Genomic DNA, 57,671 nt, shown 5'->3' with positions numbered 1-57,671 from the left:
TCACAGGTGGATAACTGGACAAGCCTGTGGATTATTTTTTTGGATGTGTTCCTTTGTGGATAAGCGGTTGGGGTTAGGATTAGTGAAGAGGCGGGACACGCTGGGGATAAGATTCCGGATTCCGGCTGGTCCCAAAAAACGGGGGCACAAGTGGAGCAGCCGGAAAAAGAGGGAGAAAGAGACATGGTTGACTTTTGGCGCATTAATGTGTTTAAATATATAAAGGTGTTTTCTGTGAGGATATGTCTCCAAATTAAATTGATAATACTTGTAGATACTGTCCCTACTTTAAGGACGGCTTAGTCCGTTTCTGCTTATATGACAGTAATTATGTTCCTGTAAGGGAGGTGCAATACATGAGACCGACGTTCAGACCAAATGTGAGTAAACGCAAAAAGGTGCATGGTTTCCGCAAAAGAATGAGCACGAAAAACGGCCGCAAAGTGCTGGCAGCCCGCCGCTTGAAAGGCAGAAAAGTTTTGAGTGCGTAAGATAGGCCACTTTGGGACCACTGCTGTGGTCCTTTTTTACGCTTTATTTGCAGAATGCATCAGCTGTTTTTATTTCTCTTCTATATATAGCGCAGAATGGGATGATGCTCAGTGAGCAGAAACCCACGCATTACTTCTGCTGCTGCAACAATAAATGATAGGCTCTGCAGGGGATATTAACGCTACTGCGGGGCTTTTTTTAAAGATATAAGAATTTATAGGTTGCACACGATAACCTATCCTTTCTATTTCTCGCTGAAACGGTACCCTCATTTAAAAGGACGGCGAAGCCGTTTCCACTTGAAGATATAAGAATTCAATTTCACTAGAGTGTAGCTTCCACAAGCTGTCTATGTTTGTTGGCAGGGGATCTCCAGGGCCGCCGCAGTAACTGTTTATGGTCTCCCTTGAATGACAATACTAATTAGAAGATGAAATTCCGGAGCCTGGAGCAATTCCGGTATTTGAATAGGAGATTTCCGTGCACAAAAGTTTACGATTACGAAACCGTGCCGACTTCAGCCGCGTATACCGCCATGGGAAGTCATTTGCGAATCATCAGTATGTGGTTTATTGGTTCCCCAGAAGAGAAGTGGAACGATTCCGGGTGGGCATATCCGTCAGCAAGAAGGTCGGGAATGCCGTAGTCCGCAACCGGATGAGAAGGCTGGTCAAGGAGATTGTCCGTCACCACGAGGCGGAAATTGCCGGCAATCTGGATATCGTTTTCATTGTCAGAAAAGGAGCGCTCTCCAAGGATTACGCCGAGCTGGAGAAAAGCGTGCTGCATGTGCTGCGCAAAGCCAAGCTACTCAAGGCTTTACGCAAGTAAAAGAGCCTGAAGAGGGCTTGTTTATTTGTATCCATAATTATGTTATGATTTACGGTGCAATGGAATGTTTATGAGAGGGGTTTTGAAGTGTCTCTAATGAAGACTAAGCGAGGAAAAATGTTTCTTCTCCTCGGGTTAATGGTTCTAATGATCGCTGTTCTGTCGGGATGCTCTCCGTCTGCGACAACAGTGACGCACACTACGGAGGATTTGAAAAATGGAGGCTTCTGGCAGAGTAATGTTGTCTATTATTTCGCCTTAGCCCTGGATACTTTCGCCAAGTGGTTCAACGGCCAATACGGCTTTGCCGTTCTCGTGATGGTGATTATTGTCCGCACGCTGATTCTCCCGCTTACGATTAAGCAGGTGAAGAGCTCGCGCGCCATGCAGGCGATTCAGCCGGAACTTGAGAAGATTAAGAAGAAATATAAAGATGAGCCCGAAAAGGTACAGCAGGAAACGATGCGGCTGTTCCAGGAGAACAAGGTTAATCCAATGGCGGGCTGTCTGCCGCTGATCGTGCAAATGCCAATCTTTATTGCCCTATACAATTCCATCTACTACAACCCGGATCTCAGATTGCATGACTTCTTGTGGCTGCAGCTTGGCAAGCCCGACCACCTGTTCATTCTGCCGGTTCTCGCTGCCGCAACCACCTTCATTCAGACCCGCATGATGACCAAGATGAACCCGGTCCAACAGCAGGGTCCAATGCAGTTCATGATGATGGTCTATCCGGTTCTGATCTTCATCATGTCCTACAACTTCCCGGCTGCTCTGCCTCTGTACTGGGTATACAGCAATATTTACACCATTGTCCAGAACTACTTCCTGTACCGCAACAATGATAAGCACAAAGCAGCACTTGTTGCTGCCAATGCTACGGCCAATGCAGGCAACAGCAAGGCCAAGGATGTTAACCTGACGAAAAGCAAGAACAGCAACTCTAACGCCCGCAAAGATGTAACTCCTGCTGCTAAAGGAAACGGAAGCAATGGGAAGAAGGGGGTCAAAAAGTCAAAATGAGCAAAGTCGTCGCGACAGGGAAAACCATTGAAGAAGCTGTAGAACGGGGACTTAATCAGCTTGGAGTTCACAAGGACCGGGTAACGGTCAACGTACTTGAACAGCCGTCAAAAGGATTCCTTGGATTGATCGGTGCGAAGGGTGCCAAGGTGGAATTGACCTTAATCCCGGAAGCCGCACCGGCATCAGCGGCGAGTGCTCCGCTACTGTCTCAGCAGACAACAAGAGAGAGCAATACAGAGGCGATCAGCGGTGTACCGCGCCAGGATTCCGGACACCCGGTAGAAGAAGCATACGGTCAGGCCGTTCATTTCATTGTAGATGTCGCCAAGAGCATGGGGCTTGAGGTGGAAGTTGAAATCGTTCATGCCAAGGAATCAACTGTTCTGCAAATTTCCGGTCCGGAGCTTGGGCTGCTGATTGGCAGAAGAGGACAAACTCTCGATGCTTTGCAGTATTTGGCTAATATTGTGGCCAACCGGTATTCTGACAGCTTCATCCGGCTCGTGCTGGATGCGGAGAACTTCCGGGAGCGCCGCAAGAAGACACTGGAGGAGCTGGCTGACCGTCTGGCCGGGCGTGTGGTGAGGACCCGCAAAGAGGTGGTCCTTGAGCCCATGTCCCCGCAGGAACGAAAGATCATCCATTCCAGATTACAGGATCACAAGCAGGTGAACACCCTCAGCAAGGGTGAAGAGCCGAACCGCCGCGTCGTTATAACTTTGAAGTAGAACCATATGCCGCAATGACTCCTTGACCTATGCGAGGAGTCATTGTTTTTTTGAAGAGACCAAAACCAGAGGTGAATTAAAAACATGCTTAGTGATACTATTGCCGCTGTATCGACAGCCTTGGGCGAGGGCGGTATTGCCATCATCCGGGTTAGCGGACCGCAGGCAATCCCCCAAGTGGCCCCTTTGTTCAAAAGCCGTATCCCCCTTACGGAAGCTGATTCTCATACGGTGCATTATGGACATATCGTAAGTCTGCAGGACGGGGAACAGCTGGAAGAGGTACTGGTAACCGTCATGAAGGGACCACGCTCCTTTACCACGGAGGATGTGGTGGAGATCAGCGCCCATGGCGGTGTAATCTCTGTAAGAAGAGTAATGGATCTGCTGCTGCAGCAGGACATCCGGCTGGCCGAGCCGGGAGAGTTCACAAAGCGTGCCTTTTTGGGCGGACGGATTGATCTCTCGCAGGCCGAGGCCGTAATTGATCTGATTCGTTCCAAGTCGGACCGGGCCTTCTCGGTTGCCCTCAAGCAGGTTAGCGGCTCGTTATCCGCACGTATTCATGAGCTTCGGCACACGCTAATTGAGACACTGGCCCATATAGAAGTGAATATTGATTACCCCGAGCATGATGTGGAATCCTTAACTGCCGATTTCATCAAGGATAAGAGTCAAGAGGTTATGCAAGGCATAGATAAGCTGCTTCGAACCGCCAATGAAGGAAAGATTCTGCGCGAAGGGATTACGACAGCTATTGTGGGCAGGCCCAATGTCGGGAAGTCCTCACTGCTGAACGCGCTTGCCCGCGACAACAAGGCGATTGTGACCGACATTCCGGGAACAACGCGTGATGTGATAGAAGAGTATGTAACGATTAATAATATCCCGCTGAAGCTGCTGGATACTGCAGGTATCCGTGAGACGATGGATGTGGTGGAGAGAATCGGTGTGGAACGCTCGAAGGCGGCTTTCAGCGATGCGGATCTGATTCTACTGGTGCTGAATGCCAATGAGGAGCTTCATGAGGATGAACTGGCACTGATGGAACAAATCCACGGTAGACAAGCGCTGGTCATCATGAATAAAATGGACTTACCGTCCCGTCTGGACACGGAGAAGCTGCGCTCCTTTTTCGCTGAAGCGAGTATTGTACCGATGTCGGTGCTGGAAGAGGAAGGACTCGATAGATTGGAAGAGGCGATCTCCGCACTATTCTTCGGAGGCAAGCTGGAATCTGGCGATCTGACTTATGTAAGCAATGTAAGGCATATAGCCTTGCTTAAGAAGGCACATAAATCACTACAGGATGCCTATGAAGCAGCGGAGATGCTGATTCCTATAGATATGATACAGATTGATGTACGTCTAGCCTGGGAGCAGCTCGGGGAGATTATTGGAGATACGGCGGCTGATTCGCTGCTGGACCAGATCTTCTCGCAATTCTGTTTGGGCAAATAAGAAGGAGGAACCGTTATGAATTATGATGGAGGCAGCTATGATGTTATCGTCATCGGCGCCGGTCATGCCGGCTGCGAAGCAGCTCTGGCTGCTGCACGGATGGGCTGCCGCACACTGATGATCACAATTAACCTGGATATGGTGGCCTTCATGCCATGTAATCCATCGATTGGCGGACCCGCCAAGGGCCATGTGGTGCGTGAAATTGATGCACTCGGCGGAGAAATGGGCCGCAATATAGACAAGACCTTCATTCAACTGCGAATGCTTAATACAGGCAAGGGGCCTGCGGTTCATGCTCTGCGTGCACAAGCCGACAAGTTCCTCTATCAGCACGCAATGAAAGAAACGATGGAAAAGACTCCTAACCTGACTCTGCGCCAGGGGATGGTGGAGGAGCTGATCGTCGAAGACGGACGCTGCGCCGGAGTGGTGACGAAGACAGGGACGGTGTATCACAGCAAGACCGTTATTCTGACAACGGGAACCTATCTGCGCGGCAAAGTGATCATGGGTGAGCTGACATATGAGAGCGGACCAAATAATCAGCAGCCGTCCGTACGCCTGTCCGAGAATTTGCGCGAACTGGGGTTCGATTTGGTCCGCTTCAAGACCGGAACGCCGCCGCGTGTCCACAAGGATTCGATTGATTTCTCCAAGACAGAAATCCAGCCGGGCGATGAGAAGCTGAAATTCTTCTCTTTTGAAACCAAATCCTCGGATAATGAGCAGTTGCCTTGTTGGCTGACCTACACCTCCCCGGTTACTCACCAGATCATTAATGACAATCTGCACCGGGCGCCGATGTTCACGGGTATTATTGAAGGAACGGGTCCGCGTTATTGCCCTTCCATTGAAGATAAGGTTGTCCGGTTCAGTGATAAATCACAGCATCAGATCTTCCTGGAGCCGGAAGGTAAAAACACATCGGAATACTATGTACAGGGTCTGTCGACAAGTCTTCCTGAGGATGTGCAATTGGCGGTCCTGCGGTCTATTCCCGGTATGGAGAAGGTAGAGATGATGCGCAACGGCTATGCCATTGAATATGATGCCATGGTTCCGACGCAGCTCTGGCCGTCTCTGGAAACCAAACGTCTGCCGGGACTATTCACTGCGGGACAAATCAACGGTACCTCCGGCTATGAAGAAGCGGCAGGGCAGGGGGTTATTGCCGGTATCAATGCAGCGCGTAAAGTACAGGAGAAAGAGCCGGTCGTGCTGGATCGTTCACAGGGTTATATTGGCGTTCTGATCGATGATCTTGTCACTAAGGGAACGAATGAGCCTTATCGCCTGCTGACTTCCCGTGCGGAATACCGGCTGCTGCTCCGTCATGATAATGCGGATCTCCGCCTGACGCCAATCGGCTATGATATTGGGCTGATTACAGAGCAGCGCTATGAAGCCTTCCTTGATAAGAAGGGCCGGGTCGACCGTGAGATTATCCGTCTGCAGGAGACAAAGGTCAAACCGGTTCAAGTGAATGAAGCGCTAGCCAGTTATGGATCTGCACCGATTGTTGACGGAAGCAATCTGCTGACCTTAATGCGCCGCCCTGAGCTAGCCTACAGCTTCGTGGATCTGATCTCTCCTTCTCCAGAAGAGCTGGATGAAGAGATGAAGGAGCAGGTGGAGATTCAGATTAAGTATGCCGGCTATATTGAGAAACAGCTTCTGCATGTGGAGAAGCTTCAGAAGATGGAGAAGAAGAAGATTCCAGACGACATCAACTATAATGAGATTCATGGACTGGCAATGGAGGCCCGGCAAAAGCTGACCAAAATCGCTCCCATCTCCATTGGGCAGGCTTCGCGTATCGGAGGCGTTACCCCGGCAGATATCTCGATTCTGCTGGTCTATCTGGAGCACTATAACCGTGTAACAGCGGCGAAAGGATAACCTATGGATACAACGGTAGCTGAGTTCACCGACCTGCTCAAGGAGCATGGGCTGGAACTCTCAATGAAGCAGCTTGAACAATTTGAACTCTATTATCAGGAGCTGGTCTCCTGGAATGAGAAGATGAATCTAACCGGGATCACAGAGCGGAGCCAGGTATATACCAAGCACTTCTATGATTCTTTATCTTTAGCCTTCTACGTGAATATGCAGGAGACGAAGAGTCTTGCTGATATTGGTTCAGGGGCAGGGTTCCCTGGTATTCCGCTAAAAATATGCTTCCCGGATCTTAAGCTGACGATTGTGGATTCACTTAGCAAACGGATCACCTTCCTGCAGCATGTCTGTGATACCCTGGGGTTGAAGGGTGTACAGCTCATTCACGGCCGGGCAGAGGATGTGGCCAGACAGTTTGTTCACCGGGATGCTTATGATGTAGTTACTGCCCGTGCGGTGGCTCGTTTATCGCTTCTGAATGAATTCTGTCTGCCATTCACCCGCAAGGAAGGCATCTTCGCTGCCATGAAGGGGAGCGATCCGACGGAGGAACTGCAAGAAGCCAAGCGCAGCTTCAAGGAGCTGCGTGCTGAACTGCACAAGGTAGAATCCTTCAGTCTGCCGGTGGAAGAATCTTCCCGGCATATCATTCTTGTACGTAAGACTGGGGCCACACCGTCCAAGTATCCGCGCAAGCCCGGCGTACCTGCGAAGTCGCCACTCATCTAATTGTTTCACGTGAAACAACATTTGACAGTCTTCTGTTATAGTGGATCAAGCTCATCTTTGATGAGCTTGGTCTTTTTTTAAATATAAGAATGTATAGGTTTCACGCTATCCATTATCCTTCTATTTCTCGCTGAAACGGTACCGTTCTTTAAAAGGACGGCAAAGCCGTTTCCACTTGTAAGATAAGAATTTATATTTTTGGGGCCTCTACAAAGTACCTGAGTTATCTTCGAAGCCAAAGCCCCACTTTGTGGGGTTATTTTTATGGAAAGCAGGGTCTGTTCAGGCTGGTGTGCAGGAAAAATAGGTCATTATGGAGAATAGGATTATTAGCAGAAAAGTGATAGAATAATATAGTAAGACTTTTAATAGATAAGATCAGAATAAATGCCAGGCCGTCTTTTAAGAGAAGTGGCTCAGAATGACTTAGGGATACTTTTCTTACGCTGTACGATAAGCTTTTCGCATGAAAGGTTAAGATGATCGTACTATAACGAAATTAGGTGGTTATGAACGGAATGAAAGAACAATTCACCAAGCTTTTTGGATTTACCGAGCGGAGCAGCGGAGAAGAGATCAAACAAATCCCGGTTCATGAGGTCATCAGCAGTCCGTATCAGCCACGGACTATTTTCGATGATGAGAAGATCGACGAGTTGTGTCAGACTATCAAAACTCATGGCGTGATCCAGCCGATCGTTGTGCGTATGCGTGATTCCCAGTATGAGATTATTGCAGGCGAAAGACGCTGGCGGGCAGTTAAAAAGCTGGGCATGGACACCATTCCGGCACTTGTCCGCGAATTCAATGATTCACAGGCTGCATCGATCGCACTGATAGAGAACTTGCAGCGTGAGGGCTTAACCTCTATTGAAGAGGCGATCGCGTATCAGAAGCTGATTGACTTGCATCAATTGACCCAGGAGAGTCTGGCTCAGCGGCTTGGCAAAAGCCAATCCACCATTGCCAACAAAATCCGCTTGCTGAATTTGCCTGAACAGGTCAAAACTGCTTTAATGGAAAGGAAAATCACCGAGCGTCATGCACGCTCGCTCTTGTCGCTGGACACTGAGGAGATGCAGCTTAAGGTTCTGGCTGAGGTTATTTCCAAGGAATTGAATGTAAAACAAACAGAAGCACGTATCGCCTTCTACAAGGCCGTTACCCAGACCAAAAAATCAAAACGGACCTCCTATACCAAAGATGTCCGTCTCGCTCTTAATACAATTCGTCAATCTATAGACATGGTGACCGGCTCAGGAATGGAGATTAAGACCTCCGAGAATGACCGCGGAGATCATTATGAGATTGTGATCCAAATTCCAAAACGATAATGGCAACAAAAGCTGAAGGCGGCCCTGAGGTGTTGGCCGCCTTTTCTATGACTAGCTCCGAACGTTATCACATATACACTCTAAGGATAAGTTGTTGTCTATTTGCTTATTTACCTACATCTCCGCAAACGTGATGCCGTAGATCCAGATTATTATGCCGTTAACAGCTAAGAACTACAAGATGATTCTTTCTAAACAATTCGAGGTGAAATAAGTGTCCAAGATTATTGCCATAGCAAATCAAAAAGGCGGGGTAGGTAAAACAACAACCTCTGTGAACCTGGGTGCCAGCATGGCTACTCTGGGGAAGAGAGTGCTGCTTGTTGATATTGATCCGCAAGGCAACACTACGAGCGGCGTTGGCGTCAACAAAGCGGATGTAGAAAATTGCATTTACGATATTCTTATTAATGAAGTGGATCCGCAGGATACAATACAGGAGACCCGGATTGAGGGCCTTCATATTATTCCGGCAACCATTCAGCTGGCAGGAGCAGAGATCGAGCTGGTCTCTACGATATCGCGGGAACTGAAGCTGAAGAAGGCACTGAATGCAGTGAAGGCGAATTATGATTACATCATCATAGATTGCCCGCCATCATTAGGGATTCTTACCATTAACTCTCTAACGGCTGCTGACTCAGTGATTATCCCTATACAATGCGAATATTATGCGCTTGAAGGATTAAGCCAGCTGCTCAACACTGTAAGACTGGTTCAGAAGAATCTTAATCCGCATCTCAAAATAGAGGGAGTATTGCTCACGATGCTGGATGCCCGGACGAATCTCGGGATTCAGGTTATCGAAGAAGTAAAAAAATATTTCCAGGAAAAGGTATACAGAACGATTATCCCGCGTAATGTACGCCTAAGCGAAGCCCCTTCACATGGACAGTCAATTATTACCTACGATTCCCGTTCCAAGGGAGCGGAAGTATATTTAGAGTTGGCAAAGGAAGTGATCTCTTATGAGTAAGCGTTTGGGGAAAGGCTTGGATGCATTAATACCTTCTCTGTCGATCAATGAAGACGATAAGGTAGTAGAGATTCCGTTGACGCAGCTTAGAGCCAATCCTTATCAGCCGCGCAAGGATTTCAATGAAGAGGCCATTCAGGAGCTTGCAGAATCCATAAGACAGCATGGTGTGATCCAGCCGATCATTGTTCGCAGTGTTTTGAAAGGGTATGAGATTATTGCCGGGGAACGCAGATTCAGGGCCTCGCAATATTGCGGCAAAGCTACGATTCCGGCAGTGGTCCGCAGCCTCAGTGATCAGCAGGTGATGGAGATTGCCCTGATCGAGAACCTGCAGCGTGAGAATCTTAACGCGATGGAAATAGCGGTTGCTTATCAAGGACTGATGGATCAATTCTCACTAACTCAGGAAGAGCTTTCTCTTAAAGTCGGAAAGTCCAGATCGCATATCGCCAACTTTTTGCGGCTGCTTAGCTTGCCGGAAGAAGTGAAGGATTATGTTTCACGTGGAACAATTTCGATGGGGCATGCCCGGGCAATTGTGGCTCTGAAAGATCCGGAGGTCATCAAGCAATTGGCTGCCCAGTGTGTGGAGCTTCAGTGGAGTGTTAGAGAACTGGAAGAGGTAGTGAAGAATCTCGACCGCAAACCGGCTAATGGAATTAAGGCCAAGGTTGTGAAACGTGATCCTTATATTGATAATGTAGAGGAAGTATTACGGGAGCGATTCAAGACAACAGTCAAAATTAAACAAGGCAAGGAAAAAGGGAAAATCGAATTAAACTATTACAGTGCCCAAGACCTGGAAAGATTGCTGGAACTGCTGGGGAACTGATTTGGATATTTGTACCGAAGACATATCCTGAGATATCCTTAATACGGATATGGAGGGGTATGTTTTTTAAATCGAAAAGAGGGAGGGTGGAAGATGGAGAGGCTGGTATATCTCGATCACGCAGCTACTTCGTGGCCCAAGCCGCCGGAGGTGGCTGCAGCTATGGTGGAGGCCTTGGAACAGTCAGGGGCCAATGCCGGGCGGGGCAACCACTCACTGGCTATCGGGACGGGGCGGGTATTAGTTCGTGCACGAATGCTGCTGGCAGAGTTGTTTGGTATAGCGAATGCTCAGGATATTGCGTTCACCCATAACACAACTATGGGGCTAAATATGGCTATTAAGGGTACACTTCAACCAGGGGATCATGTCGTTTCGACGATGACAGAGCATAACTCAGTGCGCAGACCCTTGGAGTATTTGCGCCGGAGCATCGGGATTGAAGTGGATTATATACAGGCGGACCGCGAGGGCCAAATCAATCTGCACGAGCTTCAGCGTTCTCTGCGTCCTAACACCCGGATGGTGATCTGCAATCATAGCTCCAATCTGCTGGGAAGTATTCTGCCGATTGGGGATATCGGTGACATAGTGAAATCGCATGGGGCTGTGTTCCTGGTAGATGCCGCTCAAAGTGCAGGGGCGCTTAATATTAATGTGGCGGCTATGAATATTGATCTGCTGGCATTTCCGGGACATAAAGGGCTGCTCGGTCCGCAAGGGACCGGGGGGCTGTATATCTCTCCTGGGCTGGATCTGGAACCGCTGATGCATGGAGGGACTGGCAGTCAGTCGGAGAACAGCGAGCAGCCAAGTGTTCGCCCGGACCGTTATGAGGCAGGGACACAGAATGCCGTCGGAATAGCTGGTCTGCTGGCTGGCGTGAAGGCGGTTAAGGCGCTGGGAGTGGAACAGATTCATATGCAGGAATGGAAGTTGACACAGCTGTTGATGGAGGGCTTGGCTGCTATTCCGGGCATGCGGATTCTGGGCCCGGCACCGGGCGCTCCACGCAGCGGAATTGTGGCTTTTGTTGTAGAGGGGCAGGAGTCGGCGCATATTGCCCACCGGCTGGACCGCGAATACCAGATTGCTGTGCGGGCAGGAATGCACTGTACACCGTTGGCCCATCAAGCAGCGGATACTCTGGCTAGCGGAGCGGTAAGGGCGAGTGTGGGAGTGAGTTCCACGGAAGCGGATGTTCAGCGGCTGCTGTTAGCCATGGACGAAATGTACGGCGTATAGCGTTCAAGCTAATAAGTGGATAAGGATTCAGGTGGATTATACAGGTCGGTGTCGTTACAGCGTGGGAATTCTTATTTTTGTATAAAGGATGATTCAACATGTCGGAGTTAAATGAAATCATAAGCGAGTATTTATCGGCGTTCATCATGGGCTTTGCCGGGGTAATCATACTGATGGCCATTATGATGATCGTCCAGGGTGCCAGGCTTCGCAGAATGCGGAGCCGGTACGAAGCCATGATGGGCGGGAATGGCATAGAGGATCTGGAGAATCTGCTGGTCAACCTGAAAAATCAGGGGGATATGCTGGAGGAGGTCCAGTTGGAGCAGAAGACGCTGCTTGAAGCGGCACATACCAAAATGCGCGGCATGAAGTCGAAGGTGGCCATGAAGCGCTATAATGCTTTTGGAGAACGCGGTAATGACCTGAGTTTCTCGCTTGCCATTCTGGATGACAACCACAGCGGGATTGTGCTGAGCAGTCTGCACAACCGCGAGAACTCATATATCTATGCTAAGCCGATTGAACAGGGAGAGAGCCAGTATGCTCTGTCACCGGAGGAGAAGGAAGTTATTGCTCTCGCGTTGCAGCAGATCTAGCATGCAGGTTCCACTGCTTCAAGGCAGAGTAGAGGCTGGATGAAATAATATCCGACAAGCGCATCACCAGGCTTAATCTGGTGTTCTGCAATACGAAATATTCCATGAATCCTCCCACATTAACGATGCCGGTCAAATGGATATCGCCAACGGGGGGAAGCTGCTTGTTGACCCCTGCGCCAGGACGCAGCGGACCTTCAACCACCTGAATGCAGCCGACGCTGGTGGACTGGCCGAGACAGGCGTCAATGGCGATGATGAACGGGTTGGCATGCTTTTGGTACACAAGGCTAACTGTCTCTTCCAGGTTAATGGCATGTACCGGCTCCTCCAGCGTTCCGTAGAGATGGAACAGCGGGCTGTGAAAGCGGGCCAGTGTCGTGCCGACCAGGGGGCCAAGAGAATCGCCGGTCGAGCGGTCCGTGCCCACGCAGATAATGACAATGGGCGTATCCGGACGGGTGCGCGAAAAGTGGAACAGCAGACGGTGGGTAATGGCAGAATAGATATTGGGGTCGGCATGTGATATTTTTAAACAGGATGGTTCTTGCAGCGGTGGAGCTTTGGAAGAGAAATTCATATAATCGTCCTTTCTGAGGCGGCGACTGCAAATCACGGGAAAATCAGCTGAAAAAGCAGTCAGGCTGCCAGGCTGCTGATTATGCAAGGCTTACGTCCGCGGGAGCGTGTTCTGATGATCCTAGTATATGGATGGAAGTGGTTTTTTATACTATGGCGGCAATAGATAGGACCAATAGCCCAGAGGAGGCGTGGAGTGTGGAGGAGGAACTGCTGCTAGCGTTTGATTCGACCCAGCAGGCGCTGCGCGCCGAGATGCTGCTTGAATATGCGGAGATTGAAATCGATATCTTCCCTACGCCCAAGGAGATCACCGCCGGCTGTGCGATGTCGATCCAATTCTACCGGAGTGCGCTGGATGAGGTAAGGGTCCTGGTCGAAGAGCAGAACGTAGAGATCCGGGGGATCTTCGCCAAGGCCGTTGAGGGTGCAGGGTATGTGGAAATAACGGAGAAGGAGGGGTTCGATGATTAACAGCTTACTGGCGGCCGACGGCGTTGACGGTGTTGTTAATGATGCCGTCCGCTTCAAAGATAAATTATGGGACTGGTTCACCAATACTGATATGTGGGCCACGGTCCTGTTTTCGGGAATCAGAATTCTCATAATTTTCATTCTGACCCGGGTGATTATCAAGGTGGTCTCCAATGTGATTGACCGGTCGCTTGAGCGGGAGACGAGAGGGAGGACATTAGTCAATAACCGGCGCTTCTCCACGGTCGGCGGACTGATGAAGAATGTGGTTACCTTCTTCTGTAACTTCACCATGATTCTGCTGGTTCTGTCGGAGTTCAACTTCGATCTGAAGCCGCTGCTCGCCGGAGCAGGGGTAGTCGGGCTGGCTATAGGGTTCGGCGCACAAAGTTTGGTCAAAGATGTGATTACGGGCTTCTTTATTATTTTTGAGGACCAGTTTGCAGTCGGGGATGTTATCCAGAGCGGAACCTATAAGGGAACGGTAGAGATGATTGGCCTGAGGACGACCAGACTGTTAAGTGCTACGGGCGAGGTACACATCATTCCTAACGGCACGATTGTTAATGTGACGAATTATTCGCTGGCGAATGCACTGGCTGTAGTAGATGTTCCGGTTAAAATCGAACGCGGGCTCGAAGCCACCCTGGCACTGATCGGCGAGGCGCTTCAGGGCATCGAGGAACGCAGCTCCAGTGTCATTGCCTACCCTAATATTCTGGGAATCCAGTCGATGAGCACCTCAGAGTATGTCATCCGCATAGCGGCGAATTGCCTGCCTAATGCCAGAGATGCTGCCGAGCGGCAGATTCAGAATGATATCAAGCATGCTCTGGAGAAGCAGAGCGCCCTGGAGGCTGCTAAGGCCGAGCAGGAGGCGCGTGAGCAGGCGGAGAGGGAGGCAAGAGAGGCTGAGGCGGCCCGTGAGCAGGAACGCATAGAGGAAGCCCGTAGAGCCCGTGAGGAGCAAGAGGCTAGCCCAAGAAGGCAGGCAGCTGCTGCGCAAGAGGCAGAGGAGGGGGAAGAGTAATGGAACGCAAGGTATTCGGGCTGGGTGATATTGTGCAGATGAAAAAGCAGCATCCCTGCGGAAGTAACGAGATGGAGATTATCCGTATGGGGATGGATATCCGGATTAAGTGCACCGGCTGTCAGCACAGTGTCCTCATTCCCCGCGCCAAATTCGAAAAGAATCTGAAGAAGGTCCTGCATTCAGCGGATAGTGGAGCAGAGAATAATTAAGCTGGCGCAGGAAGCGAAACGCAAATGAATAACGCTTGCAATTGTGCGATTAGCATGATATGATAATTCTTGCTGCGGAGAGGTACCCAAGAGGCCCAAGGGGGCTGACTCGAAATCAGTTAGGCGTGTCAAAGCGTGCGTGGGTTCGAATCCCACCCTCTCCGCCACTTCAGCAATTATATTCTTAATTTATGAGACCTCCGTTCTGATACGGGGGCTTTTTTGTTATATAAGAAAGTATAGTTTCCGTGTATTGTGGGGAAATAACGGTTTTATACGGAAGACTATAATTAGGCAAGTGGCATCGATGTATGCGGAAAACCGAATACAATCAGCAGCCAAAAAGGTGCATATGTCGGATGTACGGGGATAAGACAACAGCATCTGTCATCCTTTAGGGTGATTTTGTGTTTGTTGATCTTCAACGCAAAAAGAGAGACCTTCGCAGGTCTCTCTTCCAGAGGCAGTACATCAATGATGTTCGGAAATCTCTGTCTATAGCTACTACTGTGATTGGGTAATGCCAAAGCTGTTACTCCTTTTTACAGAGCCAGCTTCACTCTCCCCGGGTACGATAGCTGCTGAATTCAGAATCCCTGTGATCGTGTTCGTCTGCGACGTTCAACGGAACCACACCTCTCTTTTGTACTGCCTGGGTCTAGTATGCGCAGCCTTCAAGGTTTTATACCTGGCTGCTGAAATTAATGGACACGGGCCTTCTCCACTTTTTTCCACTTGCGGTTCTGGTTGCTGGTCTCCGGGAAGGTGTCGCCTTTCTCCATTGTAATCCGCTTCGGATTCTGAATCTCCGTGTGGAAGCTCCGCGCTTCGCCTACCTCGGTGTAAACGCCCGGGTTGGGGGCTTTGTCGCCCTTTTCATACTCCGTCTGTTCGCCCATTGGTGAATAACCTCCTGTTATCGAATGATGAAGCTGTTATATTGTGGCCTTGACGATGAGGGATTACTCAGAGGTTCTTTCGGAATCCGCCAACATTTTTTGGGGGTCCAGCATCTGGTACGTATTAATAAAACTTGCAATCCTCTGCTGGGTTTGGTATATTAATTTGGTGCGAGTCTATGTTTGTGCTCGTTCCTTGCTCCTGACCTGATCAGGGGCCGCAGACCATAAGGAGGTGAAAATTATGCGCAAATATGAAGTCATGTACATTATTCGTCCTGACATTGAACAAGAAGCCGTTCAAGCAGCAGTCGAAAAATTCCAAGGCATCATCTCCAACGGCGGAGAAATTACAAAGCACGATGTGCAAGGTAAACGCCGTCTTGCGTATGAGATCAAGAAACATCGTGATGGCGTTTTTGTTTTGGTTAACTTCAATGCAGAACCTGCAGTAGTTACTGAGCTTGAGCGTATCATGAAGATTTCTGACGAAGTAATTCGTTATCTCATTACGAACGACGTTGCCTAAGATATTGACAAGCTTTGTAACGAATCGCGCTATTAAGGAGGGGACCTAATTGTTGAACCGTATCATTCTGATCGGTCGGTTGACCCGTGACCCGGAACTTCGTTATACTCCTGCTGGTGTTGCCGTAACACAGTTTACGCTTGCCGTAGACCGTAACTTTACGGGCCAGAATGGTGAACGCGAGGCGGACTTTATCCCGGTAGTAACCTGGAGACAGCTGGCTGAGACCTGTGCCAATTATTTGCGCAAAGGAAGACTGGCAGCCGTGGAAGGACGCATCCAAGTACGGAATTACGAGAATAACGAAGGCAAACGTGTATACGTTACTGAAGTTATTGCCGATAATGTCCGTTTCCTGGAATCCGCGCAGAGCCGTGAAGGCGGAAATGCATCAAGTGGTGGAAGTATGCCTGAAGAGCCAGCCTTCGGTGGCGGCGGTAACGGCGGGAACAGTGCTCGCGGAAATGGCAACAACAATAATTTCTCGCGTAACAACAATACCCAAGATCCTTTTTCGGGCGATGGAAAACCGATCGATATATCGGACGATGATTTGCCATTTTAATAAGGAAGGACTGAACTGAACATGGCTTTCAAACCAAGAGAAGGTGCGGACAACGACAAAAGACCGGCACGTCGTGGTGGACGCAACAAGCGTAAAAAAGTGTGCTATTTCACTGTGAACAAGATTACTCACATTGATTATAAAGACACTGAGCTTCTTAAGAAGTTCATCAGCGAACGCGGAAAGATCTTGCCGCGTCGTGTAACTGGTACAAGTGCAAAATACCAACGCGCTCTGACTATTGCTGTAAAGCGCTCGCGTCAAATCGCGCTGCTGCCTTACACAACAGAATAGGACGTTTTATGAAGCAGCCGGCTTAGCCGGCTGCTTTTTGTATGGGATAACCCATAATTGACAAACGGATTCCAGGTGTAGTAAATTACAGGTATCCTATAACTAAAGGGGAAATTTTGATGTTGGTGAGCGTTCTTAACTAAGCAATTTCATATCGTTCCGGCTGTTAGCCGCCGCATGCTCTGATTTTGCCGGGGGCATGTCTTGTTGGAGTCTGTCCTGATGACATCTCTGAGGGAGTAGACCGCAGGCTGCTGGAATGAATGATTTAGTTAAGAACACACGCGAAGCGTCATGATGGCCTCTTGATCCGGCTATTGTTCTCTTTGTGATTAACCGTGCTCTTGCAGCACGGTTTTTTCTGTTTTCAGTCGTCTTCCCGTAAGGGGCGGGACTCTGAGGCCAAAGAGAAGCAGCAGCAGCAAAAAGAGGGCGAAGACTGCCGTGGTGGCGGTTCTTTGCCCTCTTTTTGCGTTATGCGTAGTGGATTGGGATAAGAAATATACTTGTATACAAGGAGGAACTCAAGTTGAATCTGCAAAGTCTGCACACATTGGAATATGAGACAATTAAGCAGGAATTGATGCGTCATGCGGTATCTTATGAGGGAAGAAGGGTTGTCAGAGAGCTTCAGCCAATGATCTACCTGCCGGCGATACACCGGGCGCTTGAGGAGGCGCAAGAAGCGAAGGAGCTGCTGGAGCGCGGAGCCAGTGTGCCGATTCCCTCGCTGGAGGGCATTGAATGGGTGCTGTCACTGCTCGGGACCGGCTATATGTACAATGAGCAGGATTTCACCGCAGTCTCGCTGTTTCTGAACAGCTGCGGGCAGCTCAGGAAGTACATGGCCGCCAAAGAGCAGATAGCGCCGCGCATTGCCGCATACGGGGCATCCCTTCAGGAGCTGAATGGGGTCCGGGACGAGATTGAACGGTGTATCCGGCTGGGGGTCATCGATGACCAGGCCAGCAAAGGGCTGGAACGGGTCCGCAAACGGCTGGCAGTCGCCAAGGAGCGCCTGCACCGGAAGCTGGAGAGTATCATGAACCGCCACAAATCCATTTTACAGGAAAGTCTGGTCAGTATGCGCGGCGGGCGGTATGTCATTCCGGTGAAACGGGAGTATCACAAGCAAATTAGGGGCTCGGTGCTGGACCAGTCCACCAGCGGGCAGACGGTATTCGTGGAGCCGGATGAGGTGGCCTCGTTACAGGGAGAGATCGAGCTCCTGACTGCTGACGAGGCCCGCGAGGAAGGAATAATCCTGAGCATGCTGACTGGGCTGATAGAGCAGGAGCAGGCCGCTATCCGGCTTAATATTGAGGTGACGGGCATGTATGACTTTATTTTCGCCAAAGGGAAGGTTGCCCGGGTAATGGATGCGGGGCCGGTTGCTCTGAACGAACGCGGTTATGTGAGGATGAATGGAGGCCGTCACCCCCTGCTGAAGGATATGGTGCCAGTCAGTCTGGAGCTGGGTCAGGGGTATAAATCGCTGATCGTGACCGGGCCGAATACAGGCGGCAAGACGGTGGTGCTCAAAACCCTGGGCCTGCTCGTATTAATGGCACAGTCCGGCCTGCTGGTACCGGTTGATCCCGGCAGTGACTTCGCGGTCTTCACTAATGTAATGAGTGTAATCGGAGACGGACAGAGCCTGACACAGTCCCTAAGCACCTTCTCGGCACAGATGAAGAGTATTGAAGGAATGCTCTATGATGCCGGCAGAGGCGTGCTGCTGCTGATTGATGAGCTGGCTGCCGGCACAGACCCTGGTGAAGGGTTCGCGCTGTCCATCGCGATTCTGGAGGAGTTGAACCGGAAGGGGGCTAATATCGTGGTAACGACCCACTTCAATGAGCTGAAGGCCTTCGCGGCGGCAACGGCGGGCTTCGAGAATGCTCGGATGGAGTTCGATAAGAACACGCTGCAGCCGCTGTATAAGCTAACGATTGGCGAAGCTGGCGAGAGCTACGCGCTGCAGATCGCCGAGAAGCTGGGTATTGTCCATTCCGTTATCGAGCGGGCCAAACAGCTTGTGACAGAGCAACAGGGACACAGAGGCGGCCACAGCCCGTGGAAGGACGCTATCAGAGCTGCTCAGAGGGCTAAAGCAGCGGAGGCTGAAATAACTGCAAAAGCGGATAGAACGGCTGAAGGACAGCAGGGAAACGTTGAATCACAGGAGGCGCATACTCCAGTACCTGAATTTGCGGTAGGGGATGCTGTCTATGTCAGCTCTCTGGGGCGCACTGGAATTGTCTATGAGAGGAAGGACAGCCGGGGTAGGGTCGGAGTGATGATTCAGAAGCAGAAGCTGAGCATTAACCACAAACGGCTGAAGCCTTATCTGTCCAAGGAGGAGCTGTATCCCGAGGATTATGATTTTGATATTATTTTTGAGAGCAAGGAGACCCGGAAGAAGCGTAAGCTGATGCGGAAAAAGCATGTGGAGGGCCTTAGCATCATCCACCCGGGAGAGGAAAATTAAGGCGCTGCTGTAGCTGAAGTCTGCCCGTTAGGGCAGGCTTTTTTCAACATCGGAAGGGTTCTGGGCTGCCCCGAAATAAATTAAAGACTTCACTTTACAGTGAATATTGTATATCCTCTATAATGTGGAATAATTATTTGTCCATAATCTGCATAATAGGCATTACAGTAAAATCTAGTGTAGAAACCGCTTACATTACTGTGTGATCCAACCCGGGAGGGAAGAAATATATGTCAAACCGACTCATCGGCAGACTGATGCTACCGCTTGCGCTCTTGGTGGCATTGTCGGCATGCAGCGGGCCAAGCCCGGCCGTCAAGAATGTTGTGGCGCGCCTTAGCCAAACAGCCGATGAACCCATTACAGGCGGGACTGTGACCTTCGGCTACCCGTCCGCTTTTCAAGGGATCTTTGAACCGGCATTCTTCGAAGGAGAAGATGATTCCAATGTGCTGGAGTTCACCACTGAGGCGATGTTCACTGTGAAGGATGATTTGTCCACCGCTCCTAATATCGCCAGCTGGCAGGAGTCCGAGGATCATACGGTGTTCACATTCACCATTAAGCCCGGGGTCCGCTGGCATAACGGGGATGAGCTGACCGTGGAGGATTGGAAGTTTGCTCTGGAGACTATCGCCAGCCCGGAGTATACGGGTTCCAGATATTATAGCGTTGAGATGATCAAGGGCGCAGAAGCGTACCACCAGGGCCAGGCGAAGGAAATTACAGGGCTTAAGGTGATGGACCCGTATACGCTGCGCATTACAATGAATTCAGCACGTGTGAACGTGATTGATAATCTGTGGGCCTACCCGATGAACAAGCGGTACTTCGCGGGAGTGGCAGTTAAGGATATGCTGGACAGCGATCAGGTGCGCAAGCGGCCAATTGGCACGGGTCCGTTCATGGTAACCAGCATTGTGCCGGGCCAGACGGTGGAAATGAAACGGTTCGATAATTATTACAAGGGCGGAGCGCTTCTGGACGGGATTACTTATAAGGCGATCGACAGCAAGGATATTACCTCTCTGCTTGAAGCAGGAACTGTCGATATGGCGGCTTTGCCGCGTGATGCCTATGAGGCCGCAGGGCAATTGGATAACGTAGAGATTAGGGTCACACCAGGAATGTCGTTTGAATATATCGGGTTCAAGTTTGGACACTGGGATGAGACAGACGGTCAGGTGGTAATGGATAATCCCAAGTTCAAGGATAAACGACTGCGTAAGGCAATGTATTATGCACTTGACCGGCAAGGGATTCTAGATAAATATTCCTATGGCCTTGGGACGCTTATCGAGACACCTATCCCCAGCTCCAGCTGGGCCAAGATCGCGGATGAGGAGATCGACACCTATCCCTATTCTCCGGAAAAGGCTGGGCAGCTGCTGGATGAGGCCGGGTATCTGGATCTAGACGGGGATGGACTCCGCGAAGATCCCGGCGGCAAGAAGCTCGTTATTCACTATGATGCGATGAGCGGCAGCAAGACAGCTGAGGCCCGGACGGCAGCCATTCTCCAGAATTGGCGTGATGTCGGGCTGGATGTGCGGCTCAGCGGAGGAAGCCTCAAGGAGCTGAATACCTTTTATGAAGCTGTGGAGTCGGATGATCCGGCAGTGGAGCTGTTCAACGGCGTGTGGGGACTGGCCAGCGACCCTGATCCTTCGGGCTTATGGCGCGCTACCGATTCGTGGAATTACCCCCGGTGGACGTCGAAGCGCAGTGAGGACCTGATCCGGGAAGGGGTTAGCCTGAAGGCGTATGATAAGGACTTCCGGAAGGAAATCTACTATGAATGGCAGAAGCTGATCAATGATGAGGTTCCAATGATCTTTTTCGCTGAACGCTCGGATATTACTGCGGTGAATAAGCGCCTGCAAGGGGTAACAATGAACGCTTTAAGCAATATCATCAATCCGCAGAGCTGGTGGATTAAGGATACTGAATAGGCTAAGAGGACGGTCTGATCTGCTGTGTTAAGTGGCTGAACAGACTGTCTTTTTTTATTTTTTTTGGCTGAAAAAGAATCAAAACGCCGTTTGCTGCGTCATATACTTTATGGAATATAAGCGGCCTAAGTGTCAAAGTTGTCGTTATTTGTTGTTTCTTTTTAGTGGTGAAGTGATTACAATAGAAATATTGTTTATGTGTCAAAGCCGTTTTCCAGGTTTATTCTACAATTAGAACGACCCGAATCCCGGAAAGGGGGAATAATACCATCTGAAGCAGGGCGGCGTACAGCAGCTAGAACAGCCCACTCATGACTGCCTTGGAAGCCCAGGCGGCCATTGTAAATAGATTACGTTCATAATATGTACATTCCACCATAAAGAAGGAATCAAAAATGATGAATAAGCTTAAAAAAATAAAAAAAAGATACATTGCGCTCATTCTGGTACTGGTGATTGCAGCCGGAGGGTTTCTGTTCCAGAAGCCGCTGGCTGTGCTGGCATTCGACCTCTTTTTATCCGATCAGGTGGAGCAGAAGCTGACGGATGCATCCTATGTGCCTCTGGAGAATAACACCAGCAAGACACCGACTTCCGTTAAGGCTGAACCCGTGGCACTCAAAAGCGACCCGTTCTCTCTGATGCTTCTTGGTACAGATCAGCGGAAGAATGAAACCGCACGCTCAGATACCATGATGTATGCGGTGATCCGGCCGGAGGATTATAAAATTCTGCTGATCTCCGTTCCCCGGGATACCTACACGGAAATTATCGGATACAAGGACAATAAGAAGGATAAAATTACACATGCGTATGCATTCGGCGGGCAGCAAATGTCTAAGGACACACTGGAAGCGCTCCTCGGCCATGATATTCAATATTATGCCACCATCAACTTTCAGGGGCTGAAGGATGCTGTCGATGCCATTGGCGGTGTGCCGCTCCCGATCAAGAAGGATATTGTCAACAAAGGCAAAGACCATGAGAAATTCACCATTAAGGCCAATAAGTCGAATTATAGCGGCGAAGAGGCACTTAACTATACCCGCTACCGTGAGGATAGCGACTTCAACCGTACCAAACGTCAACAGGTCTTTATTGATGTCGTAGCGAATAAAATGTTATCGATCAGCCAGATCGGCAATATTCCTGAGCTGCTGGATATCATGGGCGACAACTTCAAAACGGATATTCAGCCCTCGATGATCATCAGTCTCGCCAAGAAGTTCATGGGCGGCAAGGACATGGATATCTCCAGCTTCACGGTGATGGGGGAAGGCAAACGGATGGACGGGGTCTACTACGATATAGTGAACGAAGAGGATCTGAATAAAGCCAAGGCGCTGATCGACAACTGGATGAACCCCAGCACACCGGTTGACCAGCTGATTGAGCCAGGCAAGGCCGGCAATGCGCTTGAGCCTTCGGCCACACCTGCAGTACAATAAGGATCAGAACCGATTTTCTTGACCCGTTATAAAAACAGCAGCCATTCCCTCAAGGTTAATGGCTGCTGTTTACTGTCTTCATGCTATAATGGAATGGAACTTATTGCTGAGGGCAGACGTATAACTACGGTGGGCTTTAGTGCAAGGAAGGTAAAGTAGCATTCCTTCGGAATTCTTTGAGGAGGATTAAGAGATGAACATTGCGTTTTTTTTACTTCCGAAGCAGGAGGTCGCTTGTGTTACCATGGATTCGACGCTGCGGCAGACCCTGGAACGGATGGAGTTTCACCGCTATACAGCAGTGCCGATCCTGAACCGCAACGGAGAATATGCGGGAACGGTTACTGAAGGTGATTTGCTCTGGTATATGAAGGAGTCGGGCGGCGCGGTCACCTTTGAGAATGCTTCCAAATTTCTGCTTAAGGATGTCCCGCTGCGGATGAACAATCTGGCGGTCTCGATTGATGCGGATATGGAAGATCTGATTAATTTGGCCAAGGTCCAGAACTTTGTACCGGTGGTCGACGACATGAAGCGGTTCATCGGCATTGTACGCCGGAGCCAGATTATTGAATACTGCGAGAAATTTGTCTCACGGCAATCGCTCGAATCGTTATAAGGTACCAAGGCCTGTATTTCCGGCGAAGCGGAATGCGGGCCTTTTTTAAAAGATGGAAGGCGGTATTCAGGGGCGGCAGGCGTCCGTGTGGCTCGGAAATTTTTATGCTATAATGGAGAATAATGCTTTTTGCCGGAGGTAGAGAGACAGTGCCCAATGTGCCGAAGGATCTGGATGTGGCCAAACGCGCCAAGGTAATTGAGTGGTTAAAGACGGAAGTTATTGATCAAGTCTCAAGGTTATTTAAAGCGCTGTGGGAAGGCAGTACCACGCGTGTCGGCGACAGTCTGGCCAGCCTGATTATGAGCTCGTACATCTTGGGGCGCAGACTCGGTATTCCTTATCGCGAGCTGGATGATTTACTGCTGGAGAAGCTGCGAAAGCACAGGCAGGAGGGCCATCAGCTCGAAGAATGGTACCAGGATATATCTGCATTAGAAGAACATATGCGTAAGAGGTGAATACTGTTGAAATTTCGCTGGACATCTGTGGCTTGGAGCGTAGCTTATCTGTTGCTGCTGTTATCCCTGTCAACCCCGCTGCTAATTATTACAACATTCTTTATGATTATTCCGGCCATAGTGCTCTTTACGACCCTTAACACCAAGCAGTTCATTCTGCATCTGTTACCGGTTCTGCTGATTGTGGGCCTGATTACCCCGATGTATATCCTGATTGCGGCTTATTTCTTAATCCCGGCCCTTGTGATGGGACGATGGTACAAGAAGCGTGCTTCAGCGATTTCTACACTGATTGCCGGTATGGTCGCTATACTAGCTGAATTCCTGCTGATCCTGCTGATCAGTACGACGTTCCTTAAGTTCAATTTGTACGACTACGTCTATGATGTTCTGAAGACCTATGCAGACTGGCTGGCAAGTATGGGGGCAAGCAATCCGCTGCTGTCCGAGATCGCCCTCTCCTCTGATCAGATTGGCCAGATGAGCTGGCTGACGATCCAAGCGATACCGATGACGCTGATCCTCAGTGCGTTCGTGATTGCGGTCATTACCCATTCCATTGTCCGCCCTATTCTGAACAGTATGGAATATGCGGTGCCTAAGCTGAAGCCGGCGCGGGAATGGAGACTGGCCAGATCGTTCATCTGGTATTATCTGCTTGGCGTGGTCATCAGCCTGCTGTTCGGCGGTGCCGACAGCGGCTTCATGCTAATGGTCTCGGCCAATCTGCTGCCGCTGCTGCAGATTGCGTTCAAGATCCAGACCATCGGCTTCCTCTTCTTCCTGGTGCATGAACGGAAGTGGAGCAAGATCATCGCTCTTCTGCTGGCAATCCCTGTTATTGCTCTGCCGGGATTCTGGATTATTGGTGTGGTGGACCTGGCGTTTCCGCTGCGGGAGCTTGTGAAGAAATCGAAACGATAGGGTGAGGGCTCATGCCAAAATTTCTGCAAAGACGCTGGCACGGCTATCATACCGTGTGGGCGTTCTTACTGCTGCTGGTCCTGATTATAGTAGTCAGTATCTATAACTGGGTCCTCGGTGTTGCCAGTCTCTTCCTGGCCGGCACATTGTGTTTCACCATGCTGCAGGCCGAGCTGTCGTTCCGCCGCAACCTTGTAGATTATATCAACGGCCTGTCCTTCCGCATCAAGCGGGTGGAGGGGGAGGCTGTAAGCATGCTTCCGCTCGGGATTATCCTGTACAGTGAGGACCGGGCGGTGGAATGGCATAACCGGAATGCCGGCCAGATCTTCTCCCGCAAGTCGCTTGTGGGTGAAGATATGCAGGAGCTGATGCCGGTGGTTATGGCTTCTCTGCAGAATCTGCCGTCCAAGCGGGAACCGGTTAAGGAAGGGGTATTGAAGGAGCAGCGCCATGAGCTTACGGTGGATGACCGTTATTATGAGGTTGTAGTGATTCCAAGCGAAAGGCTGCTGTATTTATTCGATATTACCGAGCTTGTGGTGCTGCGTGAGCGGTATGAGGAAGAGAAGCTGGCGATTGGAATTGTCATGATGGATAATCTGGATGAGGCCGCCCAGGGGATGGATGATCAGCAGCGTACTTCGCTAATCGCCAAGGTTGCCAGTGAGATTACCGAGTGGAGCAAGCAATTCGAGGTATATCTGCGCAGGTTGTCTTCCGAGCGGTACTTGATGCTGCTGAATCACCGCAGCCTTCAGGCCCTGGAGGAGAGCAGGTTCGTGGTGCTGGATGAGGTCCGTGAGATGACGGCAGACCTCAAGGTGCCGATGACGCTGAGCATAGGCCTTGCCTACGGCTCGGAATCGGCCAGTGAGCTGGGAGCGCTTGCCCAGTCGAGTCTGGACATGGCGCTCGGCAGAGGCGGGGACCAGGCCGCTGTGAAGGCGGGCCAGCGGCTCTCCTTCTACGGCGGCAAGACCAATGCCGCCGAGAAACGCACCCGCGTCCGGGCGCGGGTGATCGCCCACGCCCTGCGGGATCTGATGCAGGAGAGCGACCGGGTGCTGATTATGGGGCACCGGATACCGGATATTGACGCGGTGGGAGCGGCGATTGGCCTGCTTAAGGCGGCACAGATGTACAATGTGGAAGCCAGCATTGTGATGGAGACGCCGAATCCTTCGATTACCCGGATGTTGGAGGAGATCCGCAAGGATGAGGCGCTCTACAAGACCTTCATCACGCCAGAGCAGGCTCTCCAGATGATGACGGAGCATACGCTGCTCATTGTTGTGGATACACACAAGGCTTCCATGACTATGGAGCCGAGGCTGGTGCAGGTAGCCAGCCGGATTGTGGTGGTTGACCATCACCGCCGGGGTGAGGAGTTCATCAATGACGCTGTGCTCGTGTATCTGGAGCCGTATGCGTCATCTACCTGTGAGCTGGTGACGGAGCTGCTGCAGTACATTCATGACAAGATTAAGCTCAGCCCGCTGGAGGCCACGATGCTGCTGGCCGGGATCACGGTCGATACGAAGCATTTCGCGCTGCATACAGGCTCGCGGACCTTCGAGGCCGCCGGGTTCCTGCGCCGGGTCGGGGCGGATACGATTCTCATTCAGCGCATGCTGAAGGAGGATCTGCAGGAGTACATCTCGAAGGCGGAGATCATCAAGCATGCGCGTATGGTGTATGACCAGATAGCACTGGTGGTCACACAGCCCGGGATGAAGATCCCGCAGCTGCTGATCGCCCAGACGGCGGATACGCTGCTGGGGATGACGAATGTGGTGGCGTCCTTCGTCATCAGTGAACGTCCTGACGGCCTGATCGGCATCAGCGCCCGTTCTCTGGGTCGGATGAATGTGCAGGTAGTCATGGAGAAGCTGGGCGGCGGCGGACATCTGTCCAACGCGGCTGTACAGCTTGAAGGAACAACCAAAGAAGCGGAAGCCAGACTGCTCGCAGTGCTGGCCGAAATTGAAGCGAAAGAGGGGTTATTTGAATGAAGGTCATATTCTTGAAGGATGTTAAGGGTCAAGGCAAGAAGGGGCAGGTTAAAGAGGTGTCGGAGGGCTATGCAGCCAATTTCCTGCTGCCGCGCGGGCTGGTTCGTCCGGCTACAGACGGTAATGTGAAGACACTGGAGAACCAGGCGGCAGCCGAACAGCGCCGCAAGGACCAGGAGAAGGAGGAAGCGGTACAGCTGGGCAAGAAGCTGGATGAGTTGACCCTGACCCTGAAGGCCAAAGCAGGCGAAGGCGGCCGTCTCTTCGGCGCTATCACCAGCAAGCAGATCGGCGAGACACTGGCAGCTACTCAGGGCATCGTCATCGACAAGCGCAAAATTGAGCTGAGCGATTCGATCCGCCATGTAGGCACGTTCCAGGCAACAGTTAAGCTGCATACTGAAGTAAAGGCTAACCTCACGGTTCAGGTAACGGAGGAGTAGGATGGGTGGAGATCTCTTTTTCGATCGGGTTCCCCCGCAGAATCTGGAGGCAGAACAGGCCGTACTGGGTGCAGTTCTACTGTCGGATGAGGCGCTAATTACCGCGATGGAGCGGGTGAATACCGAAGACTTCTACGACAAACCGCATCAGATGATATTTGAGGCGATGGTGCAGCTCGGAGAAGAGAGCCAGCCGATTGACCTGATTACATTGACATCCCGGCTCCAGGATAAGGGGGAGCTTGAGGATATCGGCGGTGTCAGCTATCTGGCGAAGCTGGCGCATGCGGTGCCGACTGCGGCCAACGTCGATTATTACGCCCAGATTATTGAGGAGAAGGCGATGCTGCGGCGGCTGATCCGCACAGCCACGCAGATTGTCAGCGAAGGCTATACCGGCGGCGAAGACGTAGGCATTATGCTGAGTGACGCCGAGCGGCGAATCCTGGAGATCTCGAACCGCCGCAGCGGCAGCGGGTTCATTGCCATCCGCGATGTGCTCATGCAGGTATTTGACCGGGTCGAGCTGCTCCATCAGAATAAAGGCGGAACCTCGGGGATTCCAACCGGGTTCGTTGACCTGGACCATATGACGAACGGCTTTCAGCGCAATGACTTAATTATTGTGGCGGCCCGTCCCTCCGTCGGGAAGACGGCCTTCGCTCTGAATATCGCGCAGAATGTGGCGGTGCGGGCGAAGGAGACGGTAGCCATCTTCAGTCTGGAAATGTCGGCGCCCCAGCTGGTTCAGCGTATGATCTGCGCAGAGGCCAATCTGGACGCCAATATTATGCGTACCGGTGATTTCAAGAGCGATGATGACTGGTCCAAGCTCACGATGGGCATCCAGTCGCTGTCCGAGTCCGAAATCTACATCGACGATACTCCGGGCATCACAGTTACCGATATCCGGGCGAAATGCCGCCGGCTCAAGAAGGAAAAGGGACTCGGAATGATTGTCATCGACTACCTGCAGCTGATCCAGGGCCGGGGCAAGGCCGGCGAGAACCGCCAGCAGGAGGTATCGGAAATCTCCCGTACCCTAAAGCAGATCGCCCGTGAGCTTGACGTTCCGGTTATTGCCTTGTCCCAGCTCAGCCGCGGTGTGGAGCAGCGCCAGGACAAACGGCCGATGATGAGTGACCTTCGTGAATCAGGCTCTATCGAGCAGGATGCCGATATCGTAGCCTTCCTGTACCGTGATGATTATTACAATCAGGATACCGAGAAGAAGAACATTATCGAAATTATTATTGCCAAGCAGCGTAACGGTCCGGTAGGGACGGTGGAGCTTGTGTTCCTCAAGAACTTCAACAAGTTCGTCAACTACGAGCGGGCCCATGCAGAACCGTTTGCAGGTTAGGCAAACTTCGCACAATACACGAACGATCGCACATTTCAGTCTGTGATCGTTCGTTTTTATTTGACTTTAAAAAGTGCCGCTGTTACACTGATTATTGTGCTTTGGCGGCCTGCCCGCCTGGTGTCCGGAGGGCTGCGTACAAGATGAAGCGCGTACAGAGCCCCTATGATAAGCGGAAAAATAATGGTGCTTGCTAGCACCTACGGAGGAATGTACATGTCAACGGTAGTCGTCGTGGGAACACAATGGGGAGACGAAGGCAAAGGCAAGATCACGGATTTTCTGGCGGAAAGTGCAGATGTGGTCGCCCGGTATCAAGGGGGTAACAATGCCGGTCACACGATTCTGATTGACGGAAAGAAGTTCAAGCTGAGCTTGATTCCATCTGGTGTATTTTATAAAGAGAAGACTTGTGTTATCGGCAACGGAATGGTCATTAACCCGGAAGCGCTGATCCAAGAAATTAATTATATTCATGACAATGGCTTCGATACGAGGAATCTGGTAATCAGCGATCGTGCGCATGTCATTATGCCTTATCATATGGTGCTGGATGCGCTTGAGGAAGACCGCAAAGGCCCGAACAAAATCGGTACAACACGTAAGGGGATCGGCCCGTGCTACATGGATAAGGCTGCCCGCAACGGCATCCGGATTGCCGATCTGATGGACGCTGAGGAATTCGAGCTGAGACTTCGTCCATTGATGGAAGAGAAGAATCAGGTAATCACTCAGGTATACGGCGCTGAGCCGCTGAATGTGGAAGAGATTCTGACCAAATATCTGGAGTATGCAGAAGTGCTGCGCGGCTATGTAACCGATACTTCGGTGGTACTGAATGATGCGATTGATGCGGATTCCCGGGTGCTGTTCGAAGGTGCGCAGGGCGTGATGCTCGATATCGACCAGGGAACTTATCCGTTCGTTACTTCATCGAATCCTTCGGCTGGCGGCGTCTGCATCGGTTCGGGCGTGGGCCCGTCCAAGATCAAGCAGGTTATCGGTGTGGCGAAGTCTTACACTACCCGCGTAGGAGACGGCCCGTTCCCTACAGAGCTGAACGATGCGACCGGTGATTATATTCGCGAGACCGGGCATGAGTACGGAACCGTAACCGGACGCGCCCGCCGCGTGGGCTGGTTCGACAGTGTGGTTGTGCGTCACGCCCGCCGCGTTAGCGGAATCACCGGCCTATCGCTGAACTCGCTGGATGTCCTGAGCGGTCTTGAGACTGTGAAGATCTGCACCGGCTACAAGTACCGTGGAGATATTATCACACATTACCCGGCAAGCCTGAAAATGCTGGCAGAGTGTGAAGCGGTCTACGAGGAGCTTCCAGGCTGGAGCGAAGACATCACTGGGGCGAAGACGCTGGAGGATCTGCCGGCCAACACACGCAAATACGTGGAACGTGTATCGGAGCTGACGGGGATTCCAATCTCGATCTTCTCTGTGGGCCGCAACCGTGAACAGACTAATCAAGTACTGCCAATCTATATCTAGACTGAAGCAGAACTAAATAGATACGTATAGAAGCAGGGGCCTCGGTGAGGCTCCTGTTTCTGTTTTGTCAGGATTATTGTTCAGCAGGTAATCAGCTTTAATGTGCTTCGGGACGTTTCCCGGACGTTGTTCTAGTCAATACTGTGAGAATGGGATCATAGCGAACCGATTCTTCTGAGGTTGAATAGAGCAGGGTGTAAGGGAGTGATGTTGGTGAAAATAGTGAAGCGTGCGCTGAGCATCTGCCTGATTGTGGTGCTGGCGAGCGGCCTGTCCATGCTGACAACGGCCTATGTGGTGAATACGTATATCCAGTCGGTGCTGGCCAGCTTCGATATCAAGCTGGACGGGCCGGGGCCGGGAATCGGCGGCTTCGTGAAGAGTCTGACCGGTATGGGAGGCAGCGGGGCTGCCCCCAAGGAGAATTCCAAAGCGGCCTCAAACGAGACTAAAAACTCCACTAAGGAGGCTGATTCAAGCAAGACGGAGGTAGAGAAGAAGGACAACAGTGGCGGAAAAGCCGGGAATCTTCAAGAGAAATCGGTAGACGAGACGGTGCCGGATAATGCACTGCCTGTGATGGGACAAGCCGCTTCGGGAGAAGAACAGAGTGAGCAGGGGCTGGACCAGAATCTGGTGATGACGCCGGAGGCTATGAATGATCTAAAGGAGAACCTGCCCGCTAATGCGAAATCCAATATCTTCAATATTCTGATGAATAAGCTTCCCCAGGAGGAGATGATCAAGATCTCCGCTGCCCTGGAAGGCGGCTTGACAGAGAGCGAAGTAACGGAACTGCAGGGTATCATTGCGAAGTACGTAGATGAGGATGAATATAAGGCGCTGATGAAAATGCTTACACCAGATAGCGGAGGGACGAATCAGAATTAAAAATTGTCATTTTTTGGACACGAATTCGCCGTTTAAAACGCATATTTTGGGAATAAACCCGCGAAATTGGCGGGTTTTGCTATGGGAGCAAAGTTGAAATTTTTCTTCAGGCTATGGTACAGTAAAAAAGGACTAATAAGGGTTAATATTTTGTAACCTTTATCGTATGCGTCATACAGTCATATTCGTACTCATGCAAATCGGATGCACGAAGCATATACATTCTTGTTTTTACAGCCGAAAGGGAGAGTTTCATGAAAGGATTTAAGTTTATACGCCAGATGGGGAACCTGCGGAACCGTGCAGAAGCATCCGCAGGATCTGGTGCTGCAGGTGAACAAGGTAAGGATGCAATAACTTCGGGTGAACCCCGTGTCTTTCAGCCGGAGATGAAATCCCGCCGCCGGCGTTCATGGATACTGGCTTCTGCCGGTCTGGTTCTGCTGACCACCTTCCTGGTGGGGGCACAGAAGAAGCAGGTAGCAGCGAATACAGTAACCTATTACAAAGTGCTGGTGAACGGTGAGGAGATTGGAGCGCTGAACCAGCAGGCGGATTTGAACAAGCTGTTCGAGGAGAAGAGACGGGAATATCAGCTCAAGTATCCTGACTCTGTGATGGTGCTACAGACCGGCGGTATTACGACCGAGGCCCAGCGGGCTTACAAGCCGGAGATTAACAGCGAGGCTACACTGGACAAGCTGGATGGTATGCTCAAGGCTTATGCCGTAGGCGTACAACTGGCTGTGGACGGGGAACCACTCGGGATTGTGAAGGATCAGGAGACGGCGGCGGCGGTGCTTCAGGCCGTTAAGTCGCATTACGCTCCGCAGAAGGCGGCAGCTCCGGGTGCGAAGCTGAAGAAGACAGCGGCCAAGGCGGGAGCGGCTGGTTCAGCCGCCAATGATCAGGTGGAGTCAGTCAAGATCCGGGAGGAAGTTAATATTGTTCCGGTGAAGGCAGATCCCAATAAGGTGCTTAGTGTAGAAGAGGCAGTGAAGGTGCTGACCGAAGGCAGGGAGGCGCCGCTGCGCTATGCGGTTCAAGAAGGCGACACAGTCTCCGCTATTGCTTCCCGGTTCAATATCACTCAGGCGGAGATTTTCCGCAATAATCCCGAGGTGAAGGAGCTTAGTCTGCAGATTGGGGATGAATTGCAGCTAACAGTGCCACAGCCTGACCTAACGGTCGTGACCGTAGAACAGGTAACTGAAGAGGTGGTCACGGAGCCTGAGGTTATTATCCGCAAGAGTGACCAGCTGCCGGCAGGCAAGCGGAAGGTAGTCCGCCCCGGACAAACCGGGCTCAAAACGATGAAGTACAGGCTGACCAAAGAGAACGGACAGGTGGTTCAGGAGGAGTGGCTGGGCCAGAGCGTAGTGAAGGCTTCTCTGCCTGAAGTGGTCTATTCCGGCACCAAGGTTGTAGGTGAAGGAACAGGAATGTTCGCCTGGCCGGTTAGCGGAGCGATGATCTCCAGCAGCTACGGCGAGCGTTGGGGACGCACACACAAGGGAGTCGATCTGGTATCGGGCAACCGCACGATCAAGGCTGCGGATGCTGGGACGGTCAGCTTCGCTGGTGTGCAGAACGGGTACGGCAATGTGGTGATCGTTAACCATAACAACGGATACGTTACGTACTATGGGCATTTAAGCAGTATTTCGGTCTCTACCGGACAGAAGCTGGGACAGGGCAGCCCCATCGGAATTATGGGCAGCACCGGGCGCTCGACGGGGACGCATCTGCATTTCGAGATCCGCAAGAACGGGACGGCCATCAATCCAATGAAATACCTGAAGTAATGGATAAGAGCTAGACCACCATTCTATAATTCTTCTCTGCCGTCCGGATCATTTCGGGCGGTTTTTATTTCTCTTTGAACTGGCATCTTATATAGATGTGACGCTAAGGCAGGTATGTTAAAATAAAGGAATCAGGGTTTCGAGTATCGTTAGAAAGGTGAAGCTGAGCATATGCAAATGGGAACGATTCTTGTAGTGGATGATGAACAACCTATTGCTGATATATTGAAATTCAATCTGGAAAAAGAGGGCTACGAGGTCATCTGCGCCTTCGACGGCAACAGTGCGGTGGAGCTGGCTCTGTCCAAACGCCCCGATCTGATGCTGCTGGATCTCATGCTGCCAGGCAAGGACGGAATGGATGTCTGCCGTGAGGTTCGCTCTGCCCATCTGGATATTCCTATCATTATGCTTACCGCCAAGGATGGGGAGATTGATAAAGTGCTGGGTCTGGAGCTTGGTGCGGATGATTATGTGACCAAGCCGTTCAGTACACGTGAGCTGCTGGCCAGGGTTAAGGCCCAAATGCGGCGCCAGCATAAGCCGTCCCCGTCGGAAGCGCCGAGTGAGACAGTGGAGAGCAAGCAGGGTGTCTATCATTTCGGATTATTCATTGATACGGATATGTATATGGTCTACAAGGATAGTGAGCCGCTGGATCTGACACATCGTGAATATGAGCTGCTCTATTATATGATCCGCCATGCGGGCAAGGTAATGACCCGGGAGCATCTGCTGCAGGCTGTGTGGGGCTTCGAATATTTCGGCGATGTGCGGACGGTGGATGTGACCATCCGCCGGCTCAGAGAAAAAATTGAGGAGAATCCCAGCAAGCCGGAGTATATTCATACCCGGCGCGGACTCGGTTATTTGATGCATAGCCCCAAAAACGGAGGGTTGTAATGAAGGCACTGTCCTTTTTCCGGACGATTCAGGCCAGGCTTATCGTAATCTACGTGCTGCTGATTCTGATTGCGATGCAGCTGATCGGCGTATACTTTGTCAGCTCGATGAAGAACTCGCTGACGGATAACTTCACCAAGGATCTGAAGGCCCGGGCCGAGATGCTCTCGATCCTCACCGCTGACAAATTCGGCAGTGAGACAGGAACAGCCGATGAGGAGTCGGCGGTGGAGAGCCTGCGCGGCATGGTGAATAATCTGTATATCAATGGTGCAGAAATTCAGGTGCTGGATGCGAGCGGCAAGATTATTACCACCTCGATCCCTTCTCAGAATGACTATGTCGGCCAGCGGAACACGCAGACCGTGGTCAGCCGCGCCTTGCAGGGGATCAGCGATAATGAGGAATATATCATCGCTGATGATAATGTGCGCAAGAAGGTAGTAGCGAAGCCGGTAATTTCCGGTGATAAGGTGGTAGGCGCCATCTATATAGCTGCCGATATGAAAGACTTATATGCCACCATGAGCCGGATTAACAGTGTGTTCCTCTCGGGGCTGCTGCTGGCGCTGGCGTTGACGGCCGTACTGGGTGTCATTCTGGCCCATACGATCACACATCCGATTAAGGAGATGACCAAGCATGCCACGGCTGTGGCCGAAGGGCGCTTCAACCGGAAGGTACCTGTGTTCGGCAATGATGAGATTGGCCAGCTGAGCCAGGCCTTCAACTATATGACGGACCGGCTGCGCGAGGCGCTGCTGCAGAACGAAGAGGAGAAGGAGAAGCTGTCGTCCATTCTCGCTAATATGAGTGACGGTGTCGTAGCCACAGACGAGAGCGGCGCGGTGATTCTGATGAATACGCGCGCTGCCCTGATGCTGGGCGCGGAAGGACCGCTTCCGGCAGGAGCCTCGCTTGGCGGGCTGTTGGGTCTGGAGCCTGAGCAGTCTGTCTCGGTGACCCAGGGCGTTCCCCAGTCTGCTATGCTCCATCTGTCTCCTATGGTCGGCGAGGATCCCAATATTGTGCGTGTGACCTTCACCCCGATTCACCGCCGCGAAGGCGGACGGATCGCCGGGACGATTGCAGTGCTGCAGGATGTTACGGAGCAGGAGAATCTGGAGGAGTCCCGCCGGGAGTTCGTGGCGAATGTGTCGCATGAGCTGCGGACGCCGCTTACGACGATCAAAAGCTATGCGGAGGCGCTGGATGACGGCGCACTTGAAGATCCGCAGCTTGCCGTGCGGTTCGTCGGCGTTATCCGCAATGAGACGGAGCGCATGATCCGGCTGGTTACGGATCTGCTGCATCTGTCGCGGCTGGATTCCAAGGAATCCAGCCTGCGCATCCAGCAGACGGATATCACCGAGATGCTGGAGGATGTGGCGGACCGCTTCTCCTTCCAGATCCGCCAGAAGCGGATTCACATCAGCACCAGGGTGCGTAAGGATGTCGCTACAGCCTGGCTGGACCGCGACCAGATTGATCAGGTGCTGGGCAATCTGGTCTCCAATGCCCTCAAGTATACGCCGGAGGGCGGGACGATCCAGCTGGAGGCGCATAAGAGCGAGGACGGCATGCTGGCCGTGTCTGTCCGCGACTCCGGTATAGGGATTCCAAAGAAGGATATTGAGCGCATCTTTGAACGCTTCTACCGGGTGGATAAGGCACGCTCGCGGAACATGGGCGGAACAGGTCTGGGGCTGTCCATTGCCCGGGAAATTGTCAAAGCCCACGGCGGCTCCATCTCCCTGCAATCGGAGCTGAATGAGGGCTCGCTGGTCACGTTCACACTGCCTTTGATGAAGCAAAGGGGGAGTGAGGCGTGAAGGAGAGAATCAAGTCATGGATGCTGGTCCTGCTTATACTCGGAAGTCTCGTGGAGAGCTATTACCTGATCTACAGGCTGCCCGGCAGTGATTCGGCAGTGTTGTCGAAGACCTTATATGTGAAGACGGATAATATGGGGCCGGAGGAGAAGGTGGAGAACCTGCTCTACCCCGATAAAATGATTATTCATATGGGCGGGGACAAGCATACGCTGTTCTACCCCAGCTCCACCTTCTATAATCTGATTATGAACCGCCTGAAGGGCCGCAGCTTCGAGAGCTTCCAGCGGCGGTCCGTACAGGACTTCGACTGGGACAAGATCCGCAGCGAGAATTCGGGCATTGAGCTGTCGTTCGGGGCAGGCATTCCGGTAACGCTGCTGCAGCGGGTCATGCAGATCTCACCGGATTCGCTGTTCGAGGGGGAGAGCATTGACCGGATCTGGATCTATAATATCAAAAATGACTCCAAAGCCCATGCCATCTTCTTCAGCACACGCGGGGATATTGTGTACGAGGCGGCCAAGGCGGACCTTACGGTCCAGGATGTGCAGCAGCATGTGGACTTCGGCAAGAATCTGACTCTGTATACATCCGTGAACGGTGAGTATTATGTTCCTGAGGCGGATGTTCCGCTGGTTAAAGTTGTGATGCCTGCGGGTATGTATACCATTGAGCAAATGCAGAGCAATCTGTTCTTCGATGCGGGCAGCACCAGATACATTCCGGAGAAGGATGGCTCCAAGATTTATACGGACAGCAAGCGCAGCCTGCAGGTAGACCAGGAACAGAACTGGATGAGCTATAGCGACCCGGCTGCACTTCCGGATGGCGACAGTACACCGGCAAAAGATGCGCTGGAGGCGGTGGATTTCGTGAACCGGCACGGTGGCTGGAACGGAACCTACAGGCTGGCTGCTACGGAGGAGGGCCGGCAGGACCGCAAGGTTTCTTTTCAGCAATATTATGGCGCTTATCCGTCCGGCTCCTATCCAATTATGAGCAACCCGCAGCTTCAGTATGGGGTAATCCATCTGGAGCTCCAGCAGGGAACGGTCTCTTCCTATGAGCGCTCCCTGATGTATACGAATGAGGACAAGTCTGAGAAGACCATTGTCGAGCTGCCCGGCGGCGAACTGCTGAAGCAGCGGCTGGCGCAGATCGGCAGCTCCTTGCGGATTATTGAGCTTACGCCTGCTTATATGCCTGCGCTGGCCGGGGAGAAGCTGCAGCTTCATCCCGTCTGGCGGGTTACGCTTAGCGATGGCAGTGAGCTTACATTGAATTAGGGCGGAGTTAAGCCAAGCGGACAGAATACCGATTCGAGGAGGGACGTTATGGACTGGGGAAGGGCCAAGAGTGTATTGATATATGCCTTTCTGGTGCTGAATCTGCTGCTGTGCTATCAGCTATGGATCGATGTGCGCGATCAGGTCAGTGCGGGACTTGACTTCACTTCCCTGTCCGCAGAGACTCAGGCGGTGATGGAGGAGAAGAACATCCGGCTGCTATGCCCGATTCCGGCTGCTACTCCGCAGCTGCCTGATATCACGTACCGTTATTCGGCCGAAGAGCAGAATGAACTGCCTGTGAAGCTTAAGGAGCCGATCGACAGCAAGCTGATGTACTCCTCGTTCTCGGAGCTGAGCAATCTGCTGAAGAGCCAGATTCCCGACATTGCCAATTACCGGTTCGATTCACAGGAGAGTGAGGTCGGCAAGTTCGTCCTGCATCCGCTGGTGGATAACAAGTGGTCTCTCTTCAGAGTGCGGCTGGAGCTGATTAACAGTGACCAGAAGATTGTGGCTTACCGCTGGCCGAAGATTGAGATCGGGGCAAGCCGGAGCGAGGATTTGCAGAAGGTGCTCCCGGCATCGCAGGCGCTTAGCAGTCTGATCGAGAAGTATTTTCCTGCGGATGCCGCAGTGAAGGAGATTGAGCTGGGCTATTATGGCGAGCTGTTCAACTCCGAGAGCCAGGTGGCTTCGCCGATGTGGCGGTTCATGCTGGAGGACGGCAGCGCTTATTATATGGATGCGATCAGTGCGGACATTATCAGTCCGAAGACAACAGAGTAGAAGGAGCAGGAGAGATATGGGGATTTCATTTACAGTACTGTCCAGCGGTTCTACCGGGAATGTGACAGTGGTGCGTAACGGCGAGACCACACTTATGATCGATGCGGGTCTGAGCGCGAAGCGGATTGACGAGCTGCTGGCCATGCGCGAACTGACGGGAGCGGAGCTGGACGGAATTCTTGTGACCCACGAGCATTCGGATCATATTAAGGGGCTGGGCGCGATGGCCCGCAAGTATAATCTTCCGATCTATGCGAATTCGAACACCTGGGGAGCGATTGAGAAGGGGATTGGCAAGATTGAGGAGCATAACCGGGTCATTATGGAGACCGGGCAGCACCGGGATTTCGGCAGTATGCGGGTGGAATCCTTCGCCATCTCCCATGATGCCGCAGAGCCGGTAGCTTACAATTTCTATGACGGCAAGGAGAAGCTGTGTGTTGCGACAGACCTCGGGTATGTCAGCGACAAGGTGAGAACGGCCATATCGGATGCCGATGTACTGGTGCTGGAGTCGAATCATGATATCGAAATGCTGCGGATGGGGCGTTATCCCTGGAATACGAAGCGGCGGATTCTCGGCGATCTGGGGCATCTGTCCAATGAGGCGGCAGGCGCAGCGCTCAGCGAGATTCTGAGCGGGCGGACCAAGCGCGCCTATCTGGCACATCTGAGCAGAGACCATAATATGATGGATCTGGCGAAGATGTCCGTGCGCGGGGCGATGGAGGACCGGGGCTGCTTTTACAAAGACAGTGAGTTCAGGCTCTGCGACACCTACTATGACCGGCCTACGCCATGGGATAAGGTGAGCCAGTCATAAGACGGTCAACCTCGGTAATCTTGTGCTCCAGCTCCTGGCGGGAGAATAGCCCTTTATCAATTAACAGCTCAATTATTGCATGCTGGACAAGAATCAGCTGATAATGCTCATCCTTCAGGTCCCCCAGCTTGCCAATGAATTGCACCAGATCCTTACTTGTTGAAAAAGACTCCATAGTCCGGCCCTCCTTGTGAAATGGATAGTATTGAAGCTGTGAATAATTTACATTTATTTAACATAGAAAACATGTGGGCAGCGCGGCTGCCTGTGATACAATCATATAGAGCGTTCTAATCCTATTGTAGTCTTTTAAGTTGCAAAATATTCCGGATACAAGCTGTTAAACTTTTTAGTAGCTTATTAGAATAATAGACATCCCTTGCGCTTAGAACCCACTGGAATGTGGTGAATAAATCAAGTGAAACCTTTTAGTACTTCATGAAGTCTAAGAGATATAGCGGTTAAGCTCGGGCGTGGTTGCTTGGCGTTCAGGTCGTGAATGCGGTGGCAATAGAGGGGAGAGAGTGTAACATGGGATTATTTGATGATGATTTCTATTCAACCAAGGTGTCACGGCGCAAAAGCGGCAAATCTAAATCAACCGGCGGATATGCTGACGGCAAGTGGGCTGTCCGCAAATCGAAGCGGTCGCTGGCAACCTGGCAGATCTCGCTGATCAGCTCTGTCTGCAGTGCTGTAGCGGCTGTGCTGCTGTTCAGTCTGGTAACGGGACAATTCGCCGCTGAGAGAGCTCAGGCTCCGGTGGTTATTGATAAGGTGGCTGCGAGCAGCGCAGATCCGTATGACCGGATTATTCAGGCTGCTGCACATATCCGCCCTGCGGTAGTGAGCATCATTAATCATAAACAAGACAATAAGGAACTTAATATTCTCGATGAATCCGCGCTAGGCTCGGGAGTTATCTATAAGAAGGATGACAATAAGGCATTTATCATCACGAATAATCATGTCATTGAGGGTGCCGGCAAGCTGGAAGTGGTTACAGTAGACGGCGTGACACACAAGGCGGAGCTGGTAGGTGCCGACAAGGTGAGCGATATTGCTGTGCTCTCCATTGACGGCAAGGGAATCGACCGGATTGCTGAGATCGGGGATTCCTCCAAGCTGCGTCTGGGTGAGACTGTCATTGCCATCGGCAACCCGCTGGGGCTTGGAGATACACTGACTTCCGGCATTGTCAGCTACACAGAGCGGACGATTCCGGTGTCACTGAACCAGGATGGCGTGTACGATTGGGAGCAGGAAGTGATCCAGACGGATGCGGCCATTAACGAGGGCAACAGCGGGGGCGCACTAGTGGATCTGGATGGCAAGGTGATTGGTATCAATACGATGAAGATCTCCGATACGGGGGTAGAGGGACTGGGCTTTGCGATTCCCTCCAATCATGTGGTGGATACAGCCAATGAGCTTACCTCCAAAGGCCGGATAGCCCGTTCATACCTGGGCGTCTATTCAGTGGATCTGAATAATCCTTATGTACCGCTGGCCGATGACCAGCGTAAGGAGCTCAATCTTCCGTCTCTAGTGACCGATGGGGTTGTGGTTCTGGATGCTGTGGGACCGGCGAAGGAAGCGGGTCTGCAGCTTAACGATGTGATTACCAAGTTCAACGATAAGCCGATTACCTCCACGCTGTCGCTGCGCAAATATCTGTACGATCATACCAAGATCGGCGATAAGCTGAAGATTACCTTCTACCGCAATGGTGAAGTGAAGCAGACCACAGTCCAGCTTCTTGAGAAGCCAGAGGAATAAAATTGGAAATGGCCGTATATAATAATGAGGCAGTCACGATTACGGAAACAGTTCAAGCCGTCCTTTTCAGGAAAAAAAGAAGAGGGCGGGGCTGTTTCAAGAATAAATAAATGGGGTAATTGGTAGCAATGGGTATAAATATTACAATTTATTATGACTGGTAGCCCTTACATTGGGAAGTAGTCCTTATAAGGGAAAAAACGGAGGAATTAGGATAGAACAGCTTGCCTTTGTTATTAAGGTGTGGTAACATGAAATTGTTCTTACATTGATACCTTATTCTCGCATTGAAAAGGGCTGTCAACCAAAGCTACAACCTTTCTCAATGTGTGAATTTTTTCTTTGTCTGAAGATAAAAAGAACATATTAATTTAAATTTGTGGAGGTAACACACATGCAAACAGGTACAGTTAAATGGTTCAACGCAGAAAAAGGATTCGGTTTCATCGAAGTTGAAGGCGGAAGCGACGTATTCGTTCACTTCAGCGCAATCACTGGCGACGGCTTCAAAACTTTGGACGAAGGCCAACGCGTTGAATTCAACGTTGTTCAAGGCAACCGCGGACCACAAGCCGAAAACGTTGTAAAACTGTAATTAATAGAAGGTACCGTCCCCGCTTGTGAAAGTTGGGACGGTCTTTTTTTATCATCACTTGCTTGCAACATAAAGGAAGGGAGGAACGGCAATGAACTACCGGAAAAAGCCTTTGGAGGAAGTACCGGAAGAAAATACCGCAATTTGGGCCTGTACCAATGAGGATTGCAATGGATGGATGAGGGATAATTTCGCATTTGAACATGCGCCTTCCTGCCGTCTCTGTCATTCCCCAATGGTTCGTAGCATGAAGATGCTGCCGCAATTGCTTAATTCAAATGGCGATCTCAAATCGCTTAAGAAAGGTATTTCCATTACCTAGACCAATACCTTTATGAGTCAAGACAACTATATATGCAGGACATCTTCAAGACGGTGAAACCGTCTTATTTTTTTTGCTTTTAAATGCAAAATTGTGATATTTGTCACAAATTTATTGTTTTTTATGCCTAAACGGGGCGTATAATGTGATAATTATCACACTTTGAGTGATGGGAATTTGACAAAATAGACATAACGAAATGGGGAGAAGGAAGGGGAGAAATATGGATACAGTACTGCTGTCGCGTATACAATTTGCGTCGACGACAATTTTTCATTATTTCTTTGTGCCAGTATCGATCGGACTTGCGCTCATAATTGCCATTATGGAGACCATGTACGTAAGAAAGGGCAATGAAGAGTACAAAAGAATGGCGCAATTCTGGGGGAAGCTATTCCTGATTAACTTCGCAGTAGGTGTAGTAACAGGGATCTTGCAGGAGTTCCAGTTCGGGATGAACTGGTCGGATTATTCGCGCTTCGTCGGTGATGTGTTCGGGGCTCCGCTTGCGATTGAAGCCTTGTTGGCCTTCTTCCTGGAGTCCACGTTCATCGGAATCTGGATCTTCGGCTGGGATAAGGTATCCAAGCGGATTCATCTGTTATCCATCTGGCTGGTCGCCTTCGGAACGATGCTGTCGGCATTCTGGATTCTGCTGGCTAACTCGTTCATGCAGCATCCGGTCGGCTTCCAGATGAACAATGGCCGTGCTGAGATGAATGACATCTTCGCACTGATTACAAACGGCCAGCTGCTGGTGGAATTTCCGCATACAGTGCTTGCCGCTTACGCTACAGGCGCCTTCCTGGTAACAGGGATCAGTGCATACAAATTGCTTAAGAAGCAGGACGTTGCCTTTTTCCGAAAATCATTCGAGATTGCAGCAATTGTAGGGGTTATCTCTTCCTTCGGCGTTGCGGTTGCAGGACATGCACAGGCTCAATATCTGGTAGAGACACAGCCAATGAAGATGGCCGCATCCGAAGCGCTGTGGGGCGAGAGCGGCGACCCGGCACCTTGGACGGTGTTTGCCAATATCGATGTGAAGAACCAGACCAACAGCAATGAAGTTCAGGTTCCGTATCTGCTGAGCTTCCTGTCCTACAGTAAATTCTCCGGTGAAGTGAAGGGGATGCTGGAGCTGCAGCAGGAGTATGAAGTGGCCTATGGGCCAGGAGATTATATTCCGCCGGTCAAAACAACCTTCTGGAGCTTTCGGATCATGGTGGCTGCAGGCTCGCTGATGATACTGTTTGGGGTATACGCGATCTACCTGATGTGGCGTAAAAAGATGGACAGACCCAATACCTGGTTCATGCGCTTCATGTTCTGGGGACTGCTGCTTCCGCCGATTGCCAACACGGCCGGCTGGATTATGACAGAGATCGGGCGTCAGCCATGGACTGTATTCGGACTTATGACTACAGAAGACAGTGTATCACCTAATATTACCAGCGGACAGGTACTGTTCTCGGTGATTTCTTTTACCGCGATCTATGCCATATTGGGTGCAGTGCTAGTCGGCCTGTTCGTCAAAGTGATCAAAAAAGGTCCTTATGCTATGGATAACGAACACGGTGAATCCCACGATCCGTATAACAAGGAGGGCTAACCTATGTCACTTAATGAATTATGGTTTCTGCTGATTGCGGTGCTGTTCGTCGGGTTCTTCTTCCTGGAAGGCTTCGACTTCGGTGTAGGGATGGAGACGCAGATTCTGGCCAAGAATGATACGGAGCGACGGATACTGATCAATTCGATCGGCCCGTTCTGGGATGCGAATGAGGTATGGCTGATTACGGGTGCCGGTGCCATGTTCGCGGCCTTCCCGCATTGGTATGCTACGCTGTTCAGCGGTTTCTATATTCCGTTTGTATTTGCTCTGCTGGCGCTAATCGCCCGTGGTGTCGCCTTCGAATTCAGAGGCAAGCGCGATTCCAAGGCTTGGCAGAAAACATGGGATGTCTGCATCTTCTTCGGCAGCTTCCTGCCGCCGTTCCTGCTCGCCGTGGTATTCGCTAGCTTCATCAAGGGCTTGCCGATCGACAAGGATATGCAGATGTATGCCGGATTCTTCGATATCGTCAATGCTTATACAGTGGTTGCAGGGATTACGGTTGTCCTGCTGTGTCTGGTGCACGGGCTGATGTTCACTACGCTCCGCACGCTTGGAGATCTGCAGGAACGGGCGCGTAAGCTGGCCCAGAAGCTGCTGATTCCACTGGCGGCGCTCTTGGTAGCCTTCGTTGTAATGACATATACTATGACGGATATCTTCGATAAACGCGGAACGCTGCTGTGGATTGTAGTCGTTCTCGCTGTAGCCGCTTATCTGCTGGCCGGATATTTCATGACTAAGAAGAAGGACGGCTATGCCTTCGGGATGACTGGTGCTGTGATGGCGCTGTCTGTTGCATCGATCTTCATCGGACTGTTCCCGCGGGTGATGATCAGCTCGCTGGATCAGGCATTCAACCTGACGATTACGAATGCGGCCTCCGGCCAATATTCGCTGAAGGTGATGACGATTGTAGCGCTGACCCTGCTGCCGTTCGTGCTGGGCTATCAAATCTGGAGTTATTTCATCTTCCACAAACGGGTTCATGAGAAGGAGCATCTTGAATACTAATGGATAAAAATTTGCTTGGGTACAAAGGAGTTAAGCCTGTCTTTCTGCTGGTTGGCTTCCTGACCCTGGTGCAAAGCTTCTCCATTCTTCTGCTGGCGAAGTCGCTGGCAGAAGCTGTCTCTGCGCTGTTTGCGGGAGAACCGCTGAAGGAACAAGGGGCTAGAGCGCTCTTGTTCCTTCTTGCGTTTCTTGTGCGTCATGCCTGCGCTATGCTGATGAGCCGGGCGGCGTACCGCTTCGCGGAAGCGACCGGCAGCAGCATGCGGAGACAGATGATGGACAAGCTGTTCCAGCTGGGACCAAGGCTGGCTGGCGACCGGGGGACCGGAAATATGGTCACATTAGTGCTTGAAGGAGTAACGAAGTTCCGCACATACCTGGAGCTGATTATTCCGCGGATGGTCGGTATGGCGGTAACACCCGCTCTGCTGCTTATCTATGTATTCACCCTGGATACGTCCAGCGGTGTTATTCTTACCTTAACGATGCCGATCATTATTGTATTCATGATCCTGATCGGGATGACGGCCCGCAAGCAGATGGACCGTCAGCTGAAGTCCTACCGTACCTTATCGAATCACTTCGTGGATTCGCTGCGCGGTCTGGAGACGCTGAAATATCTTGGACGCAGCCGCAGCCACAGTGAGAGTATTGCTAAGGTCAGTGACCGCTACCGTTCAGCAACTATGCGTACGTTGCGAGTCGCCTTCCTGTCATCGTTCGCACTGGACTTCTTCACCATGCTGTCTGTTGCTTCGGTAGCGGTAAGTCTTGGTCTGCGTCTGGTCAATGAGCAGATGACGCTGGTTACCGGACTGACGATCCTGATTCTCGCCCCGGAATATTTCCTGCCGGTGCGGCTGGTGGGTGCAGATTTCCATGCCACACTGGACGGCAAGGAAGCTGGCGAAGCGATGAAGAGCATCATTGACCGTGAGACGGTCCAGGCGAAGCTGCTGGAGCCGGGTGGGCAGGGAGCGGTGAAGGGCGATGGAGGAGAACTGCCGGGAGCCGTTTTCACGTGGAACAATGATAGTGAACTTCGGCTTCATGCGGTGGGCGTACAATATGAAGCTGACGGTGTATCCTCGCTCGAAGGGGTGAATCTCGACTTCAGGGGATATGCCAGAATCGGTATTATCGGGGAGAGCGGGGCAGGCAAGTCTACGCTTGTAGATATTCTGGGCGGCTTCCTTCATCCAACCTCCGGAAGCCTTACGATCAATGGAAGCCTGGTCAGTGCGCTGACCGATGAGGGGTGGCGGAAGCAGACGGCTTATATTCCGCAGCGCCCGTATATCTTCAGCGGCACTCTGGCTGATAATGTCCGGTTCTATTATCCTGAGGCTTCGCAGGAAGCGGTAGCTGCCGCGCTGGAGTCGGCAGGTTTATCGAAGCTGGTGTCCTCGCTGCCGGAGGGATTGAACGAAATGATCGGCGGCGGCGGCCGTTCGCTCAGCGGCGGACAGGAGCAGCGTGTGGCTCTGGCCCGCGCTCTGCTGAGCAGCCGCCCCATCATGCTGCTGGATGAGCCGACGGCCCATCTGGACATTGAGACGGAATATGAGCTGAAGGAGACGATGCTGCCGCTGTTCGAGGGTAAGCTGGTATTCCTGGCTACACACCGCCTGCACTGGATGATCGACATGGATCTGATTGTCGTTATGCAGCAGGGACGGGTGGCTGAAATAGGCACACACGACGAGCTGACTGCGCGGAGGGGTGCTTATTATGAGCTTATTCAAAGTCAATTGGAGGGAATCCATTGAAACGTGAAGGATGGTTTGCTCCCTATTACTCTGCCTACTTCTGGCGGTTCGTGTTAATTATCTTGCTGGGCGCGCTGACGATCTTCTCAGCGTCTTCGCTGATGTACACGTCCGGCTTCCTGATCTCGAAGGCCTCGATTCCGCCGGAAAATATACTGATGATCTATGTCCCCATTGTTGGTGTGCGTACCTTCGGGACCAGCCGGGCTGTCATCCACTATGTGGAACGGCTGGTGGGACATGACACGATTCTGCGCATTCTGTCGAAGATGCGGGTCCGGCTGTACCATATGCTGGAGCCGCAGGCACTGTTCTTATCCACGCGCTTCCGTACCGGGGATATTCTCGGTATGCTTGCCGATGATATCGAATATTTACAGAATGTGTATCTGCGTACGGTCTTTCCGAGTATTATCGCGCTATTGATCTATGCAGCGGCAATGATTGCGCTCGGGACGTTCGATGTGGCCTTTGCTCTGCTTATGGGACTCTATATGCTGGTGCTGGTAGTCGTATTACCGCTGATCTCCCTCTTGTTGACCCAGAAGCGTCAGCGTCAGGTGAAGCAGGAGCGGAACCGGTTGTATCAAAAGCTGACCGATGCTGTCCTCGGCTTAAGCGACTGGGTTATCAGCGGGCGGCAGAGCCAGTTCGTCGATACGTACGAAGCGGACGAGCAGGCGGTTGCCCGCATAGACGGTTCGCTGCGGCGCTGGGCACGGCTGCGTATGTTCATCGGGCAGGCCGTTGTTGGCCTGGCCGTGTTGTCTTTGTTATACTGGGCGGCTGGACAGTATGCTGAAGGGGCGATTGCCGGAACGCTCATTGCGGCGTTCGTGCTGGTGGTCTTCCCGGTGGCAGATGCCTTCCTGCCCGTATCCGAGGCTGTGGAGAAAATTCCGCAATACCGGAATTCACTGGAGCGGCTGGAGGGCGTGGAAGCCGCAGCGGGAGATGCACCGCTTAGCGCGGGAACTGCTGCTGGGAGTACCGGAGCGGAAGCTCAGGCTGCCGCTGCGCTGCAGGCGGCTAAGGCCAGCGGACAGGTTCAGATTGAACTGAAGTCGGCGGGCTACCGCTATGCGGCAGGTGACGACTTCTCTGTTCAGCAATTGGACCTTGCGCTGCCGCAGGGGCGGAAGGTTGCAGTGATCGGCCGCAGCGGAGCCGGTAAATCGACACTGCTCAAGCTGGTGCAGGGCGTGATTGCGCCCACCATCGGCTCCGTGACGATTAACGGGATCGATGCTGCGGCTTACGGTGAGCGGATTCCGCAGCTCATCGCGGTGCTGAACCAGAGCCCGCATCTGTTCGACACCACGGTGGCGAACAATATCCGGCTCGGGGACCCGGGGGCTTCGGAGGCAGCGGTCCAGCAGGCGGCAGCCCTGGCGAAGCTGGATACGCTGATCTCTTCGCTGCCGGAGGGCTATGATACTCCGGTACGCGAGGCGGGGCAGCGCTTCTCCGGCGGAGAGCGCCAGCGGATGGCCTTGGCCCGTATTCTGCTGCAGAATACGCCGGTGGTTGTGCTGGATGAGCCAACCGTTGGCCTCGACCCGCGCACGGAGCGCGAGCTGCTGGCCACGATGTTCGAGGCAATGGCCGGCAAGACGCTGATCTGGGTCACGCATCATCTGGTGGGCGCCGAGCAGATGGACGAGGTCATTTTCATGGAGAACGGCCAAGTGGAGATGCGCGGCACCCATGCCGAGCTGATGGAGCGGCAGCCGCGTTACCGCAAGCTTTATGAGCTGGACCGCCCGGGTCAATATCTGAATGGGGCAGATGGTGTGTAGAGGCTAGGATTAGAGCCGAGGTAAGTGTGTGAGTACAAAGGTAAAAGCTCTTCCTGTCCCGCTGGGGGCAGGAAGAGCTTTTTTTGCACGTGCGCCCAATGTAATCGGAAAACCGATCACATTGGGCGAGTGCTGGGTGTTCGGGCGGGATGTAATCGGAAAACCGATCACATTGGGCGAGTGCTGGGGTGTGCGGGTCGGATGTAATCGGAAAACCGATCACATTGGGCGAAAGTGCTGGGTGTTCTGGCCGGATGTAATCGTGTCCATGCCCGGTGAATAGGACAAACCCCGGAAATTAAGGTACACTTAACTGGATGATCCTGTCAGGTTCAATTAGAACGGGGTGGAAGCATGTGATAACGGAGGGCTCCTGCGATTATAAATAAGGAGAGATTAATCAATGGAATCAACAACATGCGAATTAACATGGAATCTGGACCGGATCTATCCCTCGTTCGAGTCGGAGGGATTTCAGCAGGACCGCCGGCAGGTGGAGAGCCTTGCCGGGGAGCTGAATACATGGTCGGCCTCGCAGCCCGTTAGCGGGCAGGCTCCTGCAGAACTGATGGAAGAGTTCCTTAAACAATATAATGCGTATCAACAGCTATATTTGCGTCTGTTCAGCTACGCGGAGCTGCGATTCAGTGCGGACAGCCAGTGTGAGGAAGCCGTCAATCTGATGGACGAGCTGGAAGAGGTGACCAGCGGGGCGGGTGAAGCTCTGGTCCGCTTCAGCAAATGGCTGGCAGGGGTAAGCGCGGATGAACTGGAGCGGAGTCTCCGTTTCAGCGCTTATCTGGAGCAGCATAGCTTCTATCTGCGCGGATTACAGGGGAAATCGCAGCATATGCTCAGCGCAGAAGGCGAAGCGGTGATTGCCCGGATGCAGAATACAGGCTCCAAAGCGTGGGAGCGGCTGTACATGCAGACGCTGTCTACACTGCGGACCGATCTGGAGCTGGCCGGAGTGACCCGCAGTGTGACACTGGCGGAGCTGCGGAATCTGGTCTACGACCCCGATCCTGCGGTACGGCGGGCGGCGGCTGAAGCAGAGCATGAGGCTTGCCGCAGCGTAGCGGAGCAGAGCGCCGCCTGTATCAATGCTGTCTCCGGTGAGGCGGCAGCCATCTATGAGCTGAGGGGCTATGCTTCCCCGCTGCATAAGGTGCTGGAAGCAGCGCGGATGGATGAGGAGACACTGGAGGTGATGCTTCAGGCCATCCGGGAGAGCCTGCCGGTCTTCCGGGAGTATTATGCCGAGAAGGCTGGGCGGCTGGGGCATTCGGGGGGACAGCTGCCGTTCTGGGATGTTTTTGCGCCCATTGGCACGGAATCTTCAATCCGCGTCACCTATGCTGAGGCCCAGGCGATGATTATCGCGGGGTTCAGCAGATTCAGCCCCGAGCTGGGCGGGTTCGCCCGCAAGGTGTTCGGGGAGCGCTGGATTGATGCCGAGCCGCGCAGCGGGAAAGGCAATTTCGGGATGTGTGTCGATATCGTCCCGATTGGAGAGAGCCGGATCATAACAAGCTTTCACGGCCAATATATAGATGTGAGTGTGCTGGCTCACGAGATTGGGCATGCATATCATACCAGCCGCCTCGCAGGATATACGATGGTCAACATGGATTATCCGGTGCCGATTGCGGAGACGGCGTCGATTTTTTGCGAGAGTCTGATTCATGTTGAACTCCTGAACTCGCTGCCTGCGGAGGAAGCGGATGCGATCCTGGAACGTAGTCTCTCGGATGCGGGGTATTATATTGTCGATTTCTATGCCAGGTACTGCTTCGAGAGCGCGCTCTATGCCCGCCGGTTATCCGGTCCCCTCCCATTAGAGGAGCTGAACGCACTGATGCTGGAATCGATGGCTGCCGCTTACGGGGATAGTGTGCTGCCCGGGTCCATTCACCCTTACCAGTGGATTAGCAAGGCCGGGTATTATATGGCAGGCAATGAGTTCCTGAACTTCCCGTATTCCTTCGGGCTGCTGTTCTCCAAGGGGCTGTATGCCCAGTACCAAAAGCAGGGGCAGGCATTCGTGAGCCGTTATGAACAGTTCCTCTCAGCGACCAGTACCCGGAGCATCGCAGACGCTGCGAAGCTGATGGATATTGATGTGCATTCCCTGGATTTCTGGCAGGAGGCGCTCGGATTCATTGCCGGGGATGTCCGGAAGTTTGCGGGGCGGGAATAAGAGTGTATTTTGCGCTGCGTGAGGTTCCTTTTTGCAGGGAAGTGTGGTAGAACAGTAGTATAAGTCTACGCCGCAGCGGCACAGAAAGGGATGCTTGATTGAATGTATGTAGTCTGTAAGGAACACGTAGAGCTGGCCATCGACAAATTTGTGGACGAGTACGAGGATGCACCAGATGTAGTCGATCTGAAGGAGACGGAGTTCTCGGACTGGGACCCGCCGGCGAAATGTGCGGAATGTGAACGAAATGCGGAATATCTGGTCGTCTGAGGGCGGTTGGAATAAGAAACACCCTGTGGCCGTGAAGGCTGCAGGGTGTTTTGGCGTGCGGCGTATGCGCGAATGGTGCAGTTGCGGATTTAGCAGTCTGCGGCTTTCGCCATCTCGGCCAGCGGGCTGCGCTGACTGCTCCGCAGGTAGATGAAGGCGGAGCCGATCGCCACGATTGCTGCAACTGACAATCCCCAGTAGATGTTGGAGTAAGCGGCCTGAAGCGGCAGGCTGCGCTGCCATTCCAGGGCACTGGCGGCCATCGCGACGCTGAAGGCACCGCTGAAGAACTGCAGCAGCTGGAAGAGCCCCATCCCTGAGCCGATCTGCGAAGCAGGCAGGATACGCGAGATTTCATTCGATACACTGCTCGACAGTACAGTGAATGACAGGCTCATAATCATGTAGACTAGCATGACAGCGATCCAGGATTGTCCGGCGAATAGGGCGAACAATACGGTGGCGGCCAGAACTAGCAGCGGTGCGAAGCGCAGAATTCCGGTGTTGCCGTAGCGGTCAATCATCCGTCCGACCAGGCGGGAGACGAAGATGGCCAGCAGTGAGCCCGGGAAGATGACAAGCCCGGCATGGCTGGCGCTGAAGCCGAAGCGGTGAGTCAGAATCTGCGGCAGCAGGAACAGGGTAGCGAAGCTGCACAGGTAGGAGGCAACCCCGATCAGCGCCAATACCAGATATGGCCGGTTGCTGAACAGCGCTGGCAGCACGAATGGATCAGGGGTCGTGCGGATACGCCCTACAAATAAGGCAATCGCGGCGATGCCGGCGATCAGCGCGACCCACAGTCCGCTGGTCAGGAACAGGAGCAGACCGGTGGTACCCACGCCGAGGAAGATCCCGCCCAGAACGTCGAATGAGCCGCGAGCCGGAACTTCCTTGGGCAGCAGGATCAGGAACAGCGGCACCAGCAGCAGAATGGCGGCAGTGACTGCGAACAGCCAGGTCCAGCCGAGGTATTCCACAATGGAGCCGCCGGCTACCGGACCCAGACCCAGTCCCAGGGAGACGGCCGACATAATCGTCGCCATGGCTTTGCCGCGCCGGGCCTGCGGAATGTAGCGGGTGAACAGGACAAGGGACAGCGACATCACGGCGCCTGCCCCCGAGGCTTGCAGAATACGCACAATCAGCAGGAAAATGAAGCTGGTGCTGAAGAATCCGGCCACAGCAGCAAGCCCTAAGGTGAGCAGCCCGATAACCAGCAGCCGGCGGATCGGCAGGAAGTCCGAGAGCCGGCTGTATGTGATGGAGGCAATAGAGAACATGATGGAATACCCGGTTACAATCCAGGAGGCGGACGCTGCGGTGATGCCGAAGGTCTCGGTTACATCAGGCAGGGCCAGATTGAACATCGCTGTGTTCATAATAACGAGGACGACAGCAACGCTGAATAGCAGAGTTAACAGTCCTTCCCGTGGAAGAGCCGCTTGCGGAGCAGCCATTGAATGCTCTTGATCGCCCTCAGAAGCAGGTGATGAGGTCATGAGAAAGCCACTCCTTCATTCTTTTATTGTATTGTTCGATTACTTACGAACTATTGAAATATAGCATGCGCTAATGTAAAATGCAATTAGGAAATCATCGTGAAAAGAAGTACTATTATATACTCTGAAGGAGTCTTATTCATGAAGCAGCTCCATCATCCGGACCGCAAGGACATTCAGCTCGCCTCGGTGCTCTATGCGCTTAGCGACCCGATCCGTCTATATGTAGTGTCGGAGATCTGTAACCACGGCCCGCAGTCCTGCAACAGCTTCAAGGTGCCGATTGCCAAGTCCACGCTGACGCACCATGCCCGGACGCTGCGCGAAGCGGGTGTCATTCATACCCGGGTGCAGGGTACCCAGCGCATTCTGTCCCTGCGGACGGAAGATCTGGACGAGCGGTTCCCCGGACTGCTGGATTCCGTATTGCAGGCTTACGTCAGACCCGGGCCGGATGAGGGATTCGGGGAGCCGGAAGAGGAAGGGCAAGAGCAGGGATAAACAATCATATACCGTATGACATCATCGCCACTCCAGATTCTGGGGTGGTTTTTTGAAAATATAAGAATGTATATGTTTCACGCTATACATTATCCTTCTATTTCTCGCCGAAACGGTACCGTCCTTTAAAAGGACGGCAAAGCCGTTTCCACTTGTATGTACAGAGCATACAACCGTTACCATTGACAGAATTGTGTCAGGTGCAGTAACATTTTAAAATGTAATGATAATCATTCTCGATTAGAAAAGAGGAAGTCAACGCTATGTTCGCATCTAAAGGTAAGAGGCTGCTGCAAGGCCTGCTCGTATTATTGGTTATATCCATGGTCGCTGCAGGCTGTTCAGCGAATACTACGGAGAAATCATCGGCTGCCGGAGACGCGCAAGCTGCGAAGACCCTTACAATGGCGTGGCCCCGGGATATCGGACCGATGAATCCGCATTTATATAATCCGTCCCAGCTGTTAGCCCAGTCTATGATCTATGAGCCGCTTGTCAGTTATCAGGACGGGAAGCTTGTTCCGGCTCTGGCTGAATCCTGGACACTGTCGCAGGATGGCAAGGTATACACGTTCAAGATCCGCAGCAACGTCAAGTTCTCGGACGGAACGGCTTTTACCGCACAGCTGGTGAAGAAGAATATAGATGCGGTCTTACATAATAAGAAGCTGCACACATGGCTGGGCATGATCCCGCTGATTGAGAAGACAGAAGCGGTTGATGACACTACGTTCCGGCTCACGCTGACAGAGTCGTATTATCCGGCACTGTACGATCTTGCGGTGGTGCGGCCGGTACGCTTCCTTGGCGAGGCGGGCTTCCCCGAGGATGGCGATACGTCCAAGGGCATTCGTAGCCCGATTGGAACCGGACCTTGGGTGCTAAGCGAGTATAAGAAGGATGAATCGGCAACCTTTACACCGAATCCTTACTACTGGGGCGAGAAGCCGAAGGTGGACAAGGTGGTGGTGAAGGTGATCCCGGATGCGGAGACACGTGTGCTGTCTTTTGAAAAAGGGGATCTGGACCTGATCTACGGCGAAGGTCTCATCAGCTATGACGCTTACAAGGAGCTTGAGAGCACCGGGAAGTACGTCACTAAGCTGTCTGAGCCGATCGCAACCCGCAATCTGGTGCTGAATACCATGAACGCGAAGCTCGCTGATCTTAAGGTCCGTCAGGCACTTAGCATGGGCTTCAATAAGGAAGCGATGGTCGAAGGGGTGACGCTGGGACTGGAGGAGAAGGCGGACAATATCCTGCCTCCGAATCTGCCTTATGCCGATATCAAGGTGAGCCCGGTGAAATATGATGTGGAGCAGGCGAATGCGCTGCTGAATGAAGCGGGCTGGAAGCTGCCTTCAGGTGTGGGCGTGCGGGAGAAGGATGGACAGAAGCTTGAGCTGGAGCTGATGTATGACAAGGCGGATCTGACGATGAAGTCCATGGCGGAGACTCTGCAAGCTGAATGGGCGGGTATCGGTGTGAATCTGAAAATCACCGGCGTCGAGCTGACCGTCTACATCCAGCGCAGAAAGGCCAATGAGTTCGACATGAATTTCTACTCGACGTTTGGTGCGCCGTATGACCCGCATTCCTTCATGACTGCCGTTGTACAGCCGGGCTACGGGGTCTCGGATACTCTGGCGGCCTTGCCGATGAAGGCTGAGATCGACAAGAAGATTAAGGAAGGTATGGCTACCACAGATGACAAAGCCCGTACCGGGTTGTTCGGCTCTGTGCTCACTACGCTGCAGGAGCAGTCTTCGATCCTTCCGATCTCCTACATCAAGCAGATGGCAGTGTACCGGGACAATGTGGCTGAATTCAAGTTCCCGTCCAACCGGGATGAATACCCGCTTCATGGTATTGAGAAGAAGTAGTAGTCACGCAGGAGGGTTCTAAGTGGGCGTATATATCGGAAAAAGAGTGCTGGCGATCATCCCCATCATTCTGTTCTCCTCATTGCTGATGTTCGTGATGATCCGGGTGGGGCCGGTGGACCCGGCTGAAGCCTATCTGGCAGCGGCCCATATCCAGCCGGATGATGAAGTACTTGCCGCCAAGCGGCATGAATTCGGGCTGGACCAGCCGCTGCTGACGCAATATGTTCAATCGGTAGGCCGGCTGCTCCGGCTGGATTTCGGCCATTCCTACCTGTCCAATATGCCCGTATGGGGAGAGGTTGCCCAGAAGCTGCCCGCAACGCTTCAGCTTGCGTCCGCCAGTATCGTGCTGGCGCTGGTGGTTAGCATTCCGCTTGGGGTGCTAGCGGCGATTTACAAAAACCGGCTGTTAGATCATGTGATCCGGGTATTCGCCTATATTGGCGCCTGTGTTCCGGTCTTCTGGATCGGCTATCTGCTGATGTTCTTCATCTCGGTTAAGCTGGAATGGCTGCCTGTGGAGGGCAGAGGGTCTGTGCAGCACCTGATTCTTCCGTCCATTACCCTGGCACTCTGGCTGATTGCCATCTACGCGCGCCTGCTGCGGACGACCGTCCTGGAGGAGTTGAAGGAGGCTTATGTCCGGTATGCCCGGGCAAGAGGGATTAAGGAACGTGTGATTCTGTATAAATACGTGCTGAGAATTGCCATAGCACCGCTTATTACAGGACTGGGCATCAATCTGGGGAAGCTGCTGACAGGAGCGATTATCGTAGAGCAGGTATTCTCCTGGCCGGGCTTCGGCCGGTACTTCATTGAAGCGATCATTAACCGTGACATTCCGGTGATTCAATGCTATGTCATGCTCTCGGTTTGTGTGATTGCCGGGAGCAATCTGATAGCCGATCTGCTGCAGCTGTTCCTGGACCCGCGAATTGCGCGTAAAGGGAGGGCCAGCCAAGGATGAATAACTTAAGCTGCCGTTTAAAAGGCAAGAGAGTGATCATGATCTGCGGCAGCCTGCTGATCCTGTTTGGTCTTGCTGGCCTGTTGGCCCCGTGGATCTCACCGCATGACCCGATACGGGTGAACCTGGCAGCGAAGCTCAGTCCGCCCTCGTGGGAATATCTTCTGGGGACAGATCAGCTGGGCCGGGACAATCTATCCAGGCTGCTGTATGGAACACGGATCTCGCTGGGCTTTGCCTCGCTTATTTTTGCCGCTTCCTTAGGGGTGGGATTGCTCGCAGGAGTGGTTTCGGGGTACAGCGGCGGGTGGCTGGATGCTGCGCTGATGCGGTTGTGCGATGGCATTATGTCTTTTCCCAGTATGATTCTGGTCTTCGGTCTGATTGGGATCCTGGGGCCGGGCCTGTCTCAATTGGTTATTGCTCTGATGCTGGTGCAGTGGGTGTACTTCGCCCGGATGTTCCGGAATATGATTGTCAGCCTGAAGGAGCGGAATTTCATCACGGCAGCGCGGATCAGCGGCTCTTCCCCCTGGCAGATCATGAGCAGGCACCTTATTCCCAATATTCTGCCGTCGATTGTGGTGATTGGGACGCTTGAGATGGGCTGGGCGATTATGGATATCTCCGCGATGTCCTTCCTGGGCCTGGGCGTCCAGGCGCCTACACCGGAATGGGGGGCGATGCTGAACGAAGGGAAATCCTTCATCCGCAATCATCCCGAGCTGATGCTCTATCCGGGCCTGATGATTATTATGGTTGTAGCTTCGTTTAATCTGCTGGGCGAGGCGCTGTCTGAACGGTACGGGATCAAACGAGGCTCCTGAAAGAAGGAATGAGCGAATCATGGAACAAGCGGAAGTTGTGCTGCAGGTGAAGGATCTGAAGGTATCTGTGGAGACAGCGGCAGGAGTTCTGCCCCTCATAGAGGATGTTAACCTGGAGCTGAAGCCGGGGCGTGTGCTGGGTCTTGTGGGAGGCAGCGGCAGCGGAAAAACCGTAACATCGCTGGCGCTCCTCCAGATGCTGGACCGGCAGACGAGTGTGATCGAAGGCAGTATCCGGCTGCATACCCGTGAGCTGAACGGACTCCCGGAGAAGGACATGCGTAGGCTTCGCGGAAGTAGTCTTGCGCTGATTATGCAGAATCCGATGACAGCCTTCTCTCCGGTGTACACCATCGGCGTGCAATTCGTGGAGTCGATCCGTACACATGTGAGGCTGGGAAAAAAAGAAGCCAGAGCCTGCGCCATCCGCTCCCTGGCTGATGTGAATCTGCCCGATCCCGCAGCGCTGCTGGGAAAGTATCCGTATGAGCTGAGCGGCGGGATGCTCCAGCGGGTGATGCTGGCGCTCACCCTGTGCCTGAAGCCCTCCGTGATCATTGCCGATGAGCCTACTACGGCTCTGGATGTGACCAATCAGCTCCAGGTGCTGCGGCAGCTGGACCGGATGCGGCAGGAGCATGGGACCGCTATTCTGCTGATCTCCCATGATCTCGGCGTCATTGCGGAGCTGGCTGATGAAGTTGCGGTTATGCAGCACGGGCGGATTGTTGAGACCGCCGATGTATTCGAATTATTCGATCATCCCCGGCATGAATACACCCGGGAGCTGCTGGCAGCAAGGCCGCTGCTTCAGCTTAGTCCGCAGTTAGGGGGCCAGCTATGACTGGAATAGCGGCAGAATACATGCTTGAGGTCAGGGAAGTTACCCATACCTATGCTGCATCCCGCCGGTGGAGGCGTCCTGCGAAGCAGGATAATGTGTTGTCCGGCGTGTCTCTTCATATAGAGGAGGGAACCTGCCTGGGGCTGCTGGGATCAAGCGGAGCCGGTAAAAGCACACTGGGCCGGGTTATTCTCGGGCTGGAGCCGCCCCGCGCGGGCCAGGTGCTGATTCAGGGCCAGGATCTGTATAAGCTGAGCCCGCAGGCGCGCAGGACCATCCGCCGCGATCTGCAGGTGGTCTTCCAGGATTGTTATTCTGCCGTGAATCCCCGGATGACAGCAGAGCAGATTATTGGTGAGCCGCTGTCCAATTACGAGTCCTTGAGCGTTCAGGAGCAGAAGCGGGCGGTAGGTGAGCTGCTGGAGTGTGTCGGACTAAGCGCGGAAGACATGCAGAAGCAGCCCTACCAGTTCAGCGGAGGACAGCTGCAGCGGATCAATATCGCCAGAGCGATTGCGCTGAAGCCTAAGCTCATTGTATTGGATGAGGCGGTTAGTAGTTTAGATATGATTAACCAGGCGAATATTTTGCGGTTGCTGGGGGAGCTGCGGGTTGCGTTCGGTCTGTCATATCTGTTCATCACCCATGATATTAAGGCCGCCTGTATGATCTCAGACGCACTGGCTGTCATGGATCAGGGCAAGATCGTGGAATATAACGACAGCAAGGAGCAGTTCCTGCAGTCCTCTCATCCTGCGGTTCGGGGCTTACTCGATTCCATGCTTGCGGAGCATCCGAGGAACCGGCACAGGGAGCTGCCCGGTCTGTCGGATCTGTCAGGAGACTCTGCACAATAAGAATCCAAATCCGGTGAGCAACAGAGGAGACTACAGTCTCGCCTCTTGCTCACCTTTTTGTTCAAATATAGAATTTATATGCTGCACGCTATACATGATCCTTCTATTTAGAATGATTCGTCGTTGCTGAATGTGGCTGACGGATCGCCGGGAGGAGCAGGAGTGTATCTGATTTCACCAGTAAAGGCAGTATGCATGTGAGGGAACAGTATACATCGTGCTGGCTTGGGTAGTGCATAGCCTGAATGTATATCAAAAACAGTATACATTCTGCTCACATGCGGGCGCATGGCCTGAATGTATATCAAAAACAGCATACATTGTGCAGGCTCGCAGTCGCATAGCCCGAATGTATGTCAAAAACAGCATACATTGTGCTGACTCGCAGTCGCATAGCCCGAATGTATATCAAAAACAGCATACATTGTGCTGACTCGCGGTAGCGTCAAGAAGTTTGTGTAAAAGAGTAGAAGTGCCTCCCCCGGGTTACGGATTGGGATGTAGTGTTTCTGGGGGGAGGGGGAACCCCGACCCCCAGAAACTGGATTTCTCTGTTACGCCTCTTCCGGTGTGGGCAAAGAGGGGTAGCGTGTTTCGAATAGCTCTTTTAGCTTCTTTTTAACGGCATCCACT

The 57,671-nt window shown here is 52.4% G+C and carries 54 protein-coding genes and 1 tRNA gene; 51 read left to right on the top strand and 4 right to left on the bottom strand.

The annotated features are described in order from the left end of the window. Positions 1–356 precede the first annotated feature (356 nt). From rpmH to C173_RS20975, 12 genes are all read left to right on the top strand, one after another. Positions 357–491 carry a 50S ribosomal protein L34 gene (gene rpmH / locus C173_RS33800; RefSeq protein ID WP_039295761.1) on the top strand — a complete coding sequence of 45 codons (135 nt, stop codon included), beginning with the start codon at positions 357–359 and terminating at the stop codon, positions 489–491. 481 nt (positions 492–972) lie between these two features. Beyond that, positions 973–1,323, top strand: a complete 351-nt coding sequence (gene rnpA / locus C173_RS21025; protein WP_036699878.1) for a ribonuclease P protein component — start codon at positions 973–975, stop codon at positions 1,321–1,323. 87 nt (positions 1,324–1,410) lie between these two features. Then, on the top strand, positions 1,411–2,349 hold the full coding sequence (locus C173_RS21020; protein ID WP_036728064.1) for a YidC/Oxa1 family membrane protein insertase: 939 nt from the start codon (positions 1,411–1,413) through the stop codon (positions 2,347–2,349). Further along, positions 2,346–3,080, top strand: coding sequence for an RNA-binding cell elongation regulator Jag/EloR (gene jag / locus C173_RS21015; protein WP_036699874.1), 735 nt, complete (start codon positions 2,346–2,348; stop codon positions 3,078–3,080). Before C173_RS21020 ends, jag begins: the two co-directional genes overlap by 4 nt. A gap of 84 nt (positions 3,081–3,164) precedes the next feature. Further along, positions 3,165–4,541: a tRNA uridine-5-carboxymethylaminomethyl(34) synthesis GTPase MnmE gene (gene mnmE, locus C173_RS21010; protein ID WP_036728062.1), complete on the top strand. Its 1,377-nt coding sequence runs from the start codon at positions 3,165–3,167 to the stop codon at positions 4,539–4,541. A 15-nt stretch (positions 4,542–4,556) separates the two neighbouring features. Then, positions 4,557–6,443, top strand: a complete 1,887-nt coding sequence (gene mnmG, locus C173_RS21005; RefSeq protein ID WP_036728061.1) for a tRNA uridine-5-carboxymethylaminomethyl(34) synthesis enzyme MnmG — start codon at positions 4,557–4,559, stop codon at positions 6,441–6,443. A gap of 3 nt (positions 6,444–6,446) precedes the next feature. Next, positions 6,447–7,169 (top strand): 16S rRNA (guanine(527)-N(7))-methyltransferase RsmG, encoded by a 723-nt coding sequence (gene rsmG / locus C173_RS21000; RefSeq protein WP_036728059.1) that lies wholly within the window; start codon positions 6,447–6,449, stop codon positions 7,167–7,169. A 518-nt stretch (positions 7,170–7,687) separates the two neighbouring features. Next, positions 7,688–8,503, top strand: coding sequence for a nucleoid occlusion protein (gene noc, locus C173_RS20995; RefSeq protein ID WP_036728058.1), 816 nt, complete (start codon positions 7,688–7,690; stop codon positions 8,501–8,503). Positions 8,504–8,717: 214 nt separating this feature from the next. Further along, positions 8,718–9,479, top strand: coding sequence for a ParA family protein (locus C173_RS20990; RefSeq protein WP_036728056.1), 762 nt, complete (start codon positions 8,718–8,720; stop codon positions 9,477–9,479). Next, positions 9,472–10,314, top strand: a complete 843-nt coding sequence (locus tag C173_RS20985) for a ParB/RepB/Spo0J family partition protein (protein WP_036728055.1) — start codon at positions 9,472–9,474, stop codon at positions 10,312–10,314. The genes C173_RS20990 and C173_RS20985 overlap by 8 nt, the downstream gene beginning before the upstream one ends. Positions 10,315–10,407: 93 nt before the next feature. Then, entirely contained in the window at positions 10,408–11,559 is a 1,152-nt protein-coding gene (locus tag C173_RS20980; RefSeq protein WP_036728053.1) for an aminotransferase class V-fold PLP-dependent enzyme, read from the top strand. 98 nt (positions 11,560–11,657) lie between these two features. Continuing rightward, complete coding sequence (locus C173_RS20975) at positions 11,658–12,158, top strand: DUF4446 family protein (protein WP_036728052.1); 501 nt, start codon at positions 11,658–11,660, stop codon at positions 12,156–12,158. On the opposite strand, the gene yyaC is transcribed toward C173_RS20975, so the two are convergent. Next, positions 12,130–12,738, bottom strand: a complete 609-nt coding sequence (yyaC, locus tag C173_RS20970; RefSeq protein ID WP_036728050.1) for a spore protease YyaC — start codon at positions 12,736–12,738, stop codon at positions 12,130–12,132. The genes C173_RS20975 and yyaC overlap by 29 nt on opposite strands. A 197-nt stretch (positions 12,739–12,935) precedes the next feature. Between yyaC and C173_RS20965 the strand changes: the two genes are divergently transcribed. From C173_RS20965 to C173_RS20950, 4 genes are all read left to right on the top strand, one after another. Continuing rightward, positions 12,936–13,211: a DUF3343 domain-containing protein gene (locus tag C173_RS20965; protein WP_036728049.1), complete on the top strand. Its 276-nt coding sequence runs from the start codon at positions 12,936–12,938 to the stop codon at positions 13,209–13,211. Then, entirely contained in the window at positions 13,204–14,241 is a 1,038-nt protein-coding gene (locus C173_RS20960; RefSeq protein ID WP_036728047.1) for a mechanosensitive ion channel family protein, read from the top strand. The genes C173_RS20965 and C173_RS20960 overlap by 8 nt, the downstream gene beginning before the upstream one ends. Then, the gene (locus C173_RS20955) at positions 14,241–14,453 is read left to right on the top strand and encodes a DUF951 domain-containing protein (RefSeq protein ID WP_036728045.1); all 213 of its coding nucleotides are present in this window, start codon (positions 14,241–14,243) and stop codon (positions 14,451–14,453) included. The genes C173_RS20960 and C173_RS20955 overlap by 1 nt, the downstream gene beginning before the upstream one ends. Positions 14,454–14,529: 76 nt before the next feature. Then, positions 14,530–14,620: transfer RNA gene (locus C173_RS20950), tRNA-Ser, on the top strand. A gap of 534 nt (positions 14,621–15,154) precedes the next feature. Here C173_RS20950 and C173_RS20945 read toward each other — a convergent pair. Beyond that, a complete protein-coding gene (locus C173_RS20945) occupies positions 15,155–15,352 on the bottom strand; it encodes a YjzC family protein (RefSeq protein WP_036728044.1) in 198 nt (65 codons plus the stop codon). A gap of 244 nt (positions 15,353–15,596) precedes the next feature. Between C173_RS20945 and rpsF the strand changes: the two genes are divergently transcribed. The 20 genes from rpsF to C173_RS20845 all read left to right on the top strand — a co-directional run bounded on the left by rpsF (position 15,597) and on the right by C173_RS20845 (position 38,291). Next, positions 15,597–15,881: a 30S ribosomal protein S6 gene (gene rpsF, locus C173_RS20940; protein WP_036728042.1), complete on the top strand. Its 285-nt coding sequence runs from the start codon at positions 15,597–15,599 to the stop codon at positions 15,879–15,881. Positions 15,882–15,930: 49 nt separating this feature from the next. Next, positions 15,931–16,446, top strand: a complete 516-nt coding sequence (gene ssb / locus C173_RS20935) for a single-stranded DNA-binding protein (protein WP_036728041.1) — start codon at positions 15,931–15,933, stop codon at positions 16,444–16,446. A gap of 21 nt (positions 16,447–16,467) precedes the next feature. Then, complete coding sequence (gene rpsR, locus C173_RS20930; protein WP_036699837.1) at positions 16,468–16,740, top strand: 30S ribosomal protein S18; 273 nt, start codon at positions 16,468–16,470, stop codon at positions 16,738–16,740. A gap of 529 nt (positions 16,741–17,269) precedes the next feature. Further along, positions 17,270–19,231 carry an endonuclease MutS2 gene (locus C173_RS20925; protein WP_036728039.1) on the top strand — a complete coding sequence of 654 codons (1,962 nt, stop codon included), beginning with the start codon at positions 17,270–17,272 and terminating at the stop codon, positions 19,229–19,231. A gap of 230 nt (positions 19,232–19,461) precedes the next feature. Next, positions 19,462–21,183 carry an oligopeptide ABC transporter substrate-binding protein gene (gene opp4A / locus C173_RS20920; RefSeq protein WP_051478243.1) on the top strand — a complete coding sequence of 574 codons (1,722 nt, stop codon included), beginning with the start codon at positions 19,462–19,464 and terminating at the stop codon, positions 21,181–21,183. A 395-nt stretch (positions 21,184–21,578) separates the two neighbouring features. Beyond that, positions 21,579–22,631, top strand: coding sequence for an LCP family protein (locus C173_RS20915; protein ID WP_036728037.1), 1,053 nt, complete (start codon positions 21,579–21,581; stop codon positions 22,629–22,631). A 193-nt stretch (positions 22,632–22,824) separates the two neighbouring features. Continuing rightward, entirely contained in the window at positions 22,825–23,250 is a 426-nt protein-coding gene (locus C173_RS20910; RefSeq protein WP_036728036.1) for a CBS domain-containing protein, read from the top strand. A 158-nt stretch (positions 23,251–23,408) separates the two neighbouring features. Continuing rightward, on the top strand, positions 23,409–23,711 hold the full coding sequence (locus C173_RS20905; protein ID WP_179090524.1) for a MazG-like family protein: 303 nt from the start codon (positions 23,409–23,411) through the stop codon (positions 23,709–23,711). Positions 23,712–23,717: 6 nt separating this feature from the next. Continuing rightward, positions 23,718–24,635 carry a DUF2232 domain-containing protein gene (locus C173_RS20900; RefSeq protein WP_036728034.1) on the top strand — a complete coding sequence of 306 codons (918 nt, stop codon included), beginning with the start codon at positions 23,718–23,720 and terminating at the stop codon, positions 24,633–24,635. Positions 24,636–24,646: 11 nt separating this feature from the next. Continuing rightward, positions 24,647–26,650, top strand: a complete 2,004-nt coding sequence (locus C173_RS20895; RefSeq protein ID WP_036728032.1) for a DHH family phosphoesterase — start codon at positions 24,647–24,649, stop codon at positions 26,648–26,650. Then, positions 26,647–27,093, top strand: coding sequence for a 50S ribosomal protein L9 (gene rplI / locus C173_RS20890; protein ID WP_036728030.1), 447 nt, complete (start codon positions 26,647–26,649; stop codon positions 27,091–27,093). Before C173_RS20895 ends, rplI begins: the two co-directional genes overlap by 4 nt. 1 nt (position 27,094) lies before the next feature. Then, positions 27,095–28,456: a replicative DNA helicase gene (gene dnaB / locus C173_RS20885; RefSeq protein WP_036699821.1), complete on the top strand. Its 1,362-nt coding sequence runs from the start codon at positions 27,095–27,097 to the stop codon at positions 28,454–28,456. A 216-nt stretch (positions 28,457–28,672) separates the two neighbouring features. Continuing rightward, the gene (locus C173_RS20880; protein WP_036728029.1) at positions 28,673–29,959 is read left to right on the top strand and encodes an adenylosuccinate synthase; all 1,287 of its coding nucleotides are present in this window, start codon (positions 28,673–28,675) and stop codon (positions 29,957–29,959) included. A gap of 207 nt (positions 29,960–30,166) precedes the next feature. After that, a complete protein-coding gene (locus C173_RS20875) occupies positions 30,167–30,850 on the top strand; it encodes a hypothetical protein (protein WP_051478242.1) in 684 nt (227 codons plus the stop codon). A gap of 254 nt (positions 30,851–31,104) precedes the next feature. Beyond that, on the top strand, positions 31,105–32,655 hold the full coding sequence (locus C173_RS20870; protein ID WP_051478241.1) for a M23 family metallopeptidase: 1,551 nt from the start codon (positions 31,105–31,107) through the stop codon (positions 32,653–32,655). A 171-nt stretch (positions 32,656–32,826) separates the two neighbouring features. After that, positions 32,827–33,558 (top strand): response regulator YycF, encoded by a 732-nt coding sequence (yycF, locus tag C173_RS20865; protein ID WP_036728027.1) that lies wholly within the window; start codon positions 32,827–32,829, stop codon positions 33,556–33,558. Next, positions 33,558–35,390 (top strand): cell wall metabolism sensor histidine kinase WalK, encoded by a 1,833-nt coding sequence (gene walK, locus C173_RS20860; protein WP_036728025.1) that lies wholly within the window; start codon positions 33,558–33,560, stop codon positions 35,388–35,390. Before yycF ends, walK begins: the two co-directional genes overlap by 1 nt. Then, positions 35,387–36,679 (top strand): YycH family regulatory protein, encoded by a 1,293-nt coding sequence (locus C173_RS20855; protein ID WP_036728024.1) that lies wholly within the window; start codon positions 35,387–35,389, stop codon positions 36,677–36,679. Before walK ends, C173_RS20855 begins: the two co-directional genes overlap by 4 nt. Before the next feature lie 48 nt (positions 36,680–36,727). Next, a complete protein-coding gene (yycI, locus tag C173_RS20850) occupies positions 36,728–37,468 on the top strand; it encodes a two-component system regulatory protein YycI (protein WP_036728022.1) in 741 nt (246 codons plus the stop codon). Between the two features lie 16 nt (positions 37,469–37,484). Beyond that, a complete protein-coding gene (locus C173_RS20845) occupies positions 37,485–38,291 on the top strand; it encodes an MBL fold metallo-hydrolase (protein WP_036699804.1) in 807 nt (268 codons plus the stop codon). Here the strand turns inward: C173_RS20845 and C173_RS20840 are convergent. Beyond that, complete coding sequence (locus C173_RS20840) at positions 38,260–38,466, bottom strand: hypothetical protein (RefSeq protein ID WP_036728021.1); 207 nt, start codon at positions 38,464–38,466, stop codon at positions 38,260–38,262. The genes C173_RS20845 and C173_RS20840 overlap by 32 nt on opposite strands. 356 nt (positions 38,467–38,822) lie before the next feature. Here C173_RS20840 and C173_RS20835 point away from each other — a divergent pair, with 356 nt between their 5' ends. The 9 genes from C173_RS20835 to C173_RS33400 all read left to right on the top strand — a co-directional run bounded on the left by C173_RS20835 (position 38,823) and on the right by C173_RS33400 (position 49,654). Beyond that, on the top strand, positions 38,823–40,070 hold the full coding sequence (locus C173_RS20835; protein WP_036728019.1) for a S1C family serine protease: 1,248 nt from the start codon (positions 38,823–38,825) through the stop codon (positions 40,068–40,070). A 394-nt stretch (positions 40,071–40,464) separates the two neighbouring features. Further along, positions 40,465–40,665, top strand: a complete 201-nt coding sequence (locus tag C173_RS20830) for a cold-shock protein (protein ID WP_019914582.1) — start codon at positions 40,465–40,467, stop codon at positions 40,663–40,665. 91 nt (positions 40,666–40,756) lie between these two features. Then, positions 40,757–40,987, top strand: coding sequence for a cold-shock protein (locus C173_RS20825; RefSeq protein ID WP_036699797.1), 231 nt, complete (start codon positions 40,757–40,759; stop codon positions 40,985–40,987). A 223-nt stretch (positions 40,988–41,210) separates the two neighbouring features. Continuing rightward, a complete protein-coding gene (locus tag C173_RS20820; RefSeq protein WP_036728017.1) occupies positions 41,211–42,599 on the top strand; it encodes a cytochrome ubiquinol oxidase subunit I in 1,389 nt (462 codons plus the stop codon). A 3-nt stretch (positions 42,600–42,602) separates the two neighbouring features. Continuing rightward, positions 42,603–43,616 carry a cytochrome d ubiquinol oxidase subunit II gene (cydB, locus tag C173_RS20815; protein ID WP_036728016.1) on the top strand — a complete coding sequence of 338 codons (1,014 nt, stop codon included), beginning with the start codon at positions 42,603–42,605 and terminating at the stop codon, positions 43,614–43,616. Next, positions 43,616–45,385, top strand: a complete 1,770-nt coding sequence (cydD, locus tag C173_RS20810; RefSeq protein ID WP_036728014.1) for a thiol reductant ABC exporter subunit CydD — start codon at positions 43,616–43,618, stop codon at positions 45,383–45,385. The genes cydB and cydD overlap by 1 nt, the downstream gene beginning before the upstream one ends. Continuing rightward, positions 45,382–47,184, top strand: a complete 1,803-nt coding sequence (gene cydC, locus C173_RS20805) for a thiol reductant ABC exporter subunit CydC (RefSeq protein WP_036728012.1) — start codon at positions 45,382–45,384, stop codon at positions 47,182–47,184. The genes cydD and cydC overlap by 4 nt, the downstream gene beginning before the upstream one ends. A gap of 403 nt (positions 47,185–47,587) precedes the next feature. Next, positions 47,588–49,384: a M3 family oligoendopeptidase gene (locus C173_RS20800; protein WP_036728011.1), complete on the top strand. Its 1,797-nt coding sequence runs from the start codon at positions 47,588–47,590 to the stop codon at positions 49,382–49,384. Positions 49,385–49,486: 102 nt separating this feature from the next. Then, positions 49,487–49,654 (top strand): CxxH/CxxC protein, encoded by a 168-nt coding sequence (locus tag C173_RS33400; RefSeq protein WP_063829067.1) that lies wholly within the window; start codon positions 49,487–49,489, stop codon positions 49,652–49,654. A gap of 89 nt (positions 49,655–49,743) precedes the next feature. Here the strand turns inward: C173_RS33400 and C173_RS20795 are convergent, their stop codons facing one another. Further along, on the bottom strand, positions 49,744–51,156 hold the full coding sequence (locus C173_RS20795) for an MFS transporter (protein WP_235191973.1): 1,413 nt from the start codon (positions 51,154–51,156) through the stop codon (positions 49,744–49,746). Positions 51,157–51,297: 141 nt separating this feature from the next. Between C173_RS20795 and C173_RS20790 the strand changes: the two genes are divergently transcribed. The 6 genes from C173_RS20790 to nikE all read left to right on the top strand — a co-directional run bounded on the left by C173_RS20790 (position 51,298) and on the right by nikE (position 57,038). Beyond that, positions 51,298–51,657 carry an ArsR/SmtB family transcription factor gene (locus C173_RS20790; RefSeq protein WP_036728009.1) on the top strand — a complete coding sequence of 120 codons (360 nt, stop codon included), beginning with the start codon at positions 51,298–51,300 and terminating at the stop codon, positions 51,655–51,657. 263 nt (positions 51,658–51,920) lie between these two features. Next, on the top strand, positions 51,921–53,540 hold the full coding sequence (nikA, locus tag C173_RS20785) for a nickel ABC transporter substrate-binding protein (protein ID WP_036728008.1): 1,620 nt from the start codon (positions 51,921–51,923) through the stop codon (positions 53,538–53,540). Positions 53,541–53,562: 22 nt separating this feature from the next. Then, complete coding sequence (gene nikB, locus C173_RS20780) at positions 53,563–54,510, top strand: nickel ABC transporter permease (RefSeq protein WP_036728006.1); 948 nt, start codon at positions 53,563–53,565, stop codon at positions 54,508–54,510. Next, positions 54,507–55,337, top strand: coding sequence for a nickel ABC transporter permease subunit NikC (nikC, locus tag C173_RS20775; RefSeq protein ID WP_036728004.1), 831 nt, complete (start codon positions 54,507–54,509; stop codon positions 55,335–55,337). Before nikB ends, nikC begins: the two co-directional genes overlap by 4 nt. 19 nt (positions 55,338–55,356) lie before the next feature. Next, positions 55,357–56,181: an ABC transporter ATP-binding protein gene (locus tag C173_RS20770; RefSeq protein ID WP_155991601.1), complete on the top strand. Its 825-nt coding sequence runs from the start codon at positions 55,357–55,359 to the stop codon at positions 56,179–56,181. Positions 56,182–56,201: 20 nt separating this feature from the next. After that, positions 56,202–57,038: a nickel import ATP-binding protein NikE gene (gene nikE / locus C173_RS20765; protein WP_051478244.1), complete on the top strand. Its 837-nt coding sequence runs from the start codon at positions 56,202–56,204 to the stop codon at positions 57,036–57,038. The last annotated feature ends 633 nt before the right edge of the window (positions 57,039–57,671 follow it).

It is taken from the genome of Paenibacillus sp. FSL R7-277 (assembly GCF_000517965.1).
Classification (GTDB): Bacteria; Bacillota; Bacilli; order Paenibacillales; family Paenibacillaceae; genus Paenibacillus_AQ; species Paenibacillus_AQ silagei.
Note: the sequence above shows the minus strand (reverse complement) of the source record. Positions and strands in the feature narration are given on the sequence as shown.

What these genes read in the sequence shown, in the direction of transcription:
- nikA (WP_036728008.1), top strand. Translation starts at nt 51,921, where the DNA reads ATGTTCGCATCTAAAGGTAAGAGGCTGCTGCAAGGCCTGCTCGTATTA.
- mnmG (WP_036728061.1), top strand. Translation starts at nt 4,557, where the DNA reads ATGAATTATGATGGAGGCAGCTATGATGTTATCGTCATCGGCGCCGGT.
- C173_RS20845 (WP_036699804.1), top strand. Translation starts at nt 37,485, where the DNA reads ATGGGGATTTCATTTACAGTACTGTCCAGCGGTTCTACCGGGAATGTG.
- rpsF (WP_036728042.1), top strand. Translation starts at nt 15,597, where the DNA reads ATGCGCAAATATGAAGTCATGTACATTATTCGTCCTGACATTGAACAA.
- nikE (WP_051478244.1), top strand. Translation starts at nt 56,202, where the DNA reads ATGCTTGAGGTCAGGGAAGTTACCCATACCTATGCTGCATCCCGCCGG.
- C173_RS20770 (WP_155991601.1), top strand. Translation starts at nt 55,357, where the DNA reads ATGGAACAAGCGGAAGTTGTGCTGCAGGTGAAGGATCTGAAGGTATCT.
- opp4A (WP_051478243.1), top strand. Translation starts at nt 19,462, where the DNA reads ATGTCAAACCGACTCATCGGCAGACTGATGCTACCGCTTGCGCTCTTG.
- C173_RS20825 (WP_036699797.1), top strand. Translation starts at nt 40,757, where the DNA reads ATGAACTACCGGAAAAAGCCTTTGGAGGAAGTACCGGAAGAAAATACC.
- C173_RS20835 (WP_036728019.1), top strand. Translation starts at nt 38,823, where the DNA reads ATGGGATTATTTGATGATGATTTCTATTCAACCAAGGTGTCACGGCGC.
- C173_RS20915 (WP_036728037.1), top strand. Translation starts at nt 21,579, where the DNA reads ATGATGAATAAGCTTAAAAAAATAAAAAAAAGATACATTGCGCTCATT.
- C173_RS20830 (WP_019914582.1), top strand. Translation starts at nt 40,465, where the DNA reads ATGCAAACAGGTACAGTTAAATGGTTCAACGCAGAAAAAGGATTCGGT.
- C173_RS20895 (WP_036728032.1), top strand. Translation starts at nt 24,647, where the DNA reads ATGCCAAAATTTCTGCAAAGACGCTGGCACGGCTATCATACCGTGTGG.
- C173_RS20875 (WP_051478242.1), top strand. Translation starts at nt 30,167, where the DNA reads ATGTTGGTGAAAATAGTGAAGCGTGCGCTGAGCATCTGCCTGATTGTG.
- C173_RS20945 (WP_036728044.1), bottom strand. Translation starts at nt 15,352, where the DNA reads ATGGGCGAACAGACGGAGTATGAAAAGGGCGACAAAGCCCCCAACCCG.
- rpsR (WP_036699837.1), top strand. Translation starts at nt 16,468, where the DNA reads ATGGCTTTCAAACCAAGAGAAGGTGCGGACAACGACAAAAGACCGGCA.
- rsmG (WP_036728059.1), top strand. Translation starts at nt 6,447, where the DNA reads ATGGATACAACGGTAGCTGAGTTCACCGACCTGCTCAAGGAGCATGGG.
- cydB (WP_036728016.1), top strand. Translation starts at nt 42,603, where the DNA reads ATGTCACTTAATGAATTATGGTTTCTGCTGATTGCGGTGCTGTTCGTC.
- C173_RS20880 (WP_036728029.1), top strand. Translation starts at nt 28,673, where the DNA reads ATGTCAACGGTAGTCGTCGTGGGAACACAATGGGGAGACGAAGGCAAA.
- C173_RS20980 (WP_036728053.1), top strand. Translation starts at nt 10,408, where the DNA reads ATGGAGAGGCTGGTATATCTCGATCACGCAGCTACTTCGTGGCCCAAG.
- jag (WP_036699874.1), top strand. Translation starts at nt 2,346, where the DNA reads ATGAGCAAAGTCGTCGCGACAGGGAAAACCATTGAAGAAGCTGTAGAA.
- cydD (WP_036728014.1), top strand. Translation starts at nt 43,616, where the DNA reads ATGGATAAAAATTTGCTTGGGTACAAAGGAGTTAAGCCTGTCTTTCTG.
- yycI (WP_036728022.1), top strand. Translation starts at nt 36,728, where the DNA reads ATGGACTGGGGAAGGGCCAAGAGTGTATTGATATATGCCTTTCTGGTG.
- walK (WP_036728025.1), top strand. Translation starts at nt 33,558, where the DNA reads ATGAAGGCACTGTCCTTTTTCCGGACGATTCAGGCCAGGCTTATCGTA.
- C173_RS20870 (WP_051478241.1), top strand. Translation starts at nt 31,105, where the DNA reads ATGAAAGGATTTAAGTTTATACGCCAGATGGGGAACCTGCGGAACCGT.
- C173_RS33400 (WP_063829067.1), top strand. Translation starts at nt 49,487, where the DNA reads ATGTATGTAGTCTGTAAGGAACACGTAGAGCTGGCCATCGACAAATTT.
- C173_RS20960 (WP_036728047.1), top strand. Translation starts at nt 13,204, where the DNA reads ATGATTAACAGCTTACTGGCGGCCGACGGCGTTGACGGTGTTGTTAAT.
- mnmE (WP_036728062.1), top strand. Translation starts at nt 3,165, where the DNA reads ATGCTTAGTGATACTATTGCCGCTGTATCGACAGCCTTGGGCGAGGGC.
- C173_RS20975 (WP_036728052.1), top strand. Translation starts at nt 11,658, where the DNA reads ATGTCGGAGTTAAATGAAATCATAAGCGAGTATTTATCGGCGTTCATC.
- yycF (WP_036728027.1), top strand. Translation starts at nt 32,827, where the DNA reads ATGCAAATGGGAACGATTCTTGTAGTGGATGATGAACAACCTATTGCT.
- C173_RS20800 (WP_036728011.1), top strand. Translation starts at nt 47,588, where the DNA reads ATGGAATCAACAACATGCGAATTAACATGGAATCTGGACCGGATCTAT.
- C173_RS20790 (WP_036728009.1), top strand. Translation starts at nt 51,298, where the DNA reads ATGAAGCAGCTCCATCATCCGGACCGCAAGGACATTCAGCTCGCCTCG.
- C173_RS20820 (WP_036728017.1), top strand. Translation starts at nt 41,211, where the DNA reads ATGGATACAGTACTGCTGTCGCGTATACAATTTGCGTCGACGACAATT.
- rpmH (WP_039295761.1), top strand. Translation starts at nt 357, where the DNA reads ATGAGACCGACGTTCAGACCAAATGTGAGTAAACGCAAAAAGGTGCAT.
- C173_RS20795 (WP_235191973.1), bottom strand. Translation starts at nt 51,156, where the DNA reads ATGACCTCATCACCTGCTTCTGAGGGCGATCAAGAGCATTCAATGGCT.
- nikC (WP_036728004.1), top strand. Translation starts at nt 54,507, where the DNA reads ATGAATAACTTAAGCTGCCGTTTAAAAGGCAAGAGAGTGATCATGATC.
- C173_RS20910 (WP_036728036.1), top strand. Translation starts at nt 22,825, where the DNA reads ATGAACATTGCGTTTTTTTTACTTCCGAAGCAGGAGGTCGCTTGTGTT.
- dnaB (WP_036699821.1), top strand. Translation starts at nt 27,095, where the DNA reads ATGGGTGGAGATCTCTTTTTCGATCGGGTTCCCCCGCAGAATCTGGAG.
- C173_RS20985 (WP_036728055.1), top strand. Translation starts at nt 9,472, where the DNA reads ATGAGTAAGCGTTTGGGGAAAGGCTTGGATGCATTAATACCTTCTCTG.
- noc (WP_036728058.1), top strand. Translation starts at nt 7,688, where the DNA reads ATGAAAGAACAATTCACCAAGCTTTTTGGATTTACCGAGCGGAGCAGC.
- yyaC (WP_036728050.1), bottom strand. Translation starts at nt 12,738, where the DNA reads ATGAATTTCTCTTCCAAAGCTCCACCGCTGCAAGAACCATCCTGTTTA.
- C173_RS20955 (WP_036728045.1), top strand. Translation starts at nt 14,241, where the DNA reads ATGGAACGCAAGGTATTCGGGCTGGGTGATATTGTGCAGATGAAAAAG.
- C173_RS20840 (WP_036728021.1), bottom strand. Translation starts at nt 38,466, where the DNA reads ATGGAGTCTTTTTCAACAAGTAAGGATCTGGTGCAATTCATTGGCAAG.
- rplI (WP_036728030.1), top strand. Translation starts at nt 26,647, where the DNA reads ATGAAGGTCATATTCTTGAAGGATGTTAAGGGTCAAGGCAAGAAGGGG.